Annotated in this window: 48 protein-coding genes (2 of these 48 only partly in view); 18 read left to right on the top strand and 30 right to left on the bottom strand. The window is 54.6% G+C overall.

Annotation, left to right across the window (positions count from 1 at the left end; translation table 11 throughout):
* Together MKY12_RS08985 and MKY12_RS08980 are read right to left on the bottom strand one after the other, a co-directional pair.
* A protein-coding gene (locus MKY12_RS08985; RefSeq protein WP_036702452.1) for a saccharopine dehydrogenase family protein crosses the window boundary here: on the bottom strand, window positions 1–997 show its 5' portion. 203 nt of this gene lie to the left of the window's left edge; the window shows 997 of its 1,200 coding nt (coding positions 1–997); it begins with the start codon at window positions 995–997; its stop codon lies off the left edge, out of view.
* Between the two features lie 521 nt (window positions 998–1,518).
* Entirely contained in the window at window positions 1,519–2,370 is an 852-nt protein-coding gene (locus MKY12_RS08980) for an AraC family transcriptional regulator (RefSeq protein ID WP_339313511.1), read from the bottom strand.
* 157 nt (window positions 2,371–2,527) lie between these two features.
* On the opposite strand from MKY12_RS08980, the gene MKY12_RS08975 reads away from it, so the two are divergent.
* Window positions 2,528–4,399 (top strand): acyltransferase, encoded by a 1,872-nt coding sequence (locus MKY12_RS08975; RefSeq protein WP_339313510.1) that lies wholly within the window; start codon window positions 2,528–2,530, stop codon window positions 4,397–4,399.
* A 319-nt stretch (window positions 4,400–4,718) separates the two neighbouring features.
* Here the strand turns inward: MKY12_RS08975 and MKY12_RS08970 are convergent, their stop codons facing one another.
* A complete protein-coding gene (locus tag MKY12_RS08970; RefSeq protein WP_036725389.1) occupies window positions 4,719–4,925 on the bottom strand; it encodes a hypothetical protein in 207 nt (68 codons plus the stop codon).
* Between the two features lie 19 nt (window positions 4,926–4,944).
* On the bottom strand, window positions 4,945–5,610 hold the full coding sequence (locus tag MKY12_RS08965; RefSeq protein WP_339313509.1) for an ATP-dependent Clp protease proteolytic subunit: 666 nt from the start codon (window positions 5,608–5,610) through the stop codon (window positions 4,945–4,947).
* Window positions 5,611–5,700: 90 nt separating this feature from the next.
* Between MKY12_RS08965 and MKY12_RS08960 the strand changes: the two genes are divergently transcribed.
* Together MKY12_RS08960 and MKY12_RS08955 are read left to right on the top strand one after the other, a co-directional pair.
* The gene (locus MKY12_RS08960; protein ID WP_339313508.1) at window positions 5,701–6,471 is read left to right on the top strand and encodes an RNA polymerase sigma factor; all 771 of its coding nucleotides are present in this window, start codon (window positions 5,701–5,703) and stop codon (window positions 6,469–6,471) included.
* A 51-nt stretch (window positions 6,472–6,522) separates the two neighbouring features.
* A complete protein-coding gene (locus tag MKY12_RS08955; protein WP_339313506.1) occupies window positions 6,523–7,422 on the top strand; it encodes an NAD-dependent epimerase/dehydratase family protein in 900 nt (299 codons plus the stop codon).
* Here the strand turns inward: MKY12_RS08955 and MKY12_RS08950 are convergent.
* Entirely contained in the window at window positions 7,402–9,453 is a 2,052-nt protein-coding gene (locus MKY12_RS08950; protein ID WP_339313505.1) for a methyl-accepting chemotaxis protein, read from the bottom strand. The genes MKY12_RS08955 and MKY12_RS08950 overlap by 21 nt on opposite strands.
* A 433-nt stretch (window positions 9,454–9,886) precedes the next feature.
* Here MKY12_RS08950 and MKY12_RS08945 point away from each other — a divergent pair, with 433 nt between their 5' ends.
* Window positions 9,887–10,456 (top strand): YdeI/OmpD-associated family protein, encoded by a 570-nt coding sequence (locus tag MKY12_RS08945; RefSeq protein ID WP_339313504.1) that lies wholly within the window; start codon window positions 9,887–9,889, stop codon window positions 10,454–10,456.
* 742 nt (window positions 10,457–11,198) lie between these two features.
* Here the strand turns inward: MKY12_RS08945 and MKY12_RS08940 are convergent.
* The 7 genes from MKY12_RS08940 to MKY12_RS08910 form a co-directional block, all read right to left on the bottom strand.
* Window positions 11,199–12,374, bottom strand: a complete 1,176-nt coding sequence (locus MKY12_RS08940; protein WP_339313502.1) for an amidohydrolase family protein — start codon at window positions 12,372–12,374, stop codon at window positions 11,199–11,201.
* The gene (locus MKY12_RS08935) at window positions 12,371–13,150 is read right to left on the bottom strand and encodes a glucosamine-6-phosphate deaminase (RefSeq protein WP_339313501.1); all 780 of its coding nucleotides are present in this window, start codon (window positions 13,148–13,150) and stop codon (window positions 12,371–12,373) included. Before MKY12_RS08935 ends, MKY12_RS08940 begins: the two co-directional genes overlap by 4 nt.
* On the bottom strand, window positions 13,144–14,787 hold the full coding sequence (locus MKY12_RS08930) for a helix-turn-helix domain-containing protein (protein ID WP_339313500.1): 1,644 nt from the start codon (window positions 14,785–14,787) through the stop codon (window positions 13,144–13,146). The genes MKY12_RS08935 and MKY12_RS08930 overlap by 7 nt, the downstream gene beginning before the upstream one ends.
* Complete coding sequence (locus MKY12_RS08925; protein WP_339313498.1) at window positions 14,780–16,606, bottom strand: histidine kinase; 1,827 nt, start codon at window positions 16,604–16,606, stop codon at window positions 14,780–14,782. The genes MKY12_RS08930 and MKY12_RS08925 overlap by 8 nt, the downstream gene beginning before the upstream one ends.
* A 126-nt stretch (window positions 16,607–16,732) precedes the next feature.
* The gene (locus tag MKY12_RS08920) at window positions 16,733–18,094 is read right to left on the bottom strand and encodes an extracellular solute-binding protein (RefSeq protein WP_209874550.1); all 1,362 of its coding nucleotides are present in this window, start codon (window positions 18,092–18,094) and stop codon (window positions 16,733–16,735) included.
* Window positions 18,095–18,209: 115 nt separating this feature from the next.
* A complete protein-coding gene (locus MKY12_RS08915) occupies window positions 18,210–18,998 on the bottom strand; it encodes a carbohydrate ABC transporter permease (protein WP_051478036.1) in 789 nt (262 codons plus the stop codon).
* Between the two features lie 67 nt (window positions 18,999–19,065).
* Window positions 19,066–20,001, bottom strand: a complete 936-nt coding sequence (locus tag MKY12_RS08910; protein ID WP_076078219.1) for a sugar ABC transporter permease — start codon at window positions 19,999–20,001, stop codon at window positions 19,066–19,068.
* Between the two features lie 272 nt (window positions 20,002–20,273).
* Between MKY12_RS08910 and MKY12_RS08905 the strand changes: the two genes are divergently transcribed.
* Genes MKY12_RS08905 through MKY12_RS08895 form a run of 3 tightly spaced genes read left to right on the top strand, consistent with a single transcriptional unit; the run spans window position 20,274 to window position 23,325 of the window.
* A complete protein-coding gene (locus tag MKY12_RS08905; RefSeq protein WP_339313497.1) occupies window positions 20,274–21,038 on the top strand; it encodes an SIS domain-containing protein in 765 nt (254 codons plus the stop codon).
* Window positions 21,035–22,846, top strand: coding sequence for a family 20 glycosylhydrolase (locus tag MKY12_RS08900; protein ID WP_339313496.1), 1,812 nt, complete (start codon window positions 21,035–21,037; stop codon window positions 22,844–22,846). The genes MKY12_RS08905 and MKY12_RS08900 overlap by 4 nt, the downstream gene beginning before the upstream one ends.
* Window positions 22,846–23,325, top strand: coding sequence for a GNAT family N-acetyltransferase (locus MKY12_RS08895; protein ID WP_339313494.1), 480 nt, complete (start codon window positions 22,846–22,848; stop codon window positions 23,323–23,325). Before MKY12_RS08900 ends, MKY12_RS08895 begins: the two co-directional genes overlap by 1 nt.
* An 87-nt stretch (window positions 23,326–23,412) precedes the next feature.
* Here the strand turns inward: MKY12_RS08895 and MKY12_RS08890 are convergent, their stop codons facing one another.
* On the bottom strand, window positions 23,413–24,207 hold the full coding sequence (locus MKY12_RS08890; protein ID WP_339313493.1) for an SDR family oxidoreductase: 795 nt from the start codon (window positions 24,205–24,207) through the stop codon (window positions 23,413–23,415).
* A 123-nt stretch (window positions 24,208–24,330) separates the two neighbouring features.
* The gene (locus MKY12_RS08885; protein ID WP_339313491.1) at window positions 24,331–25,347 is read right to left on the bottom strand and encodes a helix-turn-helix domain-containing protein; all 1,017 of its coding nucleotides are present in this window, start codon (window positions 25,345–25,347) and stop codon (window positions 24,331–24,333) included.
* 223 nt (window positions 25,348–25,570) lie between these two features.
* Here MKY12_RS08885 and MKY12_RS08880 point away from each other — a divergent pair, with 223 nt between their 5' ends.
* Window positions 25,571–26,557, top strand: coding sequence for a zinc dependent phospholipase C family protein (locus MKY12_RS08880; protein ID WP_339313490.1), 987 nt, complete (start codon window positions 25,571–25,573; stop codon window positions 26,555–26,557).
* A gap of 328 nt (window positions 26,558–26,885) precedes the next feature.
* Here the strand turns inward: MKY12_RS08880 and MKY12_RS08875 are convergent, their stop codons facing one another.
* The 3 genes from MKY12_RS08875 to MKY12_RS08865 form a co-directional block, all read right to left on the bottom strand.
* Window positions 26,886–27,818, bottom strand: coding sequence for an IS3 family transposase (locus MKY12_RS08875; RefSeq protein ID WP_339313489.1), 933 nt, complete (start codon window positions 27,816–27,818; stop codon window positions 26,886–26,888).
* A 5-nt stretch (window positions 27,819–27,823) separates the two neighbouring features.
* Window positions 27,824–28,138 carry a helix-turn-helix domain-containing protein gene (locus MKY12_RS08870; RefSeq protein ID WP_339313488.1) on the bottom strand — a complete coding sequence of 105 codons (315 nt, stop codon included), beginning with the start codon at window positions 28,136–28,138 and terminating at the stop codon, window positions 27,824–27,826.
* 350 nt (window positions 28,139–28,488) lie between these two features.
* Window positions 28,489–28,677 carry a hypothetical protein gene (locus MKY12_RS08865; protein ID WP_209874569.1) on the bottom strand — a complete coding sequence of 63 codons (189 nt, stop codon included), beginning with the start codon at window positions 28,675–28,677 and terminating at the stop codon, window positions 28,489–28,491.
* 222 nt (window positions 28,678–28,899) lie between these two features.
* Here MKY12_RS08865 and MKY12_RS08860 point away from each other — a divergent pair, with 222 nt between their 5' ends.
* The 4 genes from MKY12_RS08860 to MKY12_RS08845 all read left to right on the top strand — a co-directional run bounded on the left by MKY12_RS08860 (window position 28,900) and on the right by MKY12_RS08845 (window position 34,366).
* Window positions 28,900–30,057, top strand: a complete 1,158-nt coding sequence (locus tag MKY12_RS08860; protein ID WP_339313487.1) for a glycosyltransferase family 1 protein — start codon at window positions 28,900–28,902, stop codon at window positions 30,055–30,057.
* 168 nt (window positions 30,058–30,225) lie between these two features.
* Window positions 30,226–31,623 carry a hypothetical protein gene (locus MKY12_RS08855; RefSeq protein WP_036725409.1) on the top strand — a complete coding sequence of 466 codons (1,398 nt, stop codon included), beginning with the start codon at window positions 30,226–30,228 and terminating at the stop codon, window positions 31,621–31,623.
* Window positions 31,624–31,757: 134 nt separating this feature from the next.
* Window positions 31,758–32,939, top strand: coding sequence for a copper amine oxidase N-terminal domain-containing protein (locus MKY12_RS08850; RefSeq protein WP_339313486.1), 1,182 nt, complete (start codon window positions 31,758–31,760; stop codon window positions 32,937–32,939).
* Window positions 32,940–33,172: 233 nt separating this feature from the next.
* A complete protein-coding gene (locus tag MKY12_RS08845) occupies window positions 33,173–34,366 on the top strand; it encodes an IS256 family transposase (protein ID WP_339249823.1) in 1,194 nt (397 codons plus the stop codon).
* A 92-nt stretch (window positions 34,367–34,458) separates the two neighbouring features.
* Here MKY12_RS08845 and MKY12_RS08840 read toward each other — a convergent pair whose 3' ends face one another.
* Complete coding sequence (locus tag MKY12_RS08840) at window positions 34,459–34,599, bottom strand: hypothetical protein (RefSeq protein WP_339313485.1); 141 nt, start codon at window positions 34,597–34,599, stop codon at window positions 34,459–34,461.
* A gap of 438 nt (window positions 34,600–35,037) precedes the next feature.
* Window positions 35,038–36,885, bottom strand: coding sequence for a UbiD family decarboxylase (locus MKY12_RS08835; protein WP_339313484.1), 1,848 nt, complete (start codon window positions 36,883–36,885; stop codon window positions 35,038–35,040).
* Window positions 36,886–37,077: 192 nt separating this feature from the next.
* Between MKY12_RS08835 and MKY12_RS08830 the strand changes: the two genes are divergently transcribed.
* Window positions 37,078–38,166: a low temperature requirement protein A gene (locus MKY12_RS08830; protein WP_339313483.1), complete on the top strand. Its 1,089-nt coding sequence runs from the start codon at window positions 37,078–37,080 to the stop codon at window positions 38,164–38,166.
* A 109-nt stretch (window positions 38,167–38,275) separates the two neighbouring features.
* Here MKY12_RS08830 and MKY12_RS08825 read toward each other — a convergent pair whose 3' ends face one another.
* Together MKY12_RS08825 and MKY12_RS08820 are read right to left on the bottom strand one after the other, a co-directional pair.
* A complete protein-coding gene (locus MKY12_RS08825; RefSeq protein ID WP_339314829.1) occupies window positions 38,276–39,679 on the bottom strand; it encodes an NAD(P)/FAD-dependent oxidoreductase in 1,404 nt (467 codons plus the stop codon).
* Between the two features lie 455 nt (window positions 39,680–40,134).
* Window positions 40,135–40,452: a hypothetical protein gene (locus MKY12_RS08820; protein ID WP_339313482.1), complete on the bottom strand. Its 318-nt coding sequence runs from the start codon at window positions 40,450–40,452 to the stop codon at window positions 40,135–40,137.
* A gap of 210 nt (window positions 40,453–40,662) precedes the next feature.
* On the opposite strand from MKY12_RS08820, the gene MKY12_RS08815 reads away from it, so the two are divergent.
* Window positions 40,663–41,952: a S8 family peptidase gene (locus tag MKY12_RS08815; RefSeq protein ID WP_339313480.1), complete on the top strand. Its 1,290-nt coding sequence runs from the start codon at window positions 40,663–40,665 to the stop codon at window positions 41,950–41,952.
* A 57-nt stretch (window positions 41,953–42,009) separates the two neighbouring features.
* On the opposite strand, the gene MKY12_RS08810 is transcribed toward MKY12_RS08815, so the two are convergent.
* From MKY12_RS08810 to MKY12_RS08795, 4 genes are all read right to left on the bottom strand, one after another.
* Window positions 42,010–43,335, bottom strand: a complete 1,326-nt coding sequence (locus MKY12_RS08810; RefSeq protein ID WP_339313479.1) for an amidase — start codon at window positions 43,333–43,335, stop codon at window positions 42,010–42,012.
* Between the two features lie 157 nt (window positions 43,336–43,492).
* Window positions 43,493–43,948, bottom strand: a complete 456-nt coding sequence (locus MKY12_RS08805; protein WP_036725414.1) for a hypothetical protein — start codon at window positions 43,946–43,948, stop codon at window positions 43,493–43,495.
* 34 nt (window positions 43,949–43,982) lie between these two features.
* Window positions 43,983–44,420 (bottom strand): LytTR family DNA-binding domain-containing protein, encoded by a 438-nt coding sequence (locus tag MKY12_RS08800; RefSeq protein WP_339313478.1) that lies wholly within the window; start codon window positions 44,418–44,420, stop codon window positions 43,983–43,985.
* Between the two features lie 223 nt (window positions 44,421–44,643).
* Complete coding sequence (locus MKY12_RS08795; protein ID WP_209874583.1) at window positions 44,644–44,919, bottom strand: CD3324 family protein; 276 nt, start codon at window positions 44,917–44,919, stop codon at window positions 44,644–44,646.
* Between the two features lie 375 nt (window positions 44,920–45,294).
* On the opposite strand from MKY12_RS08795, the gene MKY12_RS08790 reads away from it, so the two are divergent.
* The gene (locus MKY12_RS08790) at window positions 45,295–46,986 is read left to right on the top strand and encodes a M3 family oligoendopeptidase (RefSeq protein WP_339313477.1); all 1,692 of its coding nucleotides are present in this window, start codon (window positions 45,295–45,297) and stop codon (window positions 46,984–46,986) included.
* Window positions 46,987–47,129: 143 nt separating this feature from the next.
* Here the strand turns inward: MKY12_RS08790 and MKY12_RS08785 are convergent, their stop codons facing one another.
* Complete coding sequence (locus tag MKY12_RS08785; RefSeq protein ID WP_339313476.1) at window positions 47,130–47,516, bottom strand: DUF1801 domain-containing protein; 387 nt, start codon at window positions 47,514–47,516, stop codon at window positions 47,130–47,132.
* A 485-nt stretch (window positions 47,517–48,001) separates the two neighbouring features.
* Between MKY12_RS08785 and MKY12_RS08780 the strand changes: the two genes are divergently transcribed.
* Entirely contained in the window at window positions 48,002–48,493 is a 492-nt protein-coding gene (locus tag MKY12_RS08780; protein ID WP_339313475.1) for a sigma-70 family RNA polymerase sigma factor, read from the top strand.
* Window positions 48,494–48,513: 20 nt separating this feature from the next.
* A complete protein-coding gene (locus tag MKY12_RS08775) occupies window positions 48,514–50,034 on the top strand; it encodes a DUF4179 domain-containing protein (RefSeq protein ID WP_339313474.1) in 1,521 nt (506 codons plus the stop codon).
* A gap of 110 nt (window positions 50,035–50,144) precedes the next feature.
* Here the strand turns inward: MKY12_RS08775 and MKY12_RS08770 are convergent, their stop codons facing one another.
* Both MKY12_RS08770 and MKY12_RS08765 read right to left on the bottom strand, forming a co-directional pair.
* On the bottom strand, window positions 50,145–51,386 hold the full coding sequence (locus tag MKY12_RS08770; RefSeq protein ID WP_209874604.1) for an RICIN domain-containing protein: 1,242 nt from the start codon (window positions 51,384–51,386) through the stop codon (window positions 50,145–50,147).
* 307 nt (window positions 51,387–51,693) lie between these two features.
* The gene (locus MKY12_RS08765) at window positions 51,694–52,341 is read right to left on the bottom strand and encodes a hypothetical protein (RefSeq protein ID WP_339255161.1); all 648 of its coding nucleotides are present in this window, start codon (window positions 52,339–52,341) and stop codon (window positions 51,694–51,696) included.
* Between the two features lie 174 nt (window positions 52,342–52,515).
* On the opposite strand from MKY12_RS08765, the gene MKY12_RS08760 reads away from it, so the two are divergent.
* Complete coding sequence (locus MKY12_RS08760; RefSeq protein ID WP_339313473.1) at window positions 52,516–53,403, top strand: fructose bisphosphate aldolase; 888 nt, start codon at window positions 52,516–52,518, stop codon at window positions 53,401–53,403.
* A 372-nt stretch (window positions 53,404–53,775) separates the two neighbouring features.
* Here MKY12_RS08760 and MKY12_RS08755 read toward each other — a convergent pair whose 3' ends face one another.
* Entirely contained in the window at window positions 53,776–54,825 is a 1,050-nt protein-coding gene (locus MKY12_RS08755; protein ID WP_339313472.1) for an Atu2307/SP_0267 family LLM class monooxygenase, read from the bottom strand.
* A gap of 161 nt (window positions 54,826–54,986) precedes the next feature.
* Window positions 54,987–57,671: the 3' portion of an insulinase family protein gene (locus MKY12_RS08750; protein WP_339313470.1), read on the bottom strand. 246 nt of this gene lie beyond the right edge of the window; only the last 2,685 of its 2,931 coding nucleotides appear in the window; its start codon lies off the right edge, out of view; its stop codon occupies window positions 54,987–54,989.

Raw genomic sequence — 57,671 nt, 5'->3', positions numbered from 1 at the left:
ACTCTTCATGATCGCAGACATTGTAGACATAATAGGTCTTGGGCTGGCCGTCTTTGGTGCCCTGAATGATACAGCCGATATTGGTTTTACCTTTGGTTCTTGGTCCCAGGGAAGCCGGGTCAGGCAGAATGGCCTTCAGGAACTGCAATGGAATAATCTCTTTACCTTCATAATTAATAGGCTCAATAGAAGTCATGCCGACATTCTCAAGCACCTTCAGGTGGGTCAGATAGTTCTGCGAGAAGGTCATCCAGAAGCGGATTTTCTTCACGCCAGGAATGTTAACAGCAAGTGATTCTAACTCTTCATGGTACAAAAGGTAGATATCCTTCGGGCCGATCTCCGGGAGATCGTATACTTTCTTCTCGGACAGCGGCGCTGTCTCAATCCACTCGCCATTCTCGAAGTAACGTCCATTCGCAGTAATCTCGCGGATATTAATCTCAGGATTGAAGTTGGTGGCAAACGGATAACCGTGGTCGCCCGCGTTCGCATCCACAATATCAATTGTATGAATCTCGTCAAAATAATGCTTCTGCGCATAAGCCGTAAATACACCGGTTACGCCAGGGTCGAAGCCGCTGCCGAGCAGCGCTGTAATTCCGGCCTTCTCGAATCTTTCCTTGTAAGCCCATTGCCAGGAATATTCAAACTTCGCCGTATCCTGCGGTTCGTAGTTCGCTGTATCCACATAGTGCACTCCGGTAGCCAGGCAGGCATCCATGATCGTCAGATCCTGGTAAGGAAGAGCCACATTAATCACGACATCCGGCTGGAAGCTCTTGATCAGCTCAATCACTTCTTCCGTGTTGTCAGCATCCAGCTTGGCCGTAGAAATCTTAGTCAGGCCCCCGTCCAGCTTCTCCTTGAGCGCATCGCACTTCGACACCGTACGGCTGGCAATGCAAATCTCTTCGAATACATCCGGGTTCTGGCAGCATTTATGAACAACAACGCTCGCTACACCGCCAGCGCCAATAATTAACGCTTTTCCCAAATTAATAACCCCCTAATTATGCTTAAGTTATTAGTTATTAGCCTTGCTGCTCTGGAACAGGCTACATCCTATGAAAAATCAACAACGCTGATTATACAGAAACTTTCTCAATAAATCAATAAAATCCGACAAAAACTGTGATCTTCCGTGTAAAATCTGCAGTTTTCTACATCAATACTCTGTAATTCACTTCATTGCACTGAAATCCTTCGTTTTCCTTCGCTTTTAAGCTTAATAAATTGAAAAACAGCTTAGGGTCCCTTCCACATTTCAGTCCATCAGGCCAACCGGATAATTATATCACAACGGCGGTGTTGTTCAACTTTTTTATTTCAAATTTAAGCAAGGCCAGCCGGATAAAAGTGCAAATGATACACATGATAATAAATTACCCGTTTTTCGCTGCCGTTAACTGATCATTGTAAAGGCCGCCCAGTGTGGACTACTCTGATCTGGTCCATCCGTTTATTATGCGTAACCCTCTCTATCCCATACCTCTGTCGTGCCTAGCCGTTGCGGGATTAGCGGAACCTCATCGCAGACGGCGGCTGTCCGCTGAGCTGCTTGAAGGCTTTGCTGAAATGAAACTCATCGCTGTACCCGCAGGCGGCAGCAATCTCCTTCAGGGTTAGCCTGGTATACAGCAGTTGTTTCTTCGCATGTTCATAGCGGATTTCACTTAAATACCCTTTGGGACTCTTGTGCAGATATTGCTGAAAAAGACTGCGCACATACGAGGAGGATATGCCGTAGCGCACCGCCAGCTCATGGATCTGCAAGGGTTCACTGTAGCGCCGCTCAAGCTCCTCCTTCATCCGTAAGAACAGTTCATAGCCCTGCCCCAAGTCAGGATTAGCGCTATCCTTAGCCTGAAATAATTCGTACAAAAGCTCATAGAGCAGCGCCTGAGTCTTAAGTTGGCTTCCGGGATTACCAGGAACAAAATCGCCGGCAATCTGGCGGAACAGCTGACTCAGCTGTCTGCCTGGCTCCCTCCCCGGCTTCAGGTGGAACGGCAAAGGCAGTGCATGAAGCGGCTCCACCCTCCCCTGATTGTCCGCCGAAGGCGACAACGTATACAGTGAGAGCAGGATCATGGTGATCCGCAATGGCTCCCCGCCACCGTTGCTCATCTCCATGGATAGTCCCGGCCGCAGATAGAACAGCATGTCCGGCGACACCTGATGCTCCTCTGTGTCTGTCCGGAACACTCCTTCCCCTTCCTGAATCCAGTACAGGCTGTGCACATGTATATTCTGACGGATATCCTTCCAGTGCGGGAAGGTGGTCTTGTCATGAATCCAGTGGATATCCATCACCAGATTCTGCGGAATCTCCTCCATGTATAGCTCCTCCGTTTCTCGGCCTGCCATTCACCAGAGATGGGATCAATCAGGAATGGGATCAACCAGAGATTAATACTGAAGCGTTTTTGACATGCCAATTCTGTTCATTATACCATGCCACTCCCCTGCATTCATTGCTACACTTAGGACATTAACGGCTGGAATGATGAAGGAGAGATACCAGATGACTGAAACCCTGTCCACCCCGGCACAAGCCCTGGATTACATGCCTTGGATTGGCTTGTCCGAACAAGAACGGCTTCAGCAGGACCGGTACCAGCAGCAGCTTGCTGCGGATTATCCCTGCACCTTCGGAGAAGCCTGCTTCGTCTCGCCGCAAGCCATCGTGCTGCCGGATCAGCTGGCGCTCGGCGACCGGAGCTACATTGCAGGAGGTGCGATTATCCGCAGCACACGGCTGGTCACAGGCAGCGACTGCTCTATGAACAGCTATAGCATATTGTCAGGCGATATTACCATGGGTAATGGCGTGCGGATCGCTTCCCATGCAAGTCTATACGGCTTCAATCACGGCTACGCCGTGACGGATGTTCCGGTCTTCCGCCAGCCTTTGACAGTCAAGGGCATTGTCATAGGAGATGATGTGTGGATCGGGGCTAATGCCGTGATTCTTGACGGGGTGCGGATCGGCTCGCACAGCATTGTTGCGGCGGGGGCGGTAGTAACCCGCGATGTGCCGGCGTACAGCATTGTCGGCGGCAATCCGGCCAAGCTGATCCGCAGCCGTCTGGCCGGGGAGGCAGCTGCAACGGCTGAGCCCACCAAGGACAAGGAGGAATCAGTGATGAAGATGAAGGATGCAATGGGAATTGAGGAGGCTAATTTGGGGGGAGAATCTGGGCAGAGGGAGGAAGGAAGGAAGGGGCTGGGGAAAAACGGTGAGCGGTTGGAGACAGGCGTTGAACTGTTCGGCGAGGGCGTTGAGCCAGCGGGAGATAACGCAGGGCCGGGTGATGGAGTTTCCCCCTCTTTTAGGACACTTTATGGACTGTTGGCAGACTTCAGCAAGCAGGTGCAGGAGCAGCTAACTTCCCTGCTGGAGTTCTACTCCGAAACGATCGAGGGAGAGAAGCTGTTCCAGGACCGGCCGGGAGCGGGGCGGACCGTACGGGCCTACTGCGATGCTGTGGAGATTGCTGCAATGTTCGGCAGTCTGCCGCCTGGCTGGACGAAGGAAGAGCTGATCACCACATTAGAGCAGTTCCAGGATAGCCGGACCGGATTATTGCCCGACCCGTGGTCGCCGCCCGGACCGGAGAATCAGCCGGAGCGGTTAGCTGATCATCTCTCGCGTTATCATCTTCTCGCTGTAGGCTACGCGCTGGAGGTGTTAGGGTCTGCTCTGCCCCATCCCGTTGCCGTTGCCGAGAATATGGATACCGTTACACTGTATCAGCAGCTTAATAGTCTGCCATGGACAGACAATGCCTGGGGCGCCGGCGACTGGATCGACTGCTATGCTACTGGCCTCTATCACAACCTGAAGTCCTTCGGCTCCGGCAAGCGCCCGGATGATCTCTTCGGCTGGCTGGCGACGCATTGCCGCCGGGACTCCGGGCTGTGGGGTCTGCCTACTGCGAAGGAGGGGTGGCTGCAGCCGGTGAACGGCTTTTACCGGCTTACCCGCGCTACCTTCGCCCAGTTCGGTCTGCCCCTGCCGTACCCGGAGCGCAGCATCGATACCGTGCTGGCTCACAGCCGGGACCGCCGCTTCTTCCGCCTGGACGCGCTTAATGCCTGCAACGTGCTGGATGTCGTCCACCCGCTCTGGCTCTGCCAGAAGCAGAGTGATTACCGGCAGGCGGAGATCCGCGCTTGGGCGGAGAAGCTGCTCGGCGAAGTGCTGCCCTTCTGGGTTCCCGGACGCGGCTTCGCCTTCCAGCTGTCCCGGCAGCAGGAGACCGGCCTGCAAGGCACGGAGATGTGGCTAAGCATTATCTATCTGCTGGCGGACTTGTGCGGGTTAAGCTCAGCCCTGGGCTACTCCCCGAAGGGAGTACACCGCCTGGAGCCTGCCTTCTCGTTATCCGTATAAGCGGGACTGGCGTTCATACGGCTGCCAGAACTTACGCGCACAAGTGGGAACGGCTTTGCCGTCCTTTTAAAGGACTGCACCGTTTCAGTGAGAAATAGAAGGCTGCGTGCCACCACAATGTATGCTGTTTTTGGCATACATTCGGGTCATACGCAGACTCTACGAATCATTCGAAGAACGCTTATCCATACCTCTACACCTGCCTTATCCTCAGCAGATGGAAACTATAATTTCCTATACAAGCGCAAAAACCCCGTCGTCTCCGCTCGTTCTGAGCAGGGATGACGGGGTTTTGTACGCTTTTACCTGCAGCTCCCGGTTATTGCCCGAAGCCGACACGCGGACGCTCGCGCTCCTTGGTCTGCAGCTCTACCGCCCGGATCGAGGTAATGGGAATGTAGAGGGACTGATACTCCGTACTGTATTTCACGAACCGATCATCCAGTTCCTCCAGTACGCCTCCCCTAACACTAGTACCATCCAAAAAATGAATATGAACTTCCTGTCCCTTCAGCGCTTCCAGCATGCTCTTCCTCTCCTTCGTCTCACAGATGGGTGATGATCGTGTCAATAATTCCGTATTCCAGCGCCTCCTCAGCCGACATGAAATAATCCCGGTCCATGTCCTTCTCCACCTTCTCCGGCGGCTGTCCGGTCCGCTGCGCGGTGATCCCGACAATCTTCTCACGGATCTGGAGAATACGTCTGGCGCTGATGGCAATATCGCTCGCCTGCCCCTGCGCCCCGCCATGCGGCTGATGGATCATAATCTCGCTGTTCGGCAGGGCCGACCGTTTGCCGGTAGCGCCTGACAACAGCAGTAGAGAAGCGAACGAAGCAGCAAAACCGGTACAGATCGTGTTGACTTGAGGTTTAATTACCTGCATCGTATCATAAATACCGAAGCCTGCGGTAGTCGAGCCTCCGGGGCTGTTAATGAACATCTGAATATCCTTCTCCGGCTCATCCGCCGCGAGGAACAGCAACTGCGCGATAATGCTATTGGCCAGCCCGTCATCGATTGCCGCACCTACGAATACAATCCGGTCCTTCAGCAGCCGGGAATAGATGTCGTAGGACCGCTCTCCTCTAGCCGTCTGTTCAATCACATAGGGTATTACGCTCATTCTGGTGTGCCTCCTCTGATCTGTCTTAGTGTGGATACCCTGTAAACGGTCAGCCTGCGCGAAAAGATACGGATGACGCAGCATGTGCGGAAATAGCGGGAGTGCGTATCTTTTACATTGTGCCGTTCGTTTATATAATAGAAGCAACACAACCCATCGAAGGAGAGGGCCACTATGACGATGCTTGAACATCACCGGACACCCGATACGATAGCTATGGAGACAAGACATCTGCAGGAGCTGGGAAAAACGCTGCAGCGCTACTGCCTGTCGCTCACCCGCTCCCGCTTCGACGCTGACGATCTGGCGCAGGAGACCTGGGTCAAAGCGCTGGGCTACCGCAAATTCACCATCAGCCCCAATCCCGAAGCCCTGCTGCTGCGGATTGCCAAGAATACCTGGATTGACGCCTCCCGCCGCCAGGGGTCGCTCATCCGTGCCATGGAAAGGTCTGGAGTGTCATCCGATCCAGCTTCTGCGGCGGCGGCCCTAGAGGAGCTGACCGAGACGGAGCTGACCTTTCAGGCGCTGCTCGCCCATCTCTCGCCGCCGCAGCGGACCGCCTGGGTCCTCCGCGATGTGCTGGGGTATTCAGCCGCCGAGTCCGCCGGACTCTTGGCAACCACGGAAGGCGCGGTAAAAGCGGCGCTGCACCGTGCACGCCAGGCCTTGAGCAAGGTCCGGGAGGAGCTGATCCAACATGAAGGACCCGCGCTTCCGCAGGATGCCGATTACCGGGGTTATCTGCGGGCTCTAGCTGAGGCTTATGAGCAAGGGCGGATTCCAGTATTGCTGGAGCTGCTCCGCCAGGAGAACGCCGGGGAGGTAACCGCTGCTGTAAGCACGTTTACGGTTCAGTCCGTGTATTCCATGTATACAGACAACGCGAGATACACATATACCTATGGAGCGCCTGCATACGGTGAGCTTCGGATGGCTGCATAATACGGATGAATGGAGCAGTAGCTCTGACTATAGCTTAGGAGAGGTGATCCCATGAAGAAGGTGCTTGTGCTTGGAGGGACGAGATTTTTCGGCAAAAGGCTGGTGGAGCTGCTGCTCCAGGACCAGGACAGCGAGGTCACCATTCTGACCCGGGGCCTAACAGAGGATTCCTTCGGTGAGCGTGTCACCCGGCTGGCCGCGGACCGGACGGATGAAGCGGCGCTTGAGCAGGCTGTCGGGGACACTGTATGGGATATCGTCTACGATAACATTTGCTACACGCCGGATGAGGCGGCGGCAGCTGTGCGGATCTGGGCGGGGCGGGCCAAGCGGTATATCCTGACTTCCAGCTTATCCGTGTACGATCCGCAGCTGGAGGCGCTGGCTGAAACGGACTTCGATCCTTGGCATTATCCGCTGAAGTCTGGCGGGAAGACGGATATCAGTTACCAGGAAGGCAAAAGACAAGCCGAAGCCGTTCTGCTCCAGACAGCCGATTTCCCGGTGGCTGCGGTACGTTTTCCGATTGTGCTGGGCACGGATGATTATACGCGCCGGTTGCATTTTCACATCGAGCATGTTCTGGCGGGAAGGCCGGTTGGCATCCCTAATCCGCAGGCGGAGATCTCGTTCATCCGTTCGGATGAAGCGGCTGATTTCCTGTATTGGCTGGGCCGGGAAGGCTCAGCCGTCACGGGACCGGTGAACGCCTGCTCGGATGGTACATTAACCATCGGCGGAGTGATCTCCATCATTGAACAAATCACCGGAAGGGCGGCTATCCTCCAGAGTGAGGCGGCGGAAGCGGACCAATCGCCTTTTGGCATCGGTGCATCGTGGTTCATGGATACGGCAAAAGCCCGCAGCGCGGGCTTCAGCTTCCTGTCCTTATCAGAGTGGTTCCCGGAGCTGGTCTCTTCGCTGACCCATTCACTTCGCCAAGACCAGTAGCTCCTCCTCCAGCTCTTTGGAGATCTCTTTATCAGGTTCGTTAACAAGCGTACTCAGGCCGGGCGCAGGCTTATCTTGCACCGGTATTCCCGCAGGCAGGGGCTGGTGAATTCCGGCTTCTGCCCTTTTTGCTGTCTGTTCCGTCTGCTTCGTATGCATCTCCCGCTGTAGCTTGGGCTGGATTTCGCCGGCTATCTCCGCTTCCTGCTGCTCTTCCGATTCCTGCACCATCCCGCGAACCGTTGTATCTGCATGTGCTGAACTTGCATTTGAATCTGAATCGGAATCTGGGTCTGGCTCTAGCTCAGACGCTGCTCCCAGCTCGAATCCGGCCTCAGCAGCCTCCGATATTTTGAACACATTGATCTCCCGGAACAGCCGCTGCGAGATTTCATTAATCTCCCCGGCCTGCCTGGCGATGTCCCCGATGGCCTGATCCTGCTGGGTGCTGGAGGCGTTCACCTCCTGAACTCCGGCCGCCGTCTGCTCAGCTACAGCCGCAACAGAATGTACAGCTTCGGCAAGCCGCGAATTGAGGGTACGCGTCTGTTCCACCTTGTGGTGAATTTGCCCGATCTGTATGCTGATGCCTGTAATCGATTCGTCGATAGCGGCGAAGGAAGCCAGGGTCTGTTCCACCTGATGGTCCTGCTGCTCCAGACGGTCCCGGGTCTCCATCATATGTCCCTGGAAATCCGCCATACCGGCCCCAAGCTCCTGAATAATCCTGCTGATAAGTACCGAGGAGTCATTCGTCTGTACGGACAACTGCCGCACTTCATCGGCAATCACGGCGAAGCCTTTGCCTGCTGCCCCTGCCCTGGCAGCTTCAATCGCTGCGTTCAGTGAGAGTATATTCGTCTGCTTCGAGATTTCGGTGATCGAATGGGTAATACGCGAGATATCCTTGGACTGGCTCACCAGCTTGTCCAGCGCCCCATAGACCTTGCTGATGGACATCCGGGAATCCTGGGAGCTCTGGCGCAGCGCCGTAACGGTCTCCGAGCCCTGCTGCCTGTTCCGGTTAGCGGCTTCACTCGTAGTCAGCATGACATCCGTATAATCGGCAATCTCCTGAACCCCGCAGGCCAGCTCCTCCAGCAGCTGTGAGCTCTGCTCCGACTGGACAGCCTGCTGGTCTGCTCCAAGCGAAATCTCCTGGATGGTTCTGACAATATTCTGGTTCGTATGCGCTGTAACCGCCGAAGACCCCTGAAAAGATTGCGCGTAATCGGCAAGCGAGCCTGCCGCTGACAAGGTCTGCCGCAGCATCCCCTGTACCCTGCTGACCATATGGTCGAAATGATGGCTCAGTTGTCCCAGCTCATCATTGTACGGGGAGTTAATCTGCTGCCGCAAATCGCCCTCCGCGATCTGTCTGAGCGCCGCCTGCAGCTTGCGCACCGGTGACAGGAACGAGCGGATCAGCAGCCAGGCGAGCACCAGCATGAACAGGGACACTGCGATCGCAGCGTACGTCACGATGGATACCGTATCATCCAGCAGGGCGAAGGAGACCCCCTGGGCCTGATCAGCATTGGCAGCAGCAGCGGTGTACAGCTCACCGTTAGTCTTCAGCATGTCCTGATTCAGCGCAAGCGCCTTCGTATGTATACCATCGATTTTCTCCAAAACACTTAGCGGGTCAAGGGTCTCGTCCGACATTGTGGTTACCAGTTCCTTCGTCAGAGCGCTGTATTCTGCGGCCTGGGCAGACAGCAGCTTATAACTCGCAGAAGCAGGCGTACCCAGCTCAAAATTTACCTTGGCCAGCTCCGTGGACAGCTGCTGCTGCTTCTCCTTCAAGGGCTCTGCCTGCTCCAGGTCACTGGATTCCGCCAAGGAAGTCTCCGCACGGTTCAGCTCCTGCAGCTGCTGGGTGATGGTTGAGACCGTAATTCTATTCTCCATTTCGCTCTTCTGCCGTTCCATGGATCGCTCGACCTGCTTGATTTTATGTCCCTGGTACACAGCCACGCCCAGAAAAATAAGTGTAATCGCCGAGAAACTCAAGATCAGCTTCCATTTCATCGAAAAGTGCAGCCGGTTCCCCTTCAAAAGTATCATCCCTTCATATCAAGCCTGATTATGCAATAGGTATATTATGCTAATAACCTCATTGTAAAAGCCGGATATTAACTACTCTCTTAAGTTGTGTATGCTGAGCGTAAAGAATATGTTGCGAAAGTGTTAACAAAGCGGCAAAATTTAAGGAATTAGGAGGATGTTGCACTAATTGCAACTTTGCTTTATGGATACTGGTGTAAGGGCAGGAATGTTGTATAAAATGCAGGAATTCTCGCCGCCTAGCCACTTAGAGTAGAGGGAATGCTGTCATTTGTGCAACAATTACGGATTAGGGGCATTTTATTGAAGGAGAAGTTGCATAATGTGCAGGATTTCGATCGGGCAGAGGGCAGACAGAGAGCCGGAAGCAGAAGACAGAAGGGAATGAACCCTATCTATGAGTAGCGAAAATAGACTTGAAGCTGCAACGAGAGAAGATTTGAGAAAGTGGCTGATCGCAAATAGCACCACAGAGGGCTCTTGCTGGGTAGAGGTCAGTCTGAAGCCGCTCCCGGGGACAATACTGTATCTGGACGCCGTGGAGGAAGCGCTGTGCTTCGGCTGGATTGACGGGGTGAAGAAGGTGAACGCTGAAGGCAAGCTGATGCAACGGCTGTCTCCACGCAGCAAACGGAGTTCATGGACTGAGCTGAATAAGGAACGTGTCCGAAGGCTGGAGAGGCTGGGGCTGATGCGCGACGAGGGACGGCGATGCCTGCCGGATATGGATGTCGGAGCTTTTCGAATCGATCCCTTGATTGAACAGAGATTGAAGGAGGACGAGCAGGTGTATCGCCATTTCCTGGCCTTTCCGGCGCTGTATCAGCGGGTGCGGATCGACACCATTCAGAGCTATATCCGCCAGCCGGAGCTGTTCCAACGTAGATTGGACAAATTCATAGAGAACACCAGAGTTAACAAAATGTACGGCCAGTGGCATGACAACAGGCGTCTGCTGGAGGATTAGTTCTGCTGTACTCCTTTAGCGTTCTGGAGGGATTCCGCAAACGGTACGGGTAGATGTAGATGTGCGACTTGAAAGTATGCGATTTGAAAGTAACTGGGGTTTACTTCTAGACGATACGGAATTAGTTGGAAAAATGCAGCTTAATCTGGCTCAGTTGGAGCGTTCGCGGATATTAATTGGATTTATGACATTTATTCTTGTGCAAACTCCCTCTAAGGCTCTGATGCCAGCATATTAAGTGCCTTTTTTCCAACTACGATTGGGTGTGGTCCCTTCCGCCCCTGAACAAGTGCCTAAAATCCAACTGTTCCCTGAGGGAGGGGCTGAGGTTGACGGTGAGGCTGGTGCTGAGGCTAATGCAGATACATATGTTGATGCTGATGCAGCTACTGGTCCAGGCGCTGGCGCAAACGTTGACGCAAGTGTGGATATAGTGCGGGTGCTAGTGTGAGTGTAGGCGGAAAACCGAAAACAATCGGTGCGCGAAGGCGAACGGAGCCAATGTAGGCGGAAAACCGAACACATTTCGCTGCGCGAAGGCGATCAGCGAAATGTATACGGAAAACCGAATACATTTACTATTAATGTTACTGGCGTGGAGCAGACGCTGGCGCAACAGCCATACCCTTGCTCAGCCCATGCCACCCCCGCCCTCTGCAATCGTTCAACTTGAGCGATTCACTTCCAAATCATAACAGGCCCCCGTAACCGGGGGGCCTGTGCTCACCTTACCGCCGCTCACTCACTCCCGGCGGTACACCCAGCCGCCGGCCTGGCACAGCGCCGTCAGCGCAAGCCCGCCGCCACCCGGCCCGGTGCGGCGGATCAGCGCCAGATCCGCCGGCGCTCCGGCCGCCAAGCCCGCGGCCGCAGGCAGGGCCATGAAGCCTGCCGGATGCACGGACGCCATGTCCCAGGCGTCCGGCAGGCTGGCCAGGCCCGCGGCGCTAAGGCGCGCGATGTGGCGCAGCAGCATCTGCGCCGAACCCGCCAGCAGCCCGGGCTCGCCGGCGAGATGCAGCCGGCCCGCCGGGGTCAGCACGACACGGCCGCCGACCGGCGTGTCATAGCTGCCGGGCGCAAGCCCGGCGAGGGCAACGGCATCGCTGACCAGCAGCGCCCGCCGGCCCTTGACCTTCATCGCCACCTTCAGCACCTCATCCGGGAGGTGGAAGCCGTCGGCGATCAATGTGCACCACAGCTCATCAGCGGCGAGCTGGGCCCACAGGTAGTTCGGATGGCGCGGCAGCATAGCATGGGCGCCATTGCCCAGATGCGTGGACAGCCGCGCTCCGGCGGCAACCGCCCCGGCAATCTGCGCAGCATCCGCTGACGTATGCCCGATGGAGACCGTCACTCCCCGCCGTACGCAGTGGCGGATGAATTCCGCGCTCCCCTCCCATTCGGGGGACAGCGTCACAATGGAGATTCGCCCGCCCGAAGCCTCCTGCCACTGGTCGAACAAGGCCGTATCCGGCGGACGGATATGCTCCAGCGCATGTGCCCCGCGCGGCCCGTCCTCCGGCGAGAGAAACGGTCCTTCCAGATGGATGCCCTTGATCGTCGCAGCGCTGGCCTCATCCTCCTCACAGGACCGGGCAATCGCCCGCATCGCTCCGAGAATCGTATACGGAGCGCCTGTAATTACAGTCGGGTAGAAGCCGGTCACCCCCTCCCTCCACACCGCGCGGACCGCCTTCTTGACATCCTCTGCCCCCAGTGCCGGATGATTGAAATCATATCCGCCATAGCCGTTGATCTGCAGATCCACCAGGCCCGGCGCAACAATTGGAAGCCCCTCTCGTTCCTCCAGCGGCAGCTCCCGTATGCCCAAGGCTTCAATGGCAGCAATCGCCCCATCCTCCACGTGAACCCGAACGGGTTCGCCTGTCCGGTAATGCAGTGCGTCAATGTTCATGAGAAGACCGCCCCGAAGGAGTCGGTGTCCACGAACATCCGGCAATCCCCGTGCTCCCGCAGGATGGTGGACGGACATGCCGTGGAGATGGATTCATGCAGTGTGCGGGTAACCACACCGCGCTTGGAAGCGCCCGGCACCATGCAGAACAGCCATTGCGCAGACAGCAGGACCGGAATCGTCAACGTTAAGGCCTGCTGCGGCACTTCCGCCAGGCTGGGGAAGCACCCGTCATTCACCTGCTGGTTCCGGCAGACCTCATCCAGTACCACCAGCTTCACAGGAAGCGGGTCATTGAAGTCTGCCACAGGCGGATCATTGAAGGCCAGGTGACCATTCTCCCCGATGCCAAGGCAGACGATATCGATCGGCGCTTCCGCCAGCAGCCGTCCGTAACGCTTGCATTCGGTTTCCGGGCTGGCGGCAGGGTTCAGATAATGGACCGTTCCCGGCCGTACCTTGCCGAACAGCGCCTCCCGGAGGAAGCTGCCGAAGCTCTGTGGTGAGCCTGCCGGCAGGCCGATATATTCATCCATATGGAACGCGGTAATCCGGCTCCAGTCCAGATCCGGCGCAGCGGCAAGCTCCGCAAGAAATTCATTCTGGGAGGGTGCAGCGGCGAACACGATCCGCACCTGTGCCTTGGAGGCCAGCAGCGCCCGGATGGCCGCCGCTGCCTCACGCCCGGCAGCAGCTCCGAGCTGCGAGCGGTTCTTGTATACTCGGACAAGCATAGCGCCCGACAGTTCCGTATGAATCGGTTTGATGTTCAGCATGGGTAGTGCCTCCTTGTGCCTAATGTCTGTGCAGACCGGCTGCCTTCCTCCCCCCGGAACTCTCCGGGCGTAGTGCCTGTATGCAGCTTGAAGAGCTTCGTGAAATAGCTTTTATTCTCATATCCAAGCTGCTCCGCTACCTGCTCCACACTTTGCGGAGACTGGTCCAGCCATTCTTTAGCTTGCTCCATTTTGGTATGGGTGACATAGTGGATGAAGCTCATTCCGGTTTCTTTTTTGAACAGGCGGCTGAAATAGCTCGAATTCAAATGCGTGTATTCCGCCACCTCCTCCAGGGTGATTTTGCGGTTCAGATGGCGGTCTACATACTGCTTCACCTTCTTGATCTCATCCCGGCGGGTCTCCTGGTACATCTCCCGGATCACCGGCAGGCGTTCGCTGAAGAACTGCTGAGACCATTCCTCCAGATGATCAATATGATCAATGGCCGTCAGGGTATCATGCAGAAGCTCCAGGGAAAAGGTGGACTGGTATTGCTGGCGGGCCATCAGCCGCATCTGGTTATCGTAGAGCAGCTTGAGCATCCACTCCTTCACATGGCGCGGCGCATACCGTCTGGTACGTATGGTATTCATCCATTTCGACAGCAAGGCCGCAAGCCTGTCCGCCGCTTCCTCCAGGAAGGCCTCACGGATCTCCTGCGAGGCTTCGGCATAATGGAGAAACAGATCCTCCTCCGTGAACGGCGGAAGCGTCTTCAGGCCGTTCAGCTCTCCCGGCTTCAGATAGAAGGCATATTCGCGGCCTTGACTAAGCAGATCAATGATCCCCTCCCGGAAATGCCCGCCGCCCGCCGGTATACATAAATATTGAAAGGAAGCCGTAACCCCCGGCAGCGCTTGAATGGCGGAACGCAGCCTGCCCAGCATGGAGATATGGCCTGAGTCCGCTCCATTGCCCATACCGCCGCTGAAGACCAGCACACAGTCGCGGCCGCTGTAAGGCAGGCACACGGCAGCGGTATCCTCCTGCCGCACGGCTTCGGCGGCGGATTCCACCCATGACATTAGTGCAAGCTCCTCCGGTTCATTCTCACCGGCGTTGCCGCTGATCCGGCAGAGCACGGCTACATGGGCCGTGAGATCCGGCATAATTCCCAGCTCGGCGGCGTCTGCCCGCCATTCGCTGTCCGGCAGTTCGCGGGCAGCGATGCGCCGCAGCACACTTTGCTTCAGCAGCACCTTCTGATGCTCGGCCATGCTTTTCCACTTCAGCGTCTGGGCTTTGTCCGCATCCCTGCGGCGCAGATCCTCGCCCAGCTCCCGCAGCAGCCCGGTAATCAGCTCGCGGCTGATCATCTCCTTCAGGATATAGTCGCTCACCATCAGCTTCACTGCCTGCTGGGCATATGTGAAATCATCCATGCAGGACAACACCACCACACGCAGCTCTTCGCTGCGCAGCTTCAGCTCGCGGATCAGCTCCAGACCATCCATATAGGGCATGCCAATATCCGTAATGACAATATCAGGCATATCGGCCTGCGCTTTCTCCAGGGCAATCAGACCATTCTTGCAGGCCGAATGCAGCGTTAATCCAAGCTCGTCCCAAGGAATCATTGCCGAGAGAAAGTCCAGTACCGGCTGATCATCATCTACCAGCATTACGCTATACATCGCTTCCACTCTCCCTTTCATAGCCTTGATCCGGAATCTCTTCAGGCAACACGAACCGGAAGGTCGTCCCTTGTCCGGGCAGGCTGTCAATCGTGATCTGGAAGGCTGCACCGTAAGTCAGATACAGCCGCTCATAGACATTGGACATGCCGATATGGGCCAATCTGCTGGACGGCATCGCTTCCTTCTCCTGCCATTCAGAGCTTAACTCGGCGCGCAGGCGGTCCAGGGTCACCTCATCCATCCCCTGCCCGTTGTCTTCGATCTCGATGAGCAGCCGGTGATCCTGCGTCCGGGTCCGGATCAGAATACGTCCGCTCTCCTGATGCAGACCATGAATGTAGGCATTCTCGATGACCGGCTGCAGCAGGAACCGGGGGATCTTCACGCCAAGGCTCTCCGAAGTACAGTCTGTATCCAGCGACACCTCCTCGGACTGGCGGAAATTCAGCAGCTCCACATAACTCCTGACAATATGCAGCTCATCATGCAGGGTGGTGTACTCGTCCCGCTGCTGAATGGTCATCCGCAGCAGCCGGGAGAGCGAGAACAGCAGCTCCGCATTCTCCTCATCGCCCCGCATCATGATGCGCAGGCGGATCGAATTCAGAATATTGAACAGGAAATGGGGATTGATCTGCGACTGCAGCATGGCCAGCTCGGCCTTGCGCTTCTGCGCCTGCTCCACCTTGATCTGGATAATCATCCGCTCCACCCGGTCCAGCATATGGTCGAAGGACTTGCCCAGCCGTCCGATCTCATCATAGCCGCGGACACCTGAGCGGATGCCCAGCTCTCCTCTGTCCACCCGTGCTGCCACCTGATCCAGCCGGATCACCGGCTTGGTGAACTGCCGGACCAGCAGAACCAGAATCAGCAGGAAAAAAGCGCCTGATACGATCTGCACGGCACTGCTCCAGCGGTGGGTGGCACTGATCTGGCTCACGGCCTCACGGTATGGCGACAGGCTGACAATCCGGTAATTCCCGTATGGAATCTCCAGGCTGCTCAGCAGATATTGCTCGCCCCGGTAATCCATAAACCCGGAACCTTCTGAATGCTTCACAGCATCCATAAGCGCGAACGGCCGGCCCAGCCGGGTCTTGTCCCTGGCGGCAAGAACGGTTCCGTCAGGCGCAATCAGCAGCGTCTCCTGGCCCTGCCGGTTGTCATTAAAAATCTGGCTGATCCGGCTCTCGGCGATGCTGATGATCAAGGTAGCATAGGTTGAATTGGAGGACAGCTTGAGATTCCTGGCAATGGTCAGCACCTGGGGGCTGCTTGGGGCAGCGGTCGGAATATAGTTGGCAAGCACACCCGCCCAATACAGCTCGAAGGCAGGCTGCTGGCGGGCTTGTTCCATCCAGGGCTGCTTCAGCAGTGCGCCGATATCCAGCTTGGCATAAGCATAATTTGAATAATATTGTCCATCTGAGGTGAGGACGGTGACGAACGTTTTTTCCATCATGGAAGTGACGCTGTTCAGCTTGTCCGTAACCTCTTTGAAATCGAGAATGTGCTTGGCGGTATCAGGCTCGTGCAGCTTATTGCGCTGCCAGTTTTCTTTGAGAATAAGAGTGATGCCGGGGTCGAACTGGATATAATTCGCCACCAGCACCATATTGCTGAGAAGGTTAGAGATATATAGGCTCTCCTGCTCCAGCGAACGGCGTTCATTCTGAATCACCTGGGAGCGGAGGATATGCTCGGTGTAGGAATTGGAGATATACAAGGTAATAGAGGCGGGAAGCAGCAGACAGAGCAGAGAAGCGACGAGCAGCTTATTGCGAAAACCGAGTCTCCATCCTCTAGGCAGCAATGGCAATCCTCCTTCACAATCAGACTATCGTTTTCTATGCCTCTATCATATCAGCTTTCCGCCACCAGCAGCTCATTTCAATCTATTATTCCGGGTAAAAAAGGGCTATTCAGCACTTCCAATTTTTTACTTGTTGGCGTCTACAATCTTCTGCAGCTCAGCCTGCGCCTTCTTGATGGTAGTCTCCAGATCCTGCTGTTTCAGGATGTACAGCTCGGTTTCTTTGGTAAAGGCTGTTTCCAGCTCGCCTTGATAGGTCGGCGGCACGCTGAGCGGTGCGGGCTTGGCATTCTTAATTACATAGGCCAGTGAGGCTTCGTCAATCTTGTCGGGGCTCATAGCACCCGATTTGACGCCGGCAATGAACTTGTCCACATCCTGCTTCTTCCACGCGGAATATACATTCTGCATCTGCTCGCCCTCTGTGGAGTACCAGCGGATGAAATCATAGGCTTCCTGCTGATGTCCCGACTTCTCCAGGATACCTACATAGTTGCCGTTGGCAATGCTGACTCCCGCAGGTTGTCCGGCACTATTGGACGGCATCGGAGCGAACGCGGTAGTGAAGGTTGCAGGGAATTCTTCCGACCCGCCTGCTTCGCCGATCATCCAGTTGCCGGTCACGATCATCGCGGCATGTCCGGTGAAGAATTCCGAGCGGTACGCGAGCTTCTGGGAGATGGTGTCGGCATACGGCACCGCTACTCCCGATGCCTCTGCCTTGCTGCGCAGCTCCAGGGACTGGCGGATACCCGCACTATCGATGTTTACGACACCGTTGTTGACCAGATTATTGTCCTTCTCCTGGTTGATGACGGCCAGCTCCCAGTACATAGCCCAGGTATGGAAATACGTACCGAAGGTCTTGGACGGCCCGGTGCCGCTGGTCAGCTTAGCTGCGTAATCAAGGTAATCGTCCCAGCTCCATTCGGTGGGAACGGCTAAGCCCGCCGCATCCAGCTTGTCCTTGTTCAGCAGGACGAAATAATTCTCCAGCGTATCCGGCAGGGCATACACTTTACCGTCAACGGACGGATCAACCGTATACTCATCTGTCAGCGTGATGCCTTCCTTGCTGATCAGGTCATTCAGCGGAGCCAGCAGTCCGAGTCCGGCACGCTGTGAATAATCGGTTGCCCCCGGCATGAATACCACATCCAGGTTCTCGCCGGATGCGACGAGCAGATCCAGCTTCTTCATTCCGGCCACTGAATCACCGTTGTCAGCCAGCTCCACGTATTCCAGTGTAATTCCCGGATGGGAATCCTCGTACGCCTGCAGAATCGGTTCCATATCCGCCGCAGGCGACCAGTTGGCGACTTTGATCGTTACCGGTTCTGCTGAAGGTGCGGCACTCTCCCCCGCCTCCGGTGCAGCCGTGCTGCCGGAAGTGGGAGATGCACCATTTGTGTTGTTTGAGTTGCCGCAGCCCGCCAGGGCTACCAGAAGCACGATGATCCATACCAGAGCGAACACATTCTTTTTCATAACTAACACCCCTTCTAATGTGGTCTACAGTTCCATGCAGTTCTCATGCACATCCTGACCGTCCTATCCGCCCGCCTGCCTTCCGGTTATGCAGCTTCCGGGAACTTGCCAGCCCTCACCCCTTCACCCCCCCCAAGGAAATACCTTCGATTACCTGCTTCTGCCCGAGGATGAACACGACCAGCAGCGGGACAATCGCCGAGACCGAAGCCGCCATGATGAGCGAATAGAAGGCGCCGTTGCGGTCAGCGAAGGCATTCATGCCAAGCTGAAGCGTATAGAGTGTCTTGCTGTTCAAGAAGACCAGCGGCGTCTGAAAATCATTCCAGGTCCAGATGAACCGCAGAATGGCATAAGTGGCAATGGCGGGACGGACCAGCGGGAACAGAATCGAGAGGAAGATACGGATATGTCCCGCGCCGTCGATCTGCGCCGATTCGATATACTCATTCGAGAGTGAGGCAAAAAACTGGCGGAGCAGAAAGGTGCCCAGCACGCTGAACCCGCCAAGCAGGATCAGGCCCAGATGCGTATCGTACAGGCCGGTGGAGCGGAAGATAATGAACAGCGGCACCAGCGTGGCTTCCGCAGGAATCATATAAGTGGCCAGCACCAGTACGAAAAGTGCATTTCTGCCGGGGAAGCGGATTTTGGTGAAGCCATAGGCCGCCATGCTGGACACCGCTACGGAGAGAAGTGTTGTGAGCGCCGTGACTTTAATCGAGTTCCAGTAATACAGGGTGAAGTTGGCTTTGCCGAACCAGACGGAATGATAGTTGAACGCCGCCCTCCATGTCTGCGGAATCCATTCGATCGGATATTTGAACACATCGGCCTCAGGCTTGAGCGAAGCGGAGAGCATCCATATAAAAGGGAGCAGAAACACAATGCCCAGCAGTGCCATGATCAGGGTGATGATGGCTTTTCCCCAGTCCAGATTGCCTATTCTCACAGGTATGTGCCTCCCTTATCTAGTAATTGACCCAATAACGCTGTCCCAGCCACTGCAGGCCGGTAATGGCAAGCACGATGACGAACAGAATCATGACCATGGATGAAGCATAACCGGTCTGAAGATCGACAAATGCGGTCTGGTACATATCGTACACTACGACAGAAGTGGAGTTAGCCGGTCCGCCGTCCGTCAGCACCTTGACCAGGGCGAAGGATTTGAAATTGCCGATAATGCCGGTCACGAGCAGGAAAAAGGTCGTCGGCGTCAGCAGCGGAAAGGTAATGGAGCGGAACTGGGCGAGCTTGGAGGCGCCGTCAATCGTCGCCGCTTCATACAGGTCGGCAGGGATATTCTTGATCCCGGCAATGTAGATAATCAGCGAGACCCCAAGGTCAATCCAGATCATCAGCAGCATGACCGATGGAAGCGCATACGTTGGATCGGCCAGCCATTTGGGCGGATTGTCCACCCCGATCGCCGACAGGAAACCGTTGACCGGACCGTACGAAGGATGGAAGAGTACCTGCCACACTACCGCCACAGCAACTACACTGGATATCTGGGGCATGAAGTAGATGACCTTGAAGGCACCCGGCGCATATACATGACTCGTGATAATTACCCCGAGGATCAGCGCGATCGCCATCCCGACGGGTACGGCCAGCAGCATAATGAAGTTATTGCCCAGCGACTTCAGGAACACCTCATCCTGGAACAGCTGGCGGAAATTATCGAGGCCGCTCCAGCGGATCTTGTCAAACCCGGTAACGAACGACCATTTGGTGAAGCTGAGCATGAAGGAGAATATCATCGGAATAAGCGTAAATACCAGCACCCCCAGCAGCATGGGACCGGTGAAAAAGTAGCCCATCCCCGCTTCTATCCGTTTTCTTTTTCTGCTGCCGGCGGTTGGTGTCTGATGGGACTGCGGTAAGGTAACTGACGTCTTCAAAGGCTCTGTCCCCCCTCTTGCGTGATCTTATCTCTCATTATAGAAAAGCAAAGAATTTTACATAAGTCACGATCCTGACCCGTTCAGAAAAATTTTTACCTGCCGCTGCGGATGATCAGCATTCCCCGGACATCTGGTACATTGCTGGTGCAAATCGGTCAAAAACGGTGCGGATTTGCGCAAAATAGTTGATTTACTTGGTTTGCCCGCTTTGTTATCTTCTAGGCAAGCACACACGGGCTTGTACTTATAAACTTTTAGGAGGAATCCAGATGAACGCCAAGCCAGATATTATGTCCGCTTATATGGATACTATTGTTGAGCTGCTGAATGAGATCCGGAACGAACCGCAGGACAAGCTGCAGCAGGTGGCAGAGCTGCTTGCGGATCATATCGCACAGGACAAGCTGGTCTACCTCTACGGCCCGGGCGGCCATTCCAATATGAATGCGACTGAGGTCTTCTTCCGCGCCGGCGGCCTGATGCATATCAGCGCCATATTAGATGAAGGCACAATGATCTCGAACGGCGCCCTGCGCTCGATGGCCGTTGAACGCACTCCCGGCTACGGAACGCTTGTTATTGAAGACAACCGGCTAGGCGAGGGCGATATTCTGATTCTTGCCAATGCTTACGGCATTAACACCGCCTGTGTCGATGCGGCTGTAGAAGCCCGGCGCCGGGGAGTCACAACGATTGCCGTTACTTCGGTCGGTCATGCTGAAGCTACGCCTAAGGATCATATTGCCCGCCACCCTTCAGGGCAGAATCTGTATGAGCTGTGCGACTATGTCCTGGACAGCAAGGTGAAGCCCGGTGACGCTGCGCTGCATATTGACGGGATTGAACCGAAGATGGGTTCGACCTCCACCTTCGCCAACGCTTTTCTGCTCAATTCCCTGATGATGACTACAGCGGCCTATCTCGGAGCGAAAGGGATCGAGGTGCCGGTCTGGCGCAGCGGTAACGCTCCCGGCGGGGATGAGTGGAATAACCGCTTCATTGAACGCTTCAAAGGCCGGGTCCGCTGGCTATGAACCTTCAGCTGATTCCTGAGCCTCAGGTGGTGCAGAGCCGGGGACCGGAGCCGGTCAGCGGTATTCGCGGCTGGACGGTGCAGCTTCAGCTCCCCGTGAAGGATGTCCGGCTGCTCACGGCAGCGCAAAGGATATTCACAGAGGTGACGGTGCGTACTACGCATGACGGCAGCGGTGTATTCTCCCTGGTCACGGGCGGTACCCCGCTCAACCCGCTGATGGCCCGGCGGGTTGAGGGCAAGCATGACGGCTACGTGCTGATTACAGACACGGACCGGATTGAGCTGTATGCGCTTAGTGCGTCCGGCCTGTTCTACGGCATTAAGACGCTGGAGCAGCTGATAACCTCCGGCAAAGGCACTGTGCCTGCACTTACGGTTGCCGACTGGGCGGAGCTGAAGCTGCGCAGCGATTATCTCGATCTGCGCACGGTCTATCCGACCTATGAGCATATCCTGGAGTATATCGCGGAGCTGGCCGATTATAAGATCAATACGCTGGTCATTGAATATGAAGACAAGCTGCCCTTCCGTAAGCTGGGCTTCCTGCGCCATCCTGAGCTTGCCTTCAGCGAAGAAGAACACCAGCGGCTGCTGAAGGCCGCACATGACCACTTCGTCACCGTGATTCCGAAGCAGCAGTCCTTCGGCCATCTGGAATATATCCTGAAGCATCCGGCTTATATCGGTCTGCGCGAGGTTCCGGAGACAGTCTCGGAGCTGTGCCCGCACCGCCCAGGCTCCTTCGAGATGATGGCCGGCATTCTGGAGGAAGTGGCTGCCCTGCATCCCCACAGCGACTATCTTCACCTGGGCTGCGATGAGGTCTGGACCCTCGGCACCTGTGAAGACTGCAAGCGGTCCGGGCTTACCCCGGAGGCTTCGTTCATCCGCTTCGTCAATCAACTGGCGGAGAAGACGGTCAGCCTTGGCAAGCAGCCGATGATCTGGCATGATATGATTATGCACGCTACTGCGGAAGAGATTGCGGCGCTGGACAAACGGATTGTAGTCGTCGTCTGGATCTATGGCGGACACCGGATGAAGGCCGATGCCCGGCTGATTCTCCATAAGCTGCGGGATGCGGGCATCGAGACTCTCGGCGCTTCCTCTGTCCGCTGCTGGGATGATAACGGGGACCAGAATTATCCGGTCATCCATAACCGGGTCAAAAATGTGCTGGACTGGATTGAGCTCGCCCGCTCCGAGCAGCTGGGCGGCATTATTCATACGAATTGGGGTTGCCCGTTCTCGCTGGGCAGTCCTTACGGGCTGTTCGAGACCTCGCGTTATCCGGCCTTCCTGGCCGCAGAGCAGAGCTGGAATGCCGGGGCAGATCTCTCTACCTTCCTGGTCCGGTTTCTGCACCGCTTCCACGGACTGCCCGCCGCTCTCCTTAGCGGGGAAGAATGGGCAGATTATGCGGTAACCGACTATTATGCCCTGATCCCGCAACTGCTGCCTGAGGTGAGGAAGAACCGCTTGACCGCCGAGCTGATCGACGCCATGATCCAGTATGAGATTCCGGCGCAGCGCCGTTCCCCGCTGCATACCTTCCTCTTCCGGGGCGCGATGTCTCCGGGCAGTGAGGAAGTGCTGACCTTCCTACGGGACAAATACCGGAGCGGCTACGGCGATCTCCGGCGAGCCAAGCTAAGAATGCAGACCGTGCTTGCCGAGCTGCTGGTGCCGCAGATGGCGGAGCTGTTCCTCCGCTCCCGCTTCTACCGGCCGGAGCTGTTTGAAGCAGACCTGCATGCCATGATTACCGATCTTGAGATCATAGAACAGAAAGCGGGGGATAGCTGATGCCTGATATGCTTGTGAAGCTGTACGATCTGCCGGACAACGGGGCGCTGCTGGAGCGTCTGCGTGGACAAGGCATTGTTATTAAAAGGGCGATGACCAGAGATAAGCAGGCCATTGTGGATTTTGTCGGCCGCCATTTCACGGAGAGCTGGCGGAATGAATGCGAGGTAGCCTTCGCCCACCTGCCCGTCCACTGCTATATCGCAGTGAAGCAGGGCGAGGTGATCGGCTTCGCCTGTCACGAGGTTGTAATGAAGAATTTCTTCGGCCCGACCGGCGTGCTGGACGATTACCGGGGGCTGGGCATCGGGAAGGCCCTACTGCTGGAATGCCTGTCCGCGATGCACCAGAACGGCTACGGCTACGCCGTCATCGGCTGGGTCGAGGACGCACAGCCGTTCTATGAGAAGACCGTCGGTGCGATAGCGATCCCTGACTCTTTTCCCGGTGTATTCCGGGACATGATCAAACTGGGCTGAATCCGGCCCTGATACAGCAAAACAGCGGCATCCCGGGGCTTAACCGTCCCGGGTGCCGCTGTTTGCTGTTGAGCATGTACACCTCCATCAATATATAGTCGGCACCATCCCTCCATCCATGCGGATGGGAGAACCTTTAAAGGCCGCCGCATAAGGACTGCATACGAAGGCAGCCAGCCTGCCGATTTCCACCGGCTTGATGAAACGCTGTAATTCCGATTGCGGCAGGTTGGCCGCCATGAATTTCTGCTCTTTTTCTGCAAAAGTTAAATTTTCGTCAGGATACATTCCCTCAATGATGTGATGCACTTTTTCAGAGAGTGTTGGTCCAGGCATAATGGTATTCACTGTAACCTCTGTTCCTGCTGTCACTTTAGAGATACTTTTGGACAGGGACAGCAGCATGGATTTGGTCATCGCATATTGAGGCATTTGTCCTGAGGGCATGACCGCCTCTTCGCTGGCAATGAAGATCACGCGGCCATAATTCCTGCTCAACATTCCAGGTAAATATAATTTCGTTAATCCGTTTGCAGCCAGCACATTCGTGCGGAAATACTTCTCCCAGATATCCTCGTCCACTTCCTCATACGGCATCAATTCATAAATGCCCATACTGTTGATCAGAATATCAACGCTGGGGAATTGAGCGAATAAGGCTTGTCTTTGTTCAGGATCGGCAAGATCGGCTGCGGCATTCTGAGGAGCGGTGGCCGGGTAATTCAGCTTCAATTCACGGACAGTCTGTTCTGCCTCTTCCCTATTCCGTCCATTGACCAGCACGTTGACGCCTTCCTTGGCAAGCTCTATGGCGATGGCTTTTCCTATACCCTTCGTTGATCCTGTAACTAGTGCTGTTGTATTGTGTAATCCCATCTCCATAATGCACTTCTCCTTATTCATATCTTCTTGTGTTGCGGATAGTGATTATATTATCTCGTTGGGATCATTCAGTAACTAGCACCTTGCGCCAAGCTTCTTGCCGGACACGCCAAAAGTTACAGCTCAGCAAATACTTACATTCAGGTGCTCCGCACGCCACTGTGAAGGCGTAACCCCTTCCCAATGGCGGAAGGCACGGAAGAAAGAGTTCTGATCCTCATACCCGGTCAGAAACGCCACCTCTTTAAGATCAAGCGAAGGATTTGCCAAGTACTCCCGTGCCTGCTCATGTCTGACTTGTGTCAATAGCTGCTTGAAGGTCGTCTTCTCGTCAGTCAGCCGGCGCTGCAAGGTCCGCCCGCTCATCGTAAGCTCCTTCGCAACTGTCTGGAGGTCGGGGCATCCACCTGCGAGACAGTGTGCAATGATCACCTTGACCCTCCCGGATACAGAGAAGCTGTCAAGCTGTTCGTCGAGTGAGCGGTCCAGTGCAGGAGCAAGGATCTCCAGCAGTTCTTTGTTATAAGAAACAAAGGGAAGGTCCAGATGGCTTTGCAGCAGGGTCAACCGGTTATACTTCCCGCCTGTTTGAATCGCGCAGCCGAAATAAGCTTCAAGCACTTGTTCATCGCCCATGGAGTTGACAAATTCGGCGGCCTGCGCTTTCAAGGGCTGACCCGTCCCCTTTCTTCCAAGCTCCAAGAGAAAAGCCAGCGTGATCCCCGCCAGCACCGGCGGACCGGGCAGCCCTGTAGACCCCCACTCCAGTTCTATGGTGCACTGCCCGTTCTCCTCAGTCATCCGCAGGCTTTCGGGCGGACACATCTGTTTGTACCTGACCATGCGGTGCAAGGCATCGCGGTAGTCAGGGGCGTGATACGTCGCTAATACGGCGGGAGGATACTGCGCGGTGTCAAAGGCGGCCGCAAGCCTGGTAATGCCTGACGCAAGATCCCCGGCGAGCTCGGAATACGCCTGCCAGATTGCGAAATATTGGGCAGTGGTAACCGTGGCTTCTGTTGTTATCGTTACAGGGAGCTGTGCCTGACGGGCTACGTCGCGGGCAGCAATCCCCAGGCGGCTTATTCCTGTCCAGAATCCCGGAGGCATTTTAAAGCGTTCAGAGGAACGGGACTTCATAGATATAGGCCTCCTTTTGCCAGTTGCATATTACAGTGTTATGGTTGTCTTAAGGCCATATAAGAATACTCTTGTGCCCGTGATCATGTCTACCTTAATGTACGGGAATGTACAGCCCTGCCTAATTTCACACATATTTCTTATTTTGTTTTAACATATAGGCATTACAATGGATTAGATTATCACTGCATGGTATCCATCATAACTAGTAGGAGGATCAATCATGCCCAATATCTGGATGCATATCGAATTCGGTCAGCAGCTGGCCGGAGAATTCAGCAGCCGCTTCCCGTGTCTCCACCTGCTGGAACAACAGCCGCGGCTCTATAATCTCGGCTGTCAGGGTCCGGATTTCCTGCTATATCACAGCTTTCTTCCTTGGAGACGAGATACCGGGGCACTTCATCTCGGAGACCAGATGCATACGCAGAGCTGCGGGCCTGTACTTGTTGATTTCTGGGAGGCTGCCCGGAGACTTGAAGGAACGGAAGCGGCCCAGGCCCAGCTCTATTTCCTCGGTTTCTTGACCCATCACCTGCTGGACCGCAACCTCCATCCCTATATTAACTGGAAGGCGGGCTATAAGTACCGTGCCCATCAGCGGTTCGAGATTGACCTGGACACTTTGTTCATGAAGCGGCTGCACGGGATGAACACCTGGCAGCACGCTGCCTGGGCTACAATTGACACAGGTGCCCGGCTGCCTGAGCCGGTTCATCGCATTCTTCATGCCACCGCCCTTAAGCATTACCCGGAGACTATGGATCGGCTGCCCGCAGAGATCTGGCAGAGCGCGTACCGCGATATGGTGCTGGCTCAGAAATGCCTGTATGATCCGAAGGGATGGAAGAAGGCTATAACCTGGGGCCGTACCCGCCGGTTGTTCTCACGGAAGCTCACTGCCCGCGAGGAACGGCTGGATTATCTGAATGAGCGGCACTCCCGGTGGCGGCATCCCGCACTATATTCCGAGGTGCAGACCGAATCTGTGTGGGAGCTGTGGGAGGCGGCCCTTGCGGAAGGACGGACGGTGCTCGGAGCGCTTGCCGATTGGCTGGGATGTACGGAGGACTCCGCTGCGGCAAGCCGCAAGCTTGGGCAGTTCACACTGGCACTGGGCAACCGCTCCTACGATACCGGCAAGGATTGCAGCATGAATCTGCAGAATCAATACGCTGAACCCATTTGGACAAGTCTCCCTGGGAGTTGAGGTTGAGCCTACCAACGTCAGCCAACGTCTCTATTACCGCCGCACCCTTTTCCAGCTGAGGAGACGGCTGTCTGCCGCAAACAATTAGAAAAATCCACCTATTTCCCTTTACAGTGACTTCGTGCTTGTCCGAACGCCCCTCCTGCTCGCGAACACAATGTATGCTGTTTTTCACATACATTTGGCCCATATGCCTGCTTACGAGCACAATGTATGCTGTTTTTCACATACATTTGGTCCATATGCCTGCTCGCGAACACAATGTCGGTGCGACCCCCTTATCCCGGAGTCCTCCGTATAAAATCGGTACTTGTTGTAGATATGCTCTTTATTTCGCTTTTTCTCTCGGCCAGAAGAAACTGGAGCGGTCTTCTAGAGTCTGGACCCACTCCGCAAAGGTAACTGGCGGCATGTTCCGAAGGCTTGTATGCATTCTGCGATTGTTGTAAAAGTCCATGTACCGGTCCACCGCTTCATAGGCCTCTTCGAACGTCTCGAAGGCCTCTTTGCGGAACAAATCCCGATCGATATTACTGTGGAACGATTCAATAAAAGCATTTAAATCCGGCGTTCGAGGCGGAATGCGTTCATGGGTCATTTCCCAGCTTTCACACATGTCGCCAAACAGATGGCTGACGAACTGTGGGCCATTGTCGGTGCGGATCACCGGGCGTGCGCTGTCAGGGGCGCAGTGTTGCTCCATGGCGCGTCCCAGCGTCTGGCAGGCGTGCTTGGCCTCACACGACGATCCGCGGTGGTAGCCGACGATGACACGGGTAAACACATCGATAATGCTCAGGACAAAGAAATGCCTATCGCGGCCCGCCACGTAACCGTACTTAATGTCCATCTGCCAGAGCTGGCCCGCCCCTGTAATGACCCGGTTCTCCGGCAGCTTCCGAGGGTGATTAAAACGCTTGTGACGCTGCGGCTGCAGGATATCCAGCGCCTGACACAGCCGGTAGCTTTTCTTGTGATTGAGCCTCAGCCCGTGCTGGTTCCACAAGCACTTGGCCAGCAGTTTGTACCCGTACACGTGCTCCTCTCCAGCGATTAATTCCAGCAGCCATTCCTGGATTTCCTCGTCGCTAATCTTCGCTCCAGACTCGGTCAGGGAATAGCCGGGTACGGGTCTTCCGCGCCCCGGGGGTACGGCCTGGGCATCCTGCTTCTTGCGTTTCTTACGGTCGTAATACGTAGACTCTGCTAGCCCCACGAGACGTAGTACCAACGCTGCGGTATTCCCCTGCTTAATGAACATGTCGGCTACCTCGATTTTTTCGGATAAGCAGGGGTTGGCTTTTTTAGCAGTTCACGCAGAATCTCGATCTCTAACTCCTTTTCGCCGAGGATCTTGACGGCCTTCTCGTATTTCCGCTCCACGTCCAGGAGGCGCTTCAGTTCCTCCACCTGCTCCTGAGGATACGGATGATCTTGTTCTCCATGGGCCTCTCGGTAGTCCCTCACCCACTGATTCACCGTCGATGGAGTCACCCCATACTTTCGGGCAACCACCGCTGCCTTAATGCCAGACAACACCTCTTGCGCAGCCTTCTCTCTTGTTCCTGTTAAGTGTCCCATACCGTTCATCCTCCTCCTATATCTAGTCTACATTTTTGTGGGGGAGGACTCCAACTTCTTTAGGGGGCTGTGGAGATGTATGCTGTTTTTCACATACATTCAGACCGTGTGCCTGCTTGCGAGCACAATGTATGCTGTTTTTCACATACATTTGGTCCATATGCCTGCTCGCGAACACAATGTATGCTGTTTTTCACATACATTCAGCCTTCAGTCACATTCAGCATCAAAGTCATCCCTTTTCCACAGCAGCAGGAAACTATAGTTTCCTATATAATCATAAAAACGCCCGGTTCCCCGGGCGCTCAGCACAATCTATACATTATCCTTCTGTCAGACAGCATTCCAGCTTACAGCGGATCATTCGGAAGAATCTCGGGCGGGGCCGGTGGCACCATATCCGGCTGCTCCGGCGGTACGATTTCGGGATGCTTCTCCGGCACAATCTCCGGCGGGATCACAACCGGCTCCGGGAGGATATCCGGCTTCACATCGGGGACAACCTTCGGCGGAACCTCGGGCGGCAGATCTTTGCTCATCTCCTTATACCTCCTTCATTCCTGATACCTCATTTATACCCGCTCCACGCTTCCTTTAACCTTATTGCCCTAGTCCTCCCCGGTCTTCCCTAGTCCTCCCTTGTCCTCCCTTGCCCTCCCTGTAAATTCCCCTCTTCATGCAAGATGTTTAACCTGCGGTTGATCTCCAAGTAATAGTTGGTTGTTAAGATCAAGGCAACAAGATTACTGGGAGGGATACCGATGCGTCTGGCTCTATTCACGGACACTTTTCTTCCGCAGACGAATGGCGTTGCCCGTACACTCGGCCGGCTGACCAGCCACCTGCACCGCCGGGGAATTGAACATCTGCTGTTCACGCCAAAATCCGCCCCGGAGAGCAGCTACCCCGATCCTGTCAGACCCGTGGCCAGCATCCCCTTTTTCCTCTATCCCGAGTGCAGGCTGGCCCTGCCCGGCATGTCCTCCATGCAGAGTGAACTGGCTGCGTTCGCCCCTGACCTGCTCCATCTCGCCACCCCGTTCAATATCGGCTTAACCGGCCTCCGGTATGCCCGCAAGCAGCAGCTCCCCCATGTCGCCTCCTATCACACCCACTTCGACCGTTACCTCGAATATTACAAAATGAGAAGAATCCTCCCGCTCTACTGGAAATACATGAAGTGGTATCACCGTTCCTGCGATGCCATCCTGGCCCCTTCCCGCGAGACCCTAACCAGCTTGCGCATGGAGGGCTTCACACGACTGCGCTTATGGTCCAGAGGCGTGGACTGTACCCTCTACTCGCCGGAGAGACGAAGTGAAGAGACCAGGGAGCGTTACGGCAAGGGAGCGGCGCTGATGATGCTCTATGTCGGACGGATTGCCCCGGAAAAAGATCTCACCACCCTCCTTCAGGCTATGCAGCTCCTGCCGGAGTCCGTGCGTTCAAAGGTTCAGCTGGTGATTGTCGGCGATGGCCCGCTGCTGCCTGAGCTTAAATCGCAGGCACTAGAGAATGTCACCTTCACCGGTGCCAGACACGGCGAAGAGCTGGCAGAGCTGTACGCCTCCGCCGATCTGTTCGTCTTCCCCTCCTGCACGGAGACCTTCGGCAACGTCGTGCTTGAAGCCATGGCGTCGGGGCTTCCCGTGATCGCCGCAGATGCAGGCGGAACGCGGGAGCTGATCGCACCCGGTGTCACCGGCATGCTGTTCGGGCCGCGCAGCCCGGCAGCCATGGCAGAGCAGATCTGCACCGCCGCCGCCAGGCCCCTGCTGCGGAGCGCAATGGGCCGTGAAGGCCGGCACCAAGCCCTCCAGCGCTCCTGGGAGCAGATTTTTGACAGACTGATTAAGGATTATGAAGAAGTCATCGAGCGCCGCAGGATCAAGAATGAAGCAGGGATCTACACCGCCTGATCCGCTGTCTGCCCGCCTATGAAGACTAAGCGTTCCTGGGACCACGGGAATGCTTTTTTCCATTGTTCACGGTTTCTCCCCATCACTCTATTGACCATTGGAATAATGACTTATATTATACACATATACAATAATCCAAAATATGGAATTCAGTCAGGCGGTGATCCCTTGAAGCCTCTCACAACGATTCGCAGTCATCTTGAGGCTTATCTCTATTCCCAGCAGTTGTCCATCAACCAGTTCTCCATTCAGTCCGGCGTTAATTCCGGCACCTTAAGCCGTATCCTTAGCGGTCAGCAGCCGATTGCCATGAATCACCTGAAATTGATCACCCGGGGCATGTCATTGCCGGAGGATCATTTCTATAGCATGTATGTCGATGAGTGCTTTTTATATTCGGCACCCACCTGGCGGCGGCTGCGCCCCTTCATCCTGAATTCAGCGGAGCTGGGGCGGCTGGACTGTATAGAGCTAGTAGTCAAAAATCTGCTGGACAACCTAACCTATGCTCCGATGCTTTTTGAAGTGGCCGAGGACTTGTTCCAGCAGCATCACTGGCAGGCGGCAGCCGTGCTGTACAAGAATATCAGCGCGAGCGAGAAGTATCAGCATTCCGAGCGGCTGGCCCTCTGCCAGTACCGTTTGTTCCGCATTGCCCTAGGAGACAGCCAGACACTCAACCTCCAGGCTGCTCTTTTATTCGAATGTTATATTGAACGGCTTGAGGTGTCTGATCAGCTCGATGGACTGAAAGCTCTGATGCATGTCTATTATTCGCTGCACAAATGGGACAAGGTGGACGCGCTGGCTCAGGAGATGCACCGTCTTGCCATGCTCAGCTATCACCATCTGCACCGGTCGCAGCGCAGAGACCGCCAGGATAAATGCCCGGAGAAGCCGGTATTCTTCTACGCGCTGTATTCGCATCTGATGCGGGCAAGCGTGTGCGAAGAATTCCGGGACTATGAATCGGCGCTGAAATACGTAGCTCTATATATGGATAGGAGCTGGATACGCGAAAAAGGGGAAGACACCCGGCACATCCTGGACCAATTTCAGGAGTGGGGCACGGCCAATACCCTCCTCTACCGGATGATGTCCGGCGACTATGGAGTGCTGCCTGAATATGTGGCCTATATTGCTCCGCATGCCAGTGAGATCTTTGTAGCCCTGTACCATATTGTGATCTCAGCCAACCGCTTCTCCTGGAATGTGGATGAGGTGCTTGAACAGTTCCCTTCCTATATCCCTTACCGGACCAATCTGAAGGACTTCGGCGAGCTTCACAACCAGCAGATCCTGGCCGACCAGTACTCTACCTTTCTAGCGGAATTAGCCAACTATTATTTACGCAATCACCGCCTGGAAGGGATGGCCTTCCTTCTGCAAAGTCTGGAATCTTCTGCTAAAATAAAGAGTGATAGCATAATCATTAAATGTGTGAATCTGTTTGAACAATTCCGGCATCAAGCCACTGAGGAACAGACAGAACAATACAGACTTCTGATTGGAGAGGTGCAAGAATCCAATGATAAGAAAAATGATTATGCTTCTAATGTCATGTAGCTTGGCCGTTATAGCTATTCACCCCCTGGAGGGTTATGAATCTGTAACAAAGGCTACTGTACAATCCGTGGTTCAGCCTATGGGTCACGGTACGGGGGACGGCTGATTTAGCAGCCGCCGCGCCCCCAGAAAGGATGATGAACATGAAGTTCACCCGAAGGTTATTACTCCTCCCCGCACTTGCACTGGCTCTGGCCGGAGGAGCTGAAGCCGTTCCGGCTTCGGCCAAGCCCGCCCCGGACGTGCAGCTCCAATTAACCTACAACAGCGGAAGCGGAACATCAGGCATGGCCGGAGGCACCGCACAGATCAAGAACGGGGTCTCTTATATGCCAGCTAACCTGGTCACAATCATGGGACTTAAGGTCAAGTGGAATAACGCGGACAAAACCGCCACCTTCAGCGGGTGGAACAAAAGCTTCAGCATGAAGCTTGGTCAATCCACCGGCGTACTGGACGGGAAGAAGGTCTCCCTTGGAGGTATACCTTATATGGCGGATAAGCAGTTGTATGTGCCCGTCAAGTTTGTGGTGGCAGCCCTTGAAGGCGGACCCGTAAGATGGGATGCGGCCACCAATACAATACGGGCCAACGGTCTGCATATGTACCGCGGTTATTCAGAAGTGTTCGACGGCGGAGTGTACTCTTTGTCGCTGGACAGCGGGGAGCTGTATCTGACTACGAAGCAGAACACTAAGCATAAGCTTGCTGTTCTCGGCAAAGGACTGGATGTAGTGGATTTCACTTTCGAGCGCACACCCGCCGGTCTGACACTGCTTCAAGTCGTCAATTCGTATGGCGAGCCCCATGTGCATGCAGAGTATTACACCTATCTAGTGAAGAATAACAGTGTGATCCGCCAGGGGCATACGAATATCCATACCTCCTTCGGCACAGCCCCGGTCTGGGCCGACGGCAAGCTGGTATTCAATGACGGCCGCACACTAAGGCTCATTGAGGATGGGACCGGAGCGGTCAGCGAGACCGTAGATATACCGAAACTGCTGGGTGCAACCGTTTCCCAGGATGTCTACTACAATGTCGAAGCCGTATACCCGGATGTTCTGCTGGTACGCCCTACAGACACTGCCTTCCTGACCCTAGTTGACCGCGCTACTGGTAAGCAGACTGTGTTATATAAGCAGCTGCTCAGTGCAGAGCGCCAGCGCGAAGTAGAGCAGCCCGATTTTATGTTCCCGGGAGACTATATCTACTTCACCGGACGTACTGACAACGTCTTCACCTTCAAGCTTCACAGAATGGACGGCAGCCAAGACATCATCAAGTCCTACACATGGCCAGGCAGCCAGAACTGAGCAGCTACACTTTCACATTCGATTGCACTCTGTTTTTCTGTGAAAATACGTCTCTTGCGATAAACGCACGACCTACGCGGCACGCCCGGTCCAATTATGTTCGGTTTTTCGATTACATTTGGTCCGCACAGATGGCGTAAAGTAAGTTGTGTACCAAGATTTGGAGCCTAGTCAGGCACCAAAAAAGTAGGGTATCCTCGGGATTGCGAAACCACCAAGGAGGAACCCTACCAATGAATATTTTACCCGAAAGTTCGCTGAATAATCTATTTGAAAAACTTGTTAAAGATTTTGTGAAAGACAACATGGAACGCCTGTTGCGCGCCGAAATCCAGGGGTTTATGGAGAGTGAAGAAGCCGGCGCCAGCAATAGTCGCAATGGCTACTATACGCGAGACTTACACACGAAATACGGCCATATCGAGGATCTTCAGGTGCCCCGGGACCGCCAAAGCCTTTTCCAGACGCAGTTGTTTGAGCCGTACCAGCGGCGGGACGGATGGTTAGAAGAGGCCGTCATCCAAATGTATAAATCGGGCATGGGTACGCGGGATGTGGCCCGGTTCATTGAAAGTATGTTTGGCAGCCACTACTCCCCCACCACGGTCAGCAATATTACGGCTACGGTGCTAGACGATATCCACCAGTGGCAGAAACGGCCACTGAGCAAACGGTACTCCGTCATCTATTTAGATGGGCTGTACGTGAAGCTGAAACGGGGCACGGTTCGTGGTGAAGTGGTCTACTTTGCGATGGGAATTGACGAGGAGGGCCAGCGTCAAATTCTCGGGTTCTACGTGGGTGGCCAAGAGAGTTCGAATGGCTGGCGGGAGGTACTCAAAGACCTGTACGACCGCGGAGCGCAGGAAGTCCTGCTGGGTGTGTTTGACGGGCTACCGGGACTGGATGCGGCGTTTAAAGAGACCTATCCTCAGGCGGATGTACAGCATTGCGTAGTGCACAAAGTGCGGGCCACGTTTCATAAAATTCGGGTGGAGCACAAAACCGATGTCATGGAGGCGTTGAAAACCGTATATACGGCACCGGATGAAGTGGTCGCCCGGGCTAACTTTGATACGGTCAAAGCGAAGTGGAACAAGCTGTATCCGAAGGAAATGAGGTCCTGGGAGGAACAGTTATCCACACTCCTGACGTTCTACAACTATCCGCTGTCGATCCGTAAAGCGATCTACACGTCGAACCCCATCGAGCGGATGAACAAGGAAATCCGCAAGCGTCTGAAACCGATGAACAGTCTGACAAACATGGATGCCGCAGAGAAAATCGTGTACCTGGAGATGCTGGAATACAATGAACGTCATGCAGGGCGGGTCGCCCAAGGCTTTGGAGTGGATGCCGTTAAAAAGAAGCTAAAAGAGCTATTCGAAACACGCTACCCCTCTTTGCCCACACCGGAAGAGGCGTAACAGAGAAATCCAGTTTCTGGGAGTCGGGGTTCCCCCTCCCCCCAGAAACACTACATCCCAACCCGTAACCCGGGGGAGGCACTTCTACTCTTTTACACAAACTTCTTGACGCTACCTCCGCACACCTCCGTGCTGCGTATTGTGGTCGGTTTTTCGATTACATTTGGTCCGCTCGCCTCCACGCTGCGCATTGTGGTCGGTTTTTCGATTACATTTGGTCCGCTCGCCTCCACGCTGCGAATTGTGGTCGGTTTTTCGATTACATTTGGTCTGCTCAGCCTCCACGCTGCGCATTGTGGTCGGTTTTTCGATTACATTTGGTCCGCACACCTCCGTGCTGCGCATTTTTATGCTGGAGTTGTGTCTTGAAAGACATATTTGTTTTCGCATACATTTTCGGCAACGACAAAAAAACGCATAAACGTCATTATTATCATAAATGACGTTTATGCGTTTAACATCCAACAGCCAGCAAATAAAAGACAGGGCGTCTACAAACGCCCCTGCCTTTTCATTCTCCGCGCTATTCTTCTCTCTCTTCTTCGTTCTCTCCTCCGTTTACGGTCCTTACGGTAGAGCAGGAGATCCAACATAACTTCAAAAAGCACCCCAAATAGCTCAGCCATACAACCCCTCTTTTCAGCGGTTTCAGCGGTTATAGAAGTGCTACTTCACCCCTTACGGCTCCGCAGTCCACCCAAGCTTGCTCCTTCACTAAATACCCGCTCAATCCTCCGCTGCACCTCGGGGTCAGGAATTAACGGCGGCGCTTGATGCGGCTTCACCCGGGCATCGATGATCACATTATCACAAGCCCAGTGCTTATGCTCCACCGTGCTGTTCACCCCATGGATGTCATGGGACGGATTGCTGCGGGTGAAGGTCGCCCACAGGAAGTTGTTCAGCGACTCCGACATGAAGCTGCTGTCATCGCACAGAATAATCATCGGGCAGGAATCAAGCGCCCCCTGCGCTGCAATCGCAGCGCTCAGGCCGGAGATTTCCTCTGCCGCCGAGGCGTAATCCCGGAACGGCTTCCCCTGCATGGCGACAATCCCCGGCATAATCATCGCCGCCGGGCCCCAGCCCTGCTCCACCCGCTGAAGAACCTCAGGCACCTCCGTGCACAAGCTCCGCTTCTGCTCCCCTACAGCTGCGAAGACTACCTTGCTTCCGCTGTTGATCCCGGTGCCGGAATAATCCAGCGTATCAATCGTTGTATTCGTCTGGAAGTGAATATCACGTCGCAGATTGATCCGCTCCAGAATGTAGGTCAGGAACCCGGCGATATCATGCGTGCTGACCGGCTTGTCCTCTTCTGCCGTGATGAACAGATATTTCGCCAGACTGAGCTGTCCGGTTCCGAGAATCCGATTGCTGATCGTCAGCAGCTCTGCAGGCTGCTTAAGCTGCTGATACGGGGTATACCGCTCACTGCCGATCGCGAACAGCAGCGGGTGCACTCCCGCAGCATCTATCGCATGTACCTCCTTCACGCCGGGAATCTCCGAGCGGATCGCCCCGCCGGTCAGCTCATGGATGAGCTCTCCGAAGGCAGTGTCCTCCTGCGGCGGACGGCCGACCACCGTGAAGGGGAAGATAGCCCCTTTTTTGGCGTAAACCTTGTGAACTCTCATCACCGGAAACGGGTGAGTCAGGCTATAGTAGCCCAGATGATCGCCGAACGGCCCCTCTGGCTTCGTCTCCCCGGGATGAATCTCTCCGGTAATCACGAAGTCAGCATCGCTGCTGACGCAGAAGCCGTCTACATAGCTATAGCGGAAATGACGCCCCGAGAGCAGCCCGGCAAAGGTCATTTCACTTAAGCCCTCCGGCAGCGGCATCACCGCCGAGAGCGTATGCGCAGGCGGGCCGCCGATGAAGCAGCTTACCTTCAGCGGCTCGCCGCGTCTGTTCGCGTGGGCCTGATGAATGCCGATGCCGCGGTGAATCTGATAATGGACGCCCACTTCCTTATTCAGCTCATATTCGTTGCCGCTAAGCTGGATACGGTACATCCCCAGATTGGAGTTCATAATGCCCGGCTTATCGGGATCTTCGGAGTACACCTGCGGAAGCGTGACGAATGCCCCGCCGTCGCCCTGCCAGTGCTTAATCTGCGGAAGATCGGAGATTTGAATCTCCTCGAATCCGGCCGGTACACCGCTGCCCTTCTTGATCGGCAACGCTTTACGGGCGGCAAGGCCTGTCCCGATATACCGCAAAGGCTGCTTGAGCGCCTTCATGGGATTGCTGCGCAGGGCGATGACCGCCTGCGACGATTCCCAAGTGTCGCGGAAGATGAACTTGCTGCGCTCGATAGTTCCGAACAGATTCGAGACCGCCCGGTACTTCGAGCCCCGGACCTTCTCGAACAGCAGAGCGGGACCGCCTGCCTCATAGACCTTCATATGTATCGCCGCCATCTCCAGATGCGGGTCCACCTCTTCATGTATGCGAATTAAATGCCCGTGCTTCTCCAGGTCAATAATACATTCTTCCATATTGCGATATGACATGCTTCTACTCCCATTCTCTCAAGAATATGAACCTCTTTATTATCAATGAGTGTGCCCGTCAGGTCAATTGCCGCCAGGGCAACCTCTCCAGTTGTCACAGATATTCTTGCCTTCTTCTGTGGAGAGCCATTATTATACTTGTAAACCGGACGGCTCCGGGCAAACATTCGGCAAGCAAAGGGGACTAACGCAATGATCATCAAAAAGGTAACCTGGCTGGAGCTCTTCTACGATCTGCTATTTGTCGCTGCGGTCTCCAAAGCCAGCCATGTGCTGCTGCATGTAGAAGACGAGACCCTGTCCCTTGAGACACTGGGCAAATTCGTACTGATCTTCATTCCGATCTGGTGGGCCTGGGTCGGCCAGACGCTTTTCGTTAACCGCTATGGTCAGGATACGGTGATGCACCGGATTTTTCTGATTATCCAGTTGTTCTTCGTATTGATTATGACAGCCAGCCTGTCAATAGATTTCGATGCCAACTATCTGCCGTTTCTGATTGGCTATCTCGGACTCCGGATCATGACCGCGGTCCAATATCATTACAGCCATTCCAGAGAAAGCGGGCATCTGCGCGACACGGCCCGCTATCTGGGATCACGTTTCTGGATTGGACTTGCGATTTCGGCCTGCTCCCTGTTCTTCGATTCTTGGCTGCGGTATGCGGTACTGTACGCAGGAATTATGCTGGACATCATTCTCCCGCTGACGGGACGGAGGATTCTGGTGAAGACGCCCCCCAATACCCATCATCTGCTGGAGCGCTTCTCCCTGTTCGCCTTGATCCTGCTCGGCGAATCTGTGGTTAGCATCCTCGCCGTGCTGCAATCCAGCCGCTGGACCGGGCCGTCTGTCGGCTTCGCTGCGCTCACCTTTGTGCTGATCATCGCCATATGGTGGCAGTATTATGACAACCTGGAGAAGAAGGTCGATATGCATATCCAGACTGCCGGACAGACCATTATCTACGGGCATCTGTTCATTTATCTGTCGCTATGTATGCTTGCTGCGTCAATCCAGCTATTGTTCCTGGATCAGCTTCATTATGGGCAGATGCTGAACCTGTTGTTCGGCTCGGTGCTGCTCTACTTCGCTTCCACGACACTGGTCTTCCAGGTCTACAGGCATAAGCAGCATCGGCTGGGAATGAAGCCGCTGGCAGGGCTAACCGTCATTCTGGCCTGCTTCTATGTGCTGGATCTTATAGTCCATGTACCGAATGTCCTGATCATGGGCGAGCTGGCTCTGTTCTTCGCGCTGTACGCCAGAATTACTGCCTGACCCGGCTGCCCGTCAGCTCTCAGGCACTGGCCCCATCTATTCGCTCTGCACGCCAAGAGGCTGCACCAGAGGTCATTGCCCGCCTCAGGTACAGCCTCTTCCGTTCGTCTTACTGGCCTGTAAATTCAATCTCATCGTACTCATAATAAGCCTGTAGGATCTGCTGCCGGTCATCCAGGAACAGCTGGTCAGCCACGCCGCTGACCAGTCTAGGAATCGCATTCCGCAGGCCCGAGATGGCCGATGCCGATAACCCGCAGCTGGCCAGAGCGGAATAGTTGAACACGAATAAGCCATGCAGCAGCTTGCGGCCTGCTTCATCCCGGCTCTGAAGTGCAAAGCCTGGACTAAGGTAAGGGTGTGCATCCAGCAGCGGATTCGCCGCTCCCGCAGGCGCCGTGTACCGGTCGCTCCAGCGGGCAATATGAGGCTCCACCTGCCGCAGCTCCGGCCGCAGGGCAGGATCGCTAAGCAGGCCCGTGCTGACGATCAGATAGTCGAAGCTGAACTCTCCAGCTGATGTAGTCACCACCGCCTGCTCCCCCGAAGCCTCCACCTTCAGCCACGGCGAGCCGAGGTGCAGCCGGAAGCCGGGCCACGCCGCTGCACGGCGGAAGGTATCGCCCGTCGGCGGCTGATTATACTGGAAGAAATGCGAGATCACTGCATATTTGTCCGCATCCGTCAGGGTATGGAACCGCTCAATCATTCCCGAGCCCTCCATCTGGCGGATCGGGTTCACCCCCGGAAGCTGCGCCCGGCGGACGAAGACCTGGGCCTCAGCCGCGCCCTCCTGAAGCGCGTAATTGGCATTGTCAAAGGCGGACGCCCCGCCGCCGAGAATCCCCACCCGCTTGCCGCGCAGGGCAACGAAGTCAATCTGCCGGGAGGTGTGGGCGTACAGGCGCTCCGGCAGATGATCTGCAATCATCGGCGGAACATGCCACTGTCCTCCGCCTTGAATGCCTGTAGCCAGCACCACCTTACGGGCCAGCAGTGTTCCAGCCTGCGCACCCGCTCCTGTAACCTGCAGACGGTAGATTCCGTCGTCACCAGGTTCAACCAGCATTAGCTGCACCTCGTTACGTACCGGCAGCTTCAGAACCTGCCGGTACCAGCGCAGATACTCCATCCACTGGCCGCGCGGGATTTTGTCCACTTCACTCCAGGCGGCCGTTCCATGCTGAGCCTCCCACCAGGAGCGGAAGGTCAGCGACGGGATTCCCAGATCAATCGAGGTCAGATGCTTGGGAGTGCGCAGCGTCACCATCCGGGCGTAGGTCTCCCAAGGCCCCTCCAGCCCGTCACGATTCTCGTCGATAATCAGCAGATTCGAGATCCGTTCGCGCAGCAAGCCAAAAGCCGCACCAAGCCCGCTCTGGCCCCCGCCCACAATGACGACATCATAGACATGGCCTTCATCATGCTCCACAGGGCGGACCCAATCCGCGCCGCCATAGGCGAGATAAGCGAGATCCGTGTTCACGCGTTCATTCAAGGCTTCCAGGCTCATCATTCCTCAGACCTTTCCGGGGCATCTTCAGCTCATAGCTGCTGCCCACTTGGCATCCTGCTCCACAATCCCTGATATACATCTATGGCGATATTATATAGGGTATGCACCCGCTTTTGAATATTGATGGAAGGTTTATTGTCATAAGAGCTGAATTCAGTGGACGGGATTGTACATTAAGCCAATATTTTAACGCCAACTCGCCTTAATGCTTGACAAACGAAATATTATCTCACACGTATCGCAAAATCCCCCCACAAAGTGAGGCTTTAGCTTCGATGATGACTCAGGTACTTTGCGGGGACCCCAAAACATATAAATTCTTTCAAAAAAAAACCGCCCCCATCAGCCCTCCGGCCCCGGAAACAGCTCTTTCGTTCAGTCATTCACAGCTACACTATGCAATCTGGCTCTCTATCTTGCTCTGTTCATAGAATATAAATAGGTCCGCCACCTTAGAAGCGTGCTACAAAAAACTCGCGGTTCGACGGGACGAACTTCTGTGTGCGCTGCACATTATCCGCATCGATAATTCGGAGCGTGTAGCTGACTGTTGTCAGCGTACTGATCGTATTAAACTGGGCGACGCCGAATTCATCGAACTGAGCCGTGATCACAGTGCCGGAGCTCCGGGTCAGTGTAGCCGTCCAGCCCTGCGTTTCGTAAGGGACATTGTTATTGTTCACGGCAAGCACGATGAAATTATTAAGCACCTGTCTGATCCGCCGTCTCTTGGGTCTTACTACCGCCGCTGCTCTTGCTTTTTTAGCCATCAGTTGACGTTTTGCCAGCAATGCCTTCTTCTCTGATTCTTTCATTTGCTTCACCACTTTCTATTGGAATACAGTAGTAAATGCAAGAGAAGAATCAACCGAAACGCACGATTGCCTGTTATTTACATAAATGTATCGCTGTACTCATTCATGGTTTCGTACCCACAGGGCAGTTGGCCGCATACACTGCTTCATAGAGGTGATTACATTATGAAGAGTGTACCATCATGGGTCAGGCGTCACGCCGCCAAGCTCAACCGGCCCCTGAAGCATAAGATCCGCAGTGCTTATTCCACTAGTGCTGCAAATGCTGCTATACCGGTGATCATACAGTTCAGACAACCGATTACTCCAGCGGGACTCCGCGAACTAAGGACACATCTGGGACGGCATGTCCTCCCGGTCAAGCATCATCTGCGGCTGCACCAGGCCGTGGCTTCACAGGTATCCCTGAAATGTCTGGAGCATGTATGCCGCTGGAACGGAGTCCATAAAGTCTATCTGGACGGCATTAAGAAGGCTACGCTCAACATTGCAACTCCATCCATAGGCGCTACAGCGGTTAGACGCTCAAGAGGGCTTACCGGCAAAGGCATCAACATCGCTGTGCTTGATACCGGAGTCTATCCGCATCCCGATCTGACCCGGCCGGTGAACCGCATTCTGGCGTTCAAGGATTATATCAATCACCGGAAATGCCCGTATGATGACAACGGACACGGCACGCATATCACCGGGGATGCCGCTGGTAACGGCTGGTCCAGCCGGGGCAAGTACCGGGGACCCGCGCCGGAAGCGGGGATTGTCGGAATCAAGGTGCTGGATAAGTATGGGGACGGCTATGACTCCACCATTATCAAGGCAATTGAATACTGCATTACCCGCCGCAAAAAGCTGAAGCTGCGCATCCTCTCCATGTCCTTCGGAGGACCGGTGGCTCCGCATGTCAAGGATGACCTTCTCGTCCAGGCCGTTGAAAAAGCCGTCAAAGCCGGGCTCACCGTAGTCATCGCCGCCGGTAATGCCGGCCCCAGGCGCCGGACTATTGAGTCCCCCGGAATCAGCCCCTCCGCGATCACCGTCGGAGCCGTCAATGACCGCCGGACGCTGACGCAGAAGGATGACCGGATCGCTGTCTATTCCAGCCGCGGGCCCGCTCCCGGCGGCAAGGTGAAGCCGGATCTGGTCGCCCCCGGCGATTCAGTGATCTCGCTGCGTGCCCCCGGCTCCCAGCTGGTCCGTGAACTGCCGCGCAATAAGGTCGGCAAGCGGTATTTCAAGCTGTCCGGCACCAGCATCTCCACGCCCATCGTGTCAGGTGCCGCCGCCCAGCTGCTCCAGCTCCGCCCATGCCTCACGCCGCGCCAGGTGAAGCTCTTGCTGAAGCGTAACGCCTTCCCCCTCCGCCTGAAGCCGAATACCGGCGGCAGCGGAGAGATCGACGTACGGTTCCTGAAGCGGCGCTGCTTCCCCAAGAAACCCCACAAAGTGAGACTATAGCTTCGATGGATATTCAGGTACTTTGCGGGGACCCCAAAACAAACCGGTAACCGCTCCTTATTCCACGGGGAGCGGTTGCTCACCCGCCAGACACGGCCATAGCTGCCGTGCCCAAGCTAACAACTCCTCGTCTTCTCCATATCTTCCTATACACTGGAAGCCTAGCGGCATGCCTTCAAGCGTTGCCGCAGGCAGACTGACCGTGGGCACTCCCGCGAAGCCCCAGACCGCAGGCATCCCTGCCCAGCCCGTATTCCGCTCCTCAATCTTCGGCGCAGTCCCCCCTTGGGCCGGAGAGACCCACAGATCGATTCCCTCTTGTTCCATAAGCTCCATTAGATCCTGCCTCAGCTCCCTTTGCCGGGTTCGGTACTGCTCCAGCTCCTCCTCCGGAATCTGCAGCCCTCTAAGGATCGCTTCCTGCACGGGAAGACCGTATTCCGCTCTATGCTCCGCGAATCTATGCTCATGCTCCCGTGCCAGCTCACCCTCAATGAAACGCAGCATCGCATTTCCGTAGATGAGTTCATCCTCCCACGGCATTTGGACGTAACGGACTTCATATCCAAGCTGTTCAAGCCCTGTGATCTGAGCCCCGAACAGCCCTTTGACTTCCGCGCTCATCAGCTCCATATAGACTCCCTTGGGGATGCCCAGAACCGGCTTGCGGGGCATTGGGGCAGCAGGAGCCTCCCAGTCCGGGACAAGCAAGGCCGCCGCAGCCTCCATATCAGGCAAGTTTTGTGTGAAGAACCCTACTGTGTCAAAAGACGGTGAGAACAGCAGCACCCCATCCAGCGGAACCCTCCCGTAGCTGGGCTTGAAGCCGACCACTCCGCAAAAGGACGCCGGGGCGATCACCGAACGCAGCGTCTGTGTGCCCACTGCCAGCGGACAGAGCCCCGCAGCCACCGCTGCGGCGGAGCCTGCACTGGAACCTCCTGGAGTATGCCCGGTATTATGCGGATTAAGCGTAGCAATCGGCCCGTTATAGGCGAATTCCTCGGTCACCGTCTTGCCTGCAATCACGGCCCCTAGGGCACGCAGCTTAGCGACCAGAGATCCCTGGGCACCGGCTAACAGCTCAGCGGATAGCTGTGATCCCGCCCGGGTCGGCAGGCCGTCTACATGCAGCAGATCCTTAATGCCCACAGGAATGCCGAAGAGGGCCGGTTTACGCTCATCTCCGCTGTAGGTACGTTGCAGCAGAGCTTTTTCCGAATCCAGACGCCCTTCAGCCTCAGCCTCAGGGACAAATGCATGGATATGCGGCTCAACCTGTCTGTAACGCTCCAAGTACGGGTCAAGCACAGTTTCGGGTGAATATCCGGGTTCGTGAATCTGGCTCATCATTTCTGTCAGGGATAACTTGTGAAGCAGCATAAGATCATCTCCATGGAAGATTATGTATAGCATTTGGCTTATTACGGTTCAGTCTGCAAAAGGTAACAGAAATCCCCAACCTTACTTAGCACCAAAAAAGCCACCCGGGACGCTTCCCCTCCAAGATGGCTTTCATAACCCCTATCACCAGAGATTCCTAAAGCTCTTCTTCTTTTTGCTCCCCGTCCTGCTTATACTCATACAGCTTCTGATTAAGCTGCTTGGCTTCCCGTTTCCCGTCGATGTGCATCATCGCGTACACCATACTTTTGACCACCAGAATAACAATGACGAACGGCACCAGCACTCCCTTATCCATCAGCGGACCGTCAGCGAACAGCCATAGCCAGAGAATCACCAATACATCAGCAAGGATGAAGCAGAGGTAGAAGCTGATCGTCTGCACTTTGGGATCAACCTCATACGTATTCACCAGCGCATAGCGGAAGCAGGTAAATGCCGCAGCCCCCAGGAACAATTGCACCAGCAGCGAGCCCCGGATCATCTCCGTTGAGTTCAGAGCCAGCACAACCGCCGCGAGCACCATCAGACCCCCGCAAGCCACCAGCAGATCCTTCACGAACAAAGACACATACTTTCTGGTTGTAATCATGCGTTTTCCTCCTAGTCAAGTTTGGACAGCACAGCTATAACCCTAACTTCCGTTTGAGCACCGGGACGTATTGTCTGGAGATGTAGACCTTCTCACCGTTGTGCAGCAGCGCCTCGTATCTTCCGTAGAGCACCGGGCGGAGCGACTCGATCTTGGCCACATTCAGAATACTGGATTTGGATGCCCTGAAAAAATCGCCAGACTCATACTCCGTCTCCAGCTCATAAAGCTTCAGCCTTGACTCATACACCTTCTCCTGGCAGTAGATGAACACCTTATGATCCACCGCCTCGAAATAATAGACCTCATGCGGATGGATGATGTGCATTTGCAGCCCTTTCATACCAATCAGCTTCCTTGCGCCTGCGCTCACCGAGTAGATCAGCCCCAGCAAGGCTTCATCCGGGTCATTGCACCTGAGAATAATTTCAGGCTCACCGCCCTCCGGCACCTGCTCAATTGTGATTTTCACCGCCACCGCCTCCTGCCTTCTCTCCCTACAGCTACAGTATATTTTTGTAAAATGACTTATACAATGGCCTTTGCGCAAGCTGCACTCTAGCGGCTTCAAGCTGCAATAACGGAATCTCAGTCCGCAACCTCGTCTGCAATTGGCTACACTTCTAATGGGTCCGCCTAATTTAGAGGATTCAGTCGAGAATGGCGTATCATCTGAGCAGCAAAAAACCCGCAGATCAGCTCTGCGGGTTCTTGGAATATACAATTTTGCGGATGCTGTCGATGGATAACCCGTATTGCTCGCACAATTGGTACAACTCTGCACCTTCTTGGAAGCGGCTACGGATCTCAGCATTGCGGACTTTATAGTAATCGGCTGCTCCTGAGCTTTCACCCCATTTTCGGCGTTTGCTCTTGCAGGTTGGGATATACAGGGCTTCCCCTTGAATATATTGCTGAATCTCCTTCAGCAAGTGGTCTGGCAATAGCTTTGCTGCATTTATACATTGCATCTCTGGCTCGCTCCTTAAAATATATTAATCTTTTAAGGGCAAAGCCTGTGTATAAATAACTGTATTTCTTAAAACATACTACAGGCGAATAAATCCGCTCCATGCCAAGCTTTCGCCTTAGTTATTTCACAGGCTTTGCATGGAGCGTGCCGTTCACATACTGACTCATCCGAAACATGGGTCATCACCTCCCGGGATTCTAGAATTGGTGCAGATTACCTCTATTCTAGAATAATTCCCATATCCATTCAACCACTAGACGCTGCTGCACCCACAATTAGCTATAATCAAACTTTACGGCCTGAACATTAGTTTTTTGCGGGCGCCGATTATATAATAGAATCTATATGGTAAAGAAAGGATGCGATACAGCAAATGAAATTCTCAGAATATGTATACGAACGCCCGGATGTGGAGCAATTCAAGCAGGAGTTCACCACGCTGCTGAAGGACCTGGAGACAGGCAATCTGGAGGAGCAAAAAGCTGCCGTGGCAGCAATCAATAAGCTGCGCAGCCGCTTCGATACGATGGAGACGCTCGTGAGTGTCCGCCACTCCATTGATACGGAGGATGCATTTTACAAGGCAGAGCAGGATTATATGGACGAGACCGGGCCGGTAATTCAGGAGTACATCACGGATTATTACAGAGCCCTCGTCAACTCCAAGTACAGAGCCGAGTTCGAACAGGATTGGGGAACACAGCTCCTAAGCCTGGCCGAGATCTCACTGCGCACCTTCAGCCCTGAAGTGATTGAAGATCTGCAGCTGGAGAATAAGCTGTCCTCCGAATACTCCCAATTGATCGCGTCCGCCAAAATCATGTTCCAGGGCGAAGAACGCACCTTGGCACAGCTGATTCCGTTCGATTCTTCCACGGACCGTGAAGTTCGCAAAGGTGTATTCGAGGCCCGTAATGCCTTCATGGCAGAGCATGAACCCGAATTCGACCGGATCTATGACGAGCTGGTGAAGGTCCGGGCGGGAAACGCTGCCAAGCTGGGATACAAGAGCTTCGTGGAGCTCGGCTATGACCGGATGGGACGTACCGATTATAATGCTGAGATGGTAGCAGGCTTCCGCAAGCAGGTGCATGAGCATATCGTGCCGGTTGCGGGGAAGCTGAAGCAGCGCCAGCGCGAACGCCTTCAGCTGGACGGACTGAAATTTTACGATGAGGGTATTAAGTTCAATTCCGGTAACGCTACCCCTAAGGGAGACCCGGACTGGATCGTGGCGAATGGTGCGAAGATGTACCAGGAGATGTCCCCGGAGACCGGTGAATTCTTCAGCTTCATGCAGGAGAACGGGCTGATGGATCTGGTCAGCAAAAAAGGCAAGGAATTCGGCGGCTACTGCACCTTCTTCAGCGACTACCGTGCTCCGTTTATTTTCTCCAACTTCAATGGAACCTCCGGCGATATCGATGTGCTGACCCATGAGGTCGGGCACGCATTCCAAGCGTATTCCAGCCGGAATATGGAGGTTCCTGAATATACGTTCCCGACCTCCGAAGCCGCTGAGATTCATTCGATGAGTATGGAGTTCTTCGCCTGGCCATGGATGGACCTGTTCTTCAAGGAGGAGGCGGACAAGTACCGTTTCAACCACCTGGCGGACAGTTTGGAGTTCATTCCTTATGGCGTATCTGTCGATGAATTCCAGCACTTTGTGTACGAGCATCCGGAAGCTACGCCGCAGGAACGCAAACAGGCTTGGCGGGATATTGAACGGAAATACCTGCCGCACCGCGATTATGACGGCAACGCATACCTGGAGCAGGGCGGGTTCTGGCACAAGCAAGCCCATATCTTCCGTCTTCCGTTCTACTATATCGACTATACCCTGGCCCAGCTCTGCGCCTTCCAGTTCTGGAAACGCTCGAATGAGGACTTCGCCTCGGCCTGGCCGGATTATCTGAAGCTCTGCCAGGCCGGAGGCAGCCGCTCCTTCACGGAGCTGGTGAAGCTTGCCGGATTAACCTCCCCGTTCGAGGATGGCTGCATCGGCTCCGTCATCGGAGAGATTGAGGGCTGGCTGAACAGCATAGACGATAAGGCGCTTTAGGGACTGGGATTCATACACCGAATACAATTAAGTTATATTCACCATCAAGCGTAGCGTCAACTATTAGGGGCTGTCCCAAGTAGCCAGTTCACGGCTTCTGGACAGCCCCTAATTTTAAATTGGATCGACATGAGCCCGTCCTCTTACTTCTTCTTCCGCTTCTCTGCGGCCTGCTGCTGATTCTCTTCCACTCTGTAATTGACGATTCTGGTAATGAGCTCATAAGGGAGCGGCTCCTTGATGGGAAACTGCACCGAACCCTTGGCTCCTTTGTACTGCGCCAGTTCCTCCTTGAAGGCTTCGATTCCACTGGGTGCCGGGTAGAACCCAATATGCGTCTTGTAGGCGGCAAAATGCACCAGATTCTTATGCAGGAACCAGGTCGGCATCTGATAGCTGATCTTCTCCACTGCCTTAGGGGCGGCTTCCGAAATGACCTTACGCAAGCTCTGCAGAAGCTCCTGGACCTCCGGCGCAAAGGCGGCAATATACTGGTCCACCGATTCATAGGTAACTTTATTCTTTTCCACTTCGGCTTCATCTCCCTTGGGTTGGTTCATAGACGCAGTTAAAGTAAGCCCAACCTATATGTAGCACACAGCTTTTCAAAATTCAATGTGTAATTCGTAAGCGTCATGATCCCTTCGTGCTGGCCTTCCCTTAGGTGATATTCCACCATTCAGCCCATAGCTGTTGTCCATCTGGGGAGCAACGATAATGAACGGCTCGATTTGACCTGCCTCAAGAACCTTTCATATCGACCGCCTCCCGTTCTCCGACACAATCGTAGCACCTACAATTAACAGTACCACAAATCTGGATATTTATAGAAGTACAATTATACCGCTTGGCTGCGGCCTGTTTGTCACTGGTTGGCCTAACTGATATGTGTTTTAATAAAAATCAATCGTTTTTCCGGTTAGCTCCGTCTTACTTATGAAAACATATTTAAAGGACGACTTCTTCCATAGACCAACACAATAAGGAAGAGGGGATGGTGAATGGGGGGAAGACAATGAACAAAGCCAATACAGCAGATCTGGCGCTGATGGATGAAGAGGTGTTCTATGAGCGGCTTGCAAAGGAGCACCGTAAACTGTATACGCTCGCTTACAGCTATCTGCGCTCAGAGGCAGATGCCCTGGAAGCGGTGCAGGAAGCCTCGTGCCGGGCCTGGATGAAGCGTAAACAGCTCAAAAACGAGCAGGCCTTCACACCATGGCTGCTCCGGATTACCATCAACTGCTGCATGGATGAGCTAAGGCGTAAAAAACGCGTTGTGCTGACAGAGAAGCTGGAGGAGGAGCCCCAGGAGATGAGGAGCAGCGACCGTCTCGATCTGGAGCGGGCGATGAGCCGGATGAAGCCGAAATACCGGCATGCTGTGATGCTCAAGTATTACCAGGATATGACGACCACTGAAATTGCCAAGGTACTGAATAAGCCCGAAGGCACGATCAAAACCTGGCTGCGTGAAGGACTTAGGCTGTTGCGGAAATATCTGTGAGCAAATCGGAGGTGACAGAAATGTTGGAAAAAGAAGAGCGTGTCCTGAAACAGGATGCCCAGGAGGTCCATCTTCATGCAGAGGAGATTCAGGAATTGAAAATTCATAATGCAATGCGCAGCGGAATGGCGCAAGGGAAAAAACGCAGCAAACGGCGTTTCTATTCCTATGGGGCCGGCGCCGTATTAGCCGCGGCCGCAGCCATTTTTGTGATTGTCTCATCCATCGGCTTGCCATCTGGAGGTATAGACGATTCCGGCCTCAGCGGTTCAGTGCAGGCGGCCAGCACCAAAAGCTGGAATGATTTTGCGGACTATCGCAAACAGCCATTAACGAACCGGGTGGTTGGCGACATCCTGGAACGAAATCTGGTAAAGCCGGTCCGTCAAAGTGCAACAAACAATGGATACCGCATGGATGTAGATGGCGCTGTCACGGATGGCCGTAAAGTGTATATCCTGTTCAGCGTGCAGAACGATTCGGATACAGAAATTATACCTGCGGATACGAAAATTCAGTTTGGTGATTACGAGGTTCCATATCCACATCGGGGCGCAGCCTTGGAAATGGCATACGATAGCGACTCCCGGATTCCGCCCGGCGGAAGCAAGGATTTTATTTATTCCACTAATTATCCGGCTTCCATCACTGATTCCAAGGATCTGAAGTTCACTGTAATTCTAACCGGAACGTCCGATCAGGCGCTCGTTTCCAGCAGCAACAAGTATCGGACCGGCCTGGAGGTATCGTTTCAGCTTGATCCGGGCAGGTTCAAAGACCAGGAGCACACGCTGCCTGTGAATCGCACGCTTACCGTGGACGGTCAAAAGATCAAAGTGCGCCAAGTGCAGTATACTCCGTTCAATACTTATGTCGATCTGGAGTATGACGAGGCGAACACCAAACAGATTTTCAGCCTGCTGAATCCTGTTCTGATCGCAACGACCGGGAGTCAAACCGAGAAATTGGTTTATCCGGGCAGAATCACGGCCGATAATTCCGAGGTGTACAAAGACCACTCTCAGGCAACGCTGGTGTTCAGGTATACCCAGCTTAACCAGCCGGACTCCACCACGCTGAAGATTGCCGGGATCTCGGCGCTGGAGCCGGACCGTATGAAATTTGTGGTCGATCTGAACAAGCAGCAAGTGATTGAAGCACCGGCAAACGGTTTTGAAATTGTCACCTCCAAGAAGGAACATTCTGCAACAGCGGCAGAGATTCTGCTCCGGCGCAAGGTGACCGGCCTGTCTTATTATACCGATTCGCAAGGGGCAGTACAGGCGGAGTACATCGGCGCACAACTGGCCGACAAATTCACCGATGCGGACGGCCAGGTGCATAATAGGATGAATCGGGAAACTCCACTTACCAATTTTGGCGGCACCTCGATCTCTAGAGATGGTACGGGAACCGGTGAGATGAGTTTATCTTTTGACAGTCAAGCCGCAGATTACCCGCAGCCGCTTACCCTATCGGTTGAGCGCATTTGGAATCCAATTTTGGAGACGCAAAGTATCGAGCTGTTCTCAAAGAAATAGAAGCTTGCCGCAAACAGCAAGAAGCCCCGCCCAGCCGACAGGCTTGCGGGGCTTCTCCCTTTCTTAAGCCCTTTTACAGCAGTATAAGCATTCCGCTGCTTCGTCCGCTCCTAATTAATTTTAATAAGCTGCCATTTCTGGGCGTCGGTTCCGTTATCCGTCCATTGCTGCACGACCGCTCCGTCTGCGGTAGAGGAGTTAGAGACATCCATGGCCAGCCCGCTGGCTTTGGAGATCAGCTTGTAATATCCGCCGCCCACATCGATGATGCTCCACCGCTGGGCGTTGCTGCCGTTGTCATTCGCCTGCTGAAGCTGGACTCCGCTTGCCGTGGAGGCATTCGGCACATCCAGCAGCTTGCCGCTATGCATCGCTGTAAGCTTGTAGAAGCCGTCTCCTGTGCTCTCCACTCTGAATTGCTGATTGGCGGCGGTGTAATTGGTCCACTGATGCATTTTGGCCCCGTCTGCTGTAGAAACATCCGTCACATCCAGTACCTTGCCGCTTGCCTTGTTCATCAAGGTGTAGACTCCGCCGCTGACAATGCCGCTCGAAGGAGCGCCCGCCTGATATACCCGTACATAATCCACGAGCATCTGTGCCGGGAAGGGGGTAGCTCCATTCGGAGCACCAGGCCAGTTGCCGCCTACCGCAAGATTCAGCAGCAGGAAGAACGGTTTCTGGAATTCCTCCGTATTGCCGGTTCCGTTCTCAATATAGAATTCATTGAACTGGTTGCCGTCCACGAACCATCTGATGTACTTCGAATCCCATTCCACACTGTATACATGGTATTGGGAGAAGTCCAGATTACCGGATACCCTTCCGAATTCGGCATGGCCGCCTGCATCCCAGTGCACCGTACCGTTGACGGCAGCGTTATTATTTACCCGCTCCATAATATCGATCTCACCGCAGGCAGGCCAGCCTGGCGGGGTGTTGATATTGGAGCCGAGCATCCAGAACGCAGGCCATAATCCCTGGCCGGAAGGCAGCTTGATTCTGGCTTCGATTTTGCCATAGGTGAAATTCTTGAGTCCCTGTGTCTTAATCCGCGCCGAGGTGTAATTCATGCCTTCATAGGATTCTTTCTGCGCCGTGATGACCAGGTTGCCGCCGGTAACCTTCAGGTTCTGTGAACGGTTCGTATAGTATTGCAGTTCATTGTTGCCCCAACCGCCGGTACCTGTGCCAATCTCAGCCGTCCAGTTAGCGGTGTTCAGGGAGGAGCCGTCGAACTCATCGCTCCAGGCCAGATTCCAGGTTGCTGCGCTTGCGCTCCCCGCAGGGAGCAGTGCGATGAATAACGTGAACAGCATGAACAGACTTAAGAATTTACCTCTTTTAAGCATTATTGCCCTCCTCTATTGATTTCAAAATGGCCAGCCTTATTTCAATGCACGCGTACGTTCGTGCAGTTGAAACCTTACCCAACCGGTTTCGGACATGGATAATGGCAGCGCCTTCTTCTGCTACATCCCATATATATCGTTTTTGCTTCCCGGAAGAACCAGAAATTTGACAATTCAGCGAACCTGGAGGAAAAGGAGAGGGCGTCCTTTCGTAAGACACTGCCTCATCAAGCCCAGCCACAGCAAAAAACCGCTCTCCAACGGAGGCGGTTCATGCTTTTGCAAAGATGATACCTTGATTGCCGTACTACTCGAGTCCGTGCTCTTCGCGGATCTTATACATCCCTTGCACGAGCAGCTCCGAAGGATCACGGTTAAGCTGCAGATGCGTCAGTAACAGATGGAGCGGTATAGCGCATACGTTGTTTCCGTCCGTGATTGCAGGGAAGCCTGCTTCAAAGACCGGTCCATGCTCCTCGTTCCAGGCCAGGCCGGCATGCACCTGCTCCGGTGCGAACTCCTCCGTTACAGCGGCGATACACATCGGAACCAGCACATTATCGACAGCGGCCTTGGCTTCCTCTTCACTGGCGAGCGGCTTAGGCATGGAGTTGCCTCCCTTGGTCTTCATCAGCTCGTGGAAGAAGGAGGCCATCCAGATCTCCGGACTGTTGCCGGACTGGAACCGGGCAGCCAGCTCACGAAGGAAGAAGCCGCAGTAATAATCAGCGTTATCTTTATCCTTCACACGGAATACAAATACCGGTCCGTAGTTGTCCAGGTTCAGCACCTGTCCTTCCACATCGCTGAAGCTCATTTTGAGCGCTACAATGCCGTTATGAAAAACAGCCTTGAGCAGCTCATTCCAATTCTCTTCGGTCATGGCCTGCCCGGCAGCTTCCGCTTCACCGTTCACCGGCTCATTCGTGGTCTCATTGGTAGTTTCGTTTGTCATAATTAAATTCACCCCACTTTCTATCATACCATCCTATTGAACAAGGTAACATACCATATCTCTCAACTCAAATGGAAAGCTCTGCCGGACCCCCATGTATGTCCTTATGCGCAAGTGCTATACTAGACAGGGTACAGTAACCATCTCATTTTGCAGAAGGGAATGAACCTAACCATGAATACTGAACAATTGGACCGGATTCACACTGGCCAAGGCTTTATAGCTGCTCTGGATCAGAGCGGAGGAAGCACCCCCAAAGCACTGCTGCAATACGGTATTAAGGAAGACCGTTATTCAGGGGACGAAGAGATGTACACCATGGTTCACAGCATGAGAACACGCATTATTCAGAGTCCCGCCTTTAACCGGGAGCATATTCTAGGTGCAATTCTGTTCGAGAACACGATGGACCGCCTCATAGACGGGCAATATACCGCCGATTACCTGTGGGAGCAGAAGGGCGTCGTGCCTTTTCTCAAAATAGACCAGGGACTGGCCGCTCCTCAGCACGGAGTCCAGCTCATGAAGCCTATCCCCGCCCTCAATGATCTGCTGAAGCGGGCAGTCAGCAAGCATATCTTCGGCACCAAAATGCGCTCCGTAATTCATGAGGCGAACCCGGAGGGTATCCGGCAGGTCGTGGAGCAGCAGTTCGAGCTGGCCCGGCAGATCGCCGCCTTCGGACTCGTTCCGATTATTGAACCGGAAGTAGATATCCTCAGCAAGGACAAGCAGGAGTCAGAGCAATTGCTGAAACGGGAACTGGCCGCACGCTTGTCTGAGCTGCCAGATGGCGTGAAGGTCATGCTCAAGCTGTCGATCCCGACAGAGGATAATTTATACAGTGAGCTCGCCGCAGATCCCCATGTGGTTCGGATCGTAGCCCTCTCAGGAGGGTATACCCAGGCTGAAGCCAACGAGAAGCTCGCCCGGCAGCATGGAGTGATTGCCAGCTTCTCCCGCGCCTTATCCCAGGGGCTCAGCGATCAGCAGACGGAGGAGGCATTCAACAGCACCCTCGCCGCGTCGATCCAGGCCATCTATGAGGCTTCGATTACTTGATCAGATCCATGCTCATTTAAGCTCATAGCTTCATATACAGAAGAGGACCCCAGGCCTAGTGCCGCGGGGTCCTCTTCTGTATATTCCGAATATAAGTTCCGAACTCAAAACTACGCCTGATAAATCACCGGCTGATCGCTGCTGTCACCGCAACAAATCTAAAGTGTTGCAGGATCTGCAACTTCCAGCCCTGTATACCTGGGTATGCGGGAGAGATGTTGCATGATATACAGGATTTCTCGAGCTAATCCGCACAAAAGAGGGGAAATGCTGCCTTTCCTGCAACAATCTTCGATCAAGACCTGTTTAGTGGAGAGAATGTTGTATTTCAGGCAGGATTTCATAGCAGTAGCGCTCTTGCTCTAGCAGGAGCTATGCTTGCTTCAATCGCTTAATTCCCTCCCGCACCCTAGGCGCTACCTCTGTCCCGAAGAGGCGGATGGCCTGCATCACCTCGGCATGCGGCATAGAGCCGTGCGGGACATGCAGCAGGAAGCGGGTGATCCCTACGTGCTCGTAGAGGTGGAGGATTTTGCGGGCAACTGTGTCCGGGTCGCCCACATATAGAGCACCGTCAAAGCTGCGGGCAGCATCGTAATCCGCACGGTGATACGAAGGGAGTCCTTTCTCCACCGCCCGGACATTCGTCCGCGCATGTGTAGACGGGAAGAAGGCCTCCACAGCAAGCTCGTCCGTCTCCGCAACATAACCATGAGAGTGTGAGGCAATCGGAAGCTTGGACACATCATGACCAGCCTTGGCCGCTGCCTCCTTGTAGAGCCGTACATGCATGGCATAATCGGAAGGATTCACATTGCCGATAATCGCCAGAGCAAAGGGCAAGCCCAGGTTACCCGCACGGACCGCAGACTCCGGAGTTCCCGCACTCGCAATCCATACCGGCAGCGGATTCTGCTCCGGGCGCGGATAGATCTCCAGATTCGTTATAGCCGGACGGTGCTTGCCGCTCCAGCTCAACTTGCCGGGCTCCCGCAGCTTGAGCAGCAGGTCCAGCTTCTCGTCAAACAGCTCTTCATAGTCCTTCAGATCATAGCCGAACAGAGGAAACGACTCGGTGAACGAGCCCCGGCCCACCATAATCTCGGCACGGCCCCCCGATATCCCGTCCAGTGTTGCGAAATCCTGAAATACCCGAACCGGATCGGCTGAGGACAGAATCATGACCGCACTGGTCAGGCGGATTCGGGTCGTCAGCGGTACAGCCGCCGCCATTAGCACAGCAGGCGATGAAGCTGCAAAATCAGGCCGGTGATGCTCACCCACGCCGTATACATCCAGTCCCACCTGATCCGCAAGCACGATCTCCTCCACCACTTCGCGCAGCCGCTCCGCATGGCTAAGAGTCACTCCGGTATTTACATCAGGCGTTGTCTCGACAAAGGTGCTTATTCCAAGTTCCACGTATTGTTCCTCCTAGAAGTCAGTAATCTTTATATTCTAAAACTAAATAGTCAAATATTCAAAGAAAACTTTAACCCGCAGCAAACAGGGCGCCCCGGCTGTATTAACAGCTCCAGAGGCACCCTGTTTCGTATTAGCTGGCTAATCGTAGCCGCTCCCGCTTACTTCACCAGCTCCTCCAGGCTGCCAAAAGCACCTGAAGCCGATTTCAGCTTGGATTCGCCCCCGACCACACAGAAGTAATTCTGCTGCGTTACCGCGGCAAGCAGACTGGCATAGCTCCTGATATCCCCGGCTGTGGCTGACAGGATTTCATTACGTTCCTGCTGAAGGTCTTCCGCCGTAATCTGCTCGAAATAATGCCGGTCCGCCTGACGGCCTGTAGCGCCGGGACTCAGCGGCTGGTCCAGCATGGCCAGGGTCCCGATAATCGCCCTCTCCATCTCCGCTTCATCAGCCAAATATTCTCCGGCAAACTGAGAGGCCCGGTCATAGACCTCCAGCGTCTCCAGCAGGTTCGGATCGCGGTAGGAAGTGAACAGGATTACCCCGTCGCGGCGCAGGAGCAGATTGCCGCCATACGCTCCGCCCTTGACCCGGACCGTATTCCACAGGTAGGTCAGGCTGAGGATCTTCTTAAGCACCTGCAGCTTGCCGGAATAGGCGAAGCCCAGCTTCTTGTAATCATAACCTTTGACTACATACTGCACCTGGCTCGCGGACATGAAGCCTTCGTTGACCGCCTGCCCCTGTGCTGATAAGAGCGGCAGGGACTCTACCACCCGTCTGCTCAGGTCCAGCTCCTGCACATGTGCGGCGAATTCCGCATACGAATCCGCCGTACCGGTGAGGGAGAGCGTCAGATTCTGCGTATTGAACAACAAGCCGCAGATTTCCTTCAAGGTATCTGCAAGCCCTTCAGCCTGCTGGTCAATGCTGCGGGCAAGCTCCTTGATGAAGCGGTAATACGCCACGCCGCCAAGCTGCTCCTCGTACATCCCCCGGTCCGAGAAGTACGACAGCACCCGGCTGGCTGCAATCTCATTGCCTTTCTGGGTCAGCATCGCTTCCATGCCGGAGGCTTCCCGGCGGACAATCTCCTGCAGCTTGGACAGGTTATCCAGATTGCTGCCGTAGAGCAGCTCATGCAGCAGCTTCAGGGAACCGCCGATGTTGCCCTGCATGACCTTGATCCGCGCGCTGAATTTGGCCTGATAGCTTCCTTCCGCAGACTTCCCGGCTCCGAACACCTCATTCTGGTAACGAATGCCGCCCGTAGTAATCCCAATCTCACTGGTCAGCTCCTCAATACTGTAGGCTTCCGTCTCCAGCTGTCCTAGCACTCTCGCCAGCAGCTCCAGATAAGGAATCTGCTGTGCTGCAAGCACGCTGGTGTCCCAGTACAGCTTGATATAGGCAATTGCACCGGCAGCCACTTCATGATGCAGCACCTTAATCCCGTCCAGCGCAACCTCCACTGTGGGTACCCCGGCCGGGGCAATAGGGTTAACATCCTGGAGGGTCAGCTTCGGCAGCTTCTCCAGCTCCTCTGCGGGGTCAGGAGTATTCTGCCGGGCCAGCAGCTTCTGCGTGCTAAGCACCAGTTCATCCAGCTGTGCCGGGGCCAAAGACGCTTTATATGACGCCAGACGGCTGCGGACCGCCGCATCCTTTTCCCCTGCCAGTGTCTGAGAAGGCTGGAGGACAACGACACTGCAATGGTTACTGTTCAGCAGGTAGGTCTCAATCAGCCGCTCGAAATACCGCTCGCCACTTTGCTCACGAATCGCCGTAATCGCCGCTTCGTACTCCAGATATGTGGACGGCAAGCCGTCATACAGCCAGGCCTTCATCACTTCCATATTGTAGGTGAGACCCTTCGGATATTGGCTGAAATCGGCTTCCCGCAGTTCAAATTCCTTGCTGTTCACCGCAGCGAGCACCAGCTTCTCATCCAGACCTTCCGCAGCAAGGCGGCTTAAGGTAGCTCTGACCAGATTCACGAACTCCTCCTTGGCCTCAGGGTTAGAATGTGTCAAAGCAATACCCAGCATAGGCTGAACCATGCTATCTGAATAAAAAGCAACCACATCCTTGCCCAGACCGCTCTCCAGCAGCGCTTGCTTCAGCGGGGCGGCGCTACTGTCCATCAGCAAGCTTTTCAGAATGGCAAAAGCCAGATTCAGCTCCCGGTCCAGAGAGGTCCCAATTACATAATTCAAGCTCAAGTATGTCTTGTCGGCAGCCGTTTCCGTCTCCAGAATGGGATACTCCGCCGTAAGCTGGGTCATGCCGGTCGGTGCCTGTAGTGCAATCGAAGTATCCATAGCCTTGCGGGTATAGCGGCTGAGATATTCTTCATGGATAAACTGCAGCCGTGCTTCGATATTCAAATCGCCATAGAGATAGAAATAACTGTTCGAGGGGTGATAATAATTCCGGTGCGCCTCCAGAAACTGTTCATAGGTCAATGCAGGGATATGCTGCGGATCGCCGCCGGAGGAGTGACGGTAGATCGTACCCGGGTAGAGCGATTTTTTGATCCGGTCAATCAGCACCGTCACCGGCGAGGAATACGAGCCCTTCATCTCATTGTAGACGACACCCTTATAGATCAGCTCATCCCCGGAATTGGGCAACTCATAGTGCCAGCCCTCCTGCTCGAAAATCTCCGGCTGACTGTAAATGTTCGGCTGAAAGACGCTGTCCAGATAGACCTCCATCAGATTGGCAAAATCCTGGTCATTCTGGCTGGCTACCGGATACATCGTTTTATCGCCAAAGGTAAAAGCGTTCAGGAACGTCTTCATCGAGCCCTTCAGCAGCTCAACGAACGGTTCCTTCAC

Origin of the sequence: Paenibacillus sp. FSL M7-0896 (assembly GCF_037975415.1) — a bacterium.
Classification (GTDB): domain Bacteria; phylum Bacillota; class Bacilli; order Paenibacillales; family Paenibacillaceae; genus Paenibacillus_AQ; species Paenibacillus_AQ silagei.
Note: the sequence above shows the minus strand (reverse complement) of the source record. Positions and strands in the feature narration are given on the sequence as shown.

Excerpts from the sequence above, each read along its gene's own strand:
- MKY12_RS08980 (WP_339313511.1), bottom strand. The coding sequence starts at position 2,370 with ATGGCAGGCCGAGAAACGGAGGAGCTATACATGGAGGAGATTCCGCAG.
- MKY12_RS08975 (WP_339313510.1), top strand. The coding sequence starts at position 2,528 with ATGACTGAAACCCTGTCCACCCCGGCACAAGCCCTGGATTACATGCCT.
- MKY12_RS08970 (WP_036725389.1), bottom strand. The coding sequence starts at position 4,925 with ATGCTGGAAGCGCTGAAGGGACAGGAAGTTCATATTCATTTTTTGGAT.
- MKY12_RS08965 (WP_339313509.1), bottom strand. The coding sequence starts at position 5,610 with ATGCTGCGTCATCCGTATCTTTTCGCGCAGGCTGACCGTTTACAGGGT.
- MKY12_RS08960 (WP_339313508.1), top strand. The coding sequence starts at position 5,701 with ATGACGATGCTTGAACATCACCGGACACCCGATACGATAGCTATGGAG.
- MKY12_RS08955 (WP_339313506.1), top strand. The coding sequence starts at position 6,523 with ATGAAGAAGGTGCTTGTGCTTGGAGGGACGAGATTTTTCGGCAAAAGG.
- MKY12_RS08950 (WP_339313505.1), bottom strand. The coding sequence starts at position 9,453 with ATGAAATGGAAGCTGATCTTGAGTTTCTCGGCGATTACACTTATTTTT.
- MKY12_RS08945 (WP_339313504.1), top strand. The coding sequence starts at position 9,887 with ATGAGTAGCGAAAATAGACTTGAAGCTGCAACGAGAGAAGATTTGAGA.
- MKY12_RS08940 (WP_339313502.1), bottom strand. The coding sequence starts at position 12,374 with ATGAACATTGACGCACTGCATTACCGGACAGGCGAACCCGTTCGGGTT.
- MKY12_RS08935 (WP_339313501.1), bottom strand. The coding sequence starts at position 13,150 with ATGCTGAACATCAAACCGATTCATACGGAACTGTCGGGCGCTATGCTT.
- MKY12_RS08930 (WP_339313500.1), bottom strand. The coding sequence starts at position 14,787 with ATGTATAGCGTAATGCTGGTAGATGATGATCAGCCGGTACTGGACTTT.
- MKY12_RS08920 (WP_209874550.1), bottom strand. The coding sequence starts at position 18,094 with ATGAAAAAGAATGTGTTCGCTCTGGTATGGATCATCGTGCTTCTGGTA.
- MKY12_RS08915 (WP_051478036.1), bottom strand. The coding sequence starts at position 18,998 with ATGGCACTGCTGGGCATTGTGTTTCTGCTCCCTTTTATATGGATGCTC.
- MKY12_RS08905 (WP_339313497.1), top strand. The coding sequence starts at position 20,274 with ATGAACGCCAAGCCAGATATTATGTCCGCTTATATGGATACTATTGTT.
- MKY12_RS08900 (WP_339313496.1), top strand. The coding sequence starts at position 21,035 with ATGAACCTTCAGCTGATTCCTGAGCCTCAGGTGGTGCAGAGCCGGGGA.
- MKY12_RS08895 (WP_339313494.1), top strand. The coding sequence starts at position 22,846 with ATGCCTGATATGCTTGTGAAGCTGTACGATCTGCCGGACAACGGGGCG.
- MKY12_RS08890 (WP_339313493.1), bottom strand. The coding sequence starts at position 24,207 with ATGGAGATGGGATTACACAATACAACAGCACTAGTTACAGGATCAACG.
- MKY12_RS08885 (WP_339313491.1), bottom strand. The coding sequence starts at position 25,347 with ATGAAGTCCCGTTCCTCTGAACGCTTTAAAATGCCTCCGGGATTCTGG.
- MKY12_RS08880 (WP_339313490.1), top strand. The coding sequence starts at position 25,571 with ATGCCCAATATCTGGATGCATATCGAATTCGGTCAGCAGCTGGCCGGA.
- MKY12_RS08875 (WP_339313489.1), bottom strand. The coding sequence starts at position 27,818 with ATGTTCATTAAGCAGGGGAATACCGCAGCGTTGGTACTACGTCTCGTG.
- MKY12_RS08870 (WP_339313488.1), bottom strand. The coding sequence starts at position 28,138 with ATGGGACACTTAACAGGAACAAGAGAGAAGGCTGCGCAAGAGGTGTTG.
- MKY12_RS08865 (WP_209874569.1), bottom strand. The coding sequence starts at position 28,677 with ATGAGCAAAGATCTGCCGCCCGAGGTTCCGCCGAAGGTTGTCCCCGAT.
- MKY12_RS08860 (WP_339313487.1), top strand. The coding sequence starts at position 28,900 with ATGCGTCTGGCTCTATTCACGGACACTTTTCTTCCGCAGACGAATGGC.
- MKY12_RS08850 (WP_339313486.1), top strand. The coding sequence starts at position 31,758 with ATGATGAACATGAAGTTCACCCGAAGGTTATTACTCCTCCCCGCACTT.
- MKY12_RS08845 (WP_339249823.1), top strand. The coding sequence starts at position 33,173 with ATGAATATTTTACCCGAAAGTTCGCTGAATAATCTATTTGAAAAACTT.
- MKY12_RS08835 (WP_339313484.1), bottom strand. The coding sequence starts at position 36,885 with ATGTCATATCGCAATATGGAAGAATGTATTATTGACCTGGAGAAGCAC.
- MKY12_RS08830 (WP_339313483.1), top strand. The coding sequence starts at position 37,078 with ATGATCATCAAAAAGGTAACCTGGCTGGAGCTCTTCTACGATCTGCTA.
- MKY12_RS08825 (WP_339314829.1), bottom strand. The coding sequence starts at position 39,679 with ATGAGCCTGGAAGCCTTGAATGAACGCGTGAACACGGATCTCGCTTAT.
- MKY12_RS08820 (WP_339313482.1), bottom strand. The coding sequence starts at position 40,452 with ATGGCTAAAAAAGCAAGAGCAGCGGCGGTAGTAAGACCCAAGAGACGG.
- MKY12_RS08815 (WP_339313480.1), top strand. The coding sequence starts at position 40,663 with ATGAAGAGTGTACCATCATGGGTCAGGCGTCACGCCGCCAAGCTCAAC.
- MKY12_RS08810 (WP_339313479.1), bottom strand. The coding sequence starts at position 43,335 with ATGCTGCTTCACAAGTTATCCCTGACAGAAATGATGAGCCAGATTCAC.
- MKY12_RS08805 (WP_036725414.1), bottom strand. The coding sequence starts at position 43,948 with ATGATTACAACCAGAAAGTATGTGTCTTTGTTCGTGAAGGATCTGCTG.
- MKY12_RS08795 (WP_209874583.1), bottom strand. The coding sequence starts at position 44,919 with ATGCAATGTATAAATGCAGCAAAGCTATTGCCAGACCACTTGCTGAAG.
- MKY12_RS08790 (WP_339313477.1), top strand. The coding sequence starts at position 45,295 with ATGAAATTCTCAGAATATGTATACGAACGCCCGGATGTGGAGCAATTC.
- MKY12_RS08780 (WP_339313475.1), top strand. The coding sequence starts at position 48,002 with ATGAACAAAGCCAATACAGCAGATCTGGCGCTGATGGATGAAGAGGTG.
- MKY12_RS08775 (WP_339313474.1), top strand. The coding sequence starts at position 48,514 with ATGTTGGAAAAAGAAGAGCGTGTCCTGAAACAGGATGCCCAGGAGGTC.
- MKY12_RS08770 (WP_209874604.1), bottom strand. The coding sequence starts at position 51,386 with ATGCTTAAAAGAGGTAAATTCTTAAGTCTGTTCATGCTGTTCACGTTA.
- MKY12_RS08765 (WP_339255161.1), bottom strand. The coding sequence starts at position 52,341 with ATGACAAACGAAACTACCAATGAGACCACGAATGAGCCGGTGAACGGT.
- MKY12_RS08760 (WP_339313473.1), top strand. The coding sequence starts at position 52,516 with ATGAATACTGAACAATTGGACCGGATTCACACTGGCCAAGGCTTTATA.